The following is a 57,671-nucleotide window of genomic DNA, read 5'->3' as shown; positions in this document are numbered from 1 at the left end:
ATGCGTATAACCGCCATCAACATAGATAAGTTGGCCCGTAGTATGGCTGGATTTATCGGATAATAAAAAAGCTACCATATCTCCAATTTCCTCAACTGTGGTCATTCGTTTTTCCAATGGAATATTCTTGGTTATTGAAGCTAATTTTTCCTCCTTATTCGGAAAGGAACTTATCCACTTTTCATACAAAGGTGTATAACATTCAGCTACGATTAAGGCGTTTACCCGAATGCCATAAGACAACAATTCTACCGCCCATTCACGGGTTAAAGCATTTCTTCCTCCATTTGATGCCGCATAACCTGAAGTCCCTCCCTGACCTGTATCGGCTGTTTTAGAACCAATATTTACAATTGCACCTTTACTCTTTTTAAGTTCAGGAATCGCATAATGGGCCATTAAATAATAGTGTACTAAATTTCGCTTTAAAGACCTCATAAACCCTTCATAATCTCCGGTTTCCAATCCTACACTATCATTAACACCGGCATTGTTCACCAATCCGTCTATTTTTCCGAATTTGTCAATAATCTCCTTAATTGCATTTTCACATTGCCGCGGATCTGTAAGCTCTGCTAGGGCATAAAATATATCCAAACCTCGTTTTTTAAAAGAAACCAAAACCTCATCAACACTCGGTTTATTTCTAGTAATAATTACAGGAATGGCCTTTTCTCGAATTAAAGACTCTACAATCCCTAAACCAATACCTTTAGAACCTCCAGTTACTATAATGACTTTATTCTTTAAGTTTAAATCCATTAATTTAGTTTATACATTTTAACTGCATTATCACCCATTATTTTATTTTAATCCAAAAGACTTTGCCCTTAATGCAGTATATTTTAAACATGGTTATTCGCTTTTTTTCTTTCAATTATATTTATGTAATTGCAAACCAATTAAACACCTAACACGATGGTTTATAATATTTTATATTCTTCTCCCTTTTTGGTGTTGAAGCTAATTATGTTTCCAGATTCCCTTTGATATAAAATTTTATTTCCCGATTGATCTCTTATAATAAAATCAACCATACGATCACATTTTATTCGGCATTTCCCTCCCTTATTTGATAAAACAGTTAAGGATTTAACACTTCCATTTTCCCAAGATGCAGTAATTTCAAAATTACCTCGAGCCACCAAACCATGAAATTTACCTGTATTCCATTCCTTAGGAAGCGTTGGAAGAACATGAATATAACCTTCATGACTTTGTAAAAGCATTTCAGCCACACCACTAACCAAACCTAAATTTGCATCAATTTGAAAGGGAGGATGTACTGTCCATAAATTTGAAAGTGTATGGTCTTTAATTAATTTTTGAAAAACTTCCAGCGCCTTAGGGGCATCAAATGTTCGCGCTCTTAAATTCAATCGGTGAACCAGAGCCCAACCTGTAGTATTGTTTCCTCTATAATCCAAAACAACCCGAGTAGCTTGCAACCATTCCGGATGGCTAGAATTAATTAAAGTCCCGGGAAACAAAGGGCATAAATGGGATACATGGCGGTGATGAGGATCTCCAATTTCACCGTACTCATTTTCTTCACGGAACTCCTTAATTTGCCCAGAAGCTCCAATTAAAATAGGATCAAGTCGATTTATCTGATCTCGTATAACATCTAAAATTTCATCTTTTGCATTCAGAATTTCAGCCGCTTTTAAAAGATCTTGAAACGTTTCCCAAACAAACCCCTGATCGAAGGTGGTACCTTTTGTAATGTGAAATGGACCTGAGTATTTTCCTTCCTCATTTTTTACTTTAATTTCCGGAGATGCCGACGGCTCTACTAGTAAAAGATTGTTTTTTTCAGGCTTAAGTGTTTTTGAAAGAAACTTACTCATGCCCAACAATGCGGGATATGCAATTTCTCTAAGATATGTTGTGTCTTGAGTAAAAGCGAAATGATCCCAAAATAATTTGGCTGTAAACCCTCCAGTTCCCGGTCCGGAGTGACCTCCCGGTCCCTGTATATTAAATACCGTGGCTCCTGTGCCTATTGCCCAACCATTATCACCATTTTCATTAAGCGCTGAAGGATTATTTTTTTTAATATAATTAGTAGCAAATGATTCAGCCTGTGGCCTGTAAACTTCATAATATTCTGTGTAAGGTATAAAGGTTTCTGCCAAATTGGTGTTGAAAGCACCCCAATAGTTCATTTGCACGTTAATATTGTGCCAATAACCTCCAGACCAGGGTGATATTTTGTACTGGCTCCAAACACCTTGTAGGCCGCTTGGTAATGTCCCCTTTCTGGAACTAGAAATTAATAAATAACGTCCAAATTGAAACATCAATTCCTCCAAATAACGTGAAGACTGACCATTCTTGGCAAGCTCTAACAATTCACGAGTTGGGATTTCGGATACCTCAGGCGATAAGTTTATTTGAGCTCTTGAAAATAGATTTTGATAATCATTAAGGTGGCTTTGCTTTAATTTATCAAATCCTAAAGTAGTCGCTCTATTTATTCGCTTCGAAATTTTGTGATGTGGATAGACATTTGGATCAAGTTTTTTTTCGTTGATTTTTTCTGAAAAGATGTGTTCGCTTAATTCATAATTCGTGCCTGCTGCAATGATTATCACAACCGAATTGGCCTCAACAACACTAATTCCCGCTCTGGCATTATCGTTTATGGCAATCAATTTACCCCCATCAGCTATGACCTTTATTTGGCTCTCATAATTTTGGCTATAATCAGGTATGCTACCGGAAAGCGTAATTAAATCCGTAGTAGCATTGGTTTTCCCATATCTAGTGAATTTTTCATTCTCACTTCTACGATAGGGTACTTCAGCACTAATTGTAAATGATAATCTCCTTTTTTTACTGGAGGTTAGTTTTATAGCAAAAACATTTTCTGGATAATTAGCCAAATATTCTCTGGTGTAATGAACTCCATTAAAATCATAATCTACTTGTAAAATTCCTTCATTTAAATTTAAAGAACGTTTATAGTTTTTAGGATCAAAATGTCCAAAGCTTAAATAAATTTCCTCGAAATTGGTTAATCCTCCCGCGGAATAAGGCCCGAGGTTCGATAATGTTTTCTCAGTCACCTGAATCCTCTCAATATCAGTTCTTCCAAAAACATTTGCCCCCATATAACCATTCCCTATGGGATAGGATTCACTCTCCCAATCAGCATCATATGGGAATCCACGTGCCTTAATTTTAGTAAAATCTGGTCCACGATTCAATGCAGGTTTATTATCCCAAATCCTGTAAACTCGTTGTTCCGAATCAGATTGGGCGTAGGTTTTACAATAAATGATTAATAATAAGGTGATTAAAACTATATTCTTCATTGGTTTTAAAATGAATTTTAAAGATTATTATTATTTAATTTAAACTGAAGCTCTTTTATTTACTAAGGCCGCGATTTTTCTTTTATTTGGTGGTTTTGAACTTTTCTGGTTAGGACATTCAACTAAGGTGTAAAAAACCCACTCTCTGCAACTCTCAATGCTTTTTACAACATTTAAAATATTTTCTCTATCTCTATTAACCATTACGGGAATGGGTTCCTCATTACCAAAGTCATTACATATACCATTTAAAACTCCTTTAATCACAACAATCTTATTATTTAGATTTAAATTCATTGTGTAGTTACTTTAAGGTTCAAGATCATAAATCTTAACTGCATTAGTTCCTAAAATATTTTCAACTTCATTTGTGGAAAAGGATTTAAAAAAATCTGATATGATGTTTAACACCTCTTTGTAGCTTGCTGCGAGCAAACAAACCGGCCAATCTGACCCAAATAATAAACGATCAGTTCCAAAATTGGAAACCATCGTTTTTAGAAACGGTTCAAAGTCTGTTTTTTTCCATTTTAAATCTTTCGTTTCAGTTACTAAACCGGATAATTTACAATACACATTTTTTAAAGCTCCAAGTTTTTCTATGTGGCTCAACCAGCTTGAATCTATCCCTTCAGAAATTTTAGGTTTACCTAAATGGTCTAAAATAAATTTTTGTTTGGGAAAGGTTTTAGCCAGTTCAAGAGCCGCAGGTAATTGATTTGGGACAATTAAAATATCATATGTCAAATTGAAGTTTTGCAATTTACTTATTCCATTCAGAAAGTCCGTTCTAAGCATAAAATTGACATCCGGCTCTGCCTGAACAATATGTCGCAACCCTTTAAAAAATCTGTTTTTTGAATAATATCTTAAACGCTTTTCAACGTTTTCAGATGTTAAATCTACCCAACCAACAACACCTTTGATAAACGAATTTTCTGCAGCACATTGCAATAAAAACTCGGTTTCCCTTTCCGATTGATCAGCCTGAACAGCAATACACCCATTTACATTATTCACTTTTAAAATCGGCTCTAAATCCTTAGGAAGAAAATCCATTTTGATTTTTTCCATAGAATCATTGATCCAGCTATCTCTTACCGGGTCGAATTTCCAAAAATGTTGGTGACTGTCGATGACCATCAGTTAATTTATGTTATTATAGTTTTCCGGATTTATTGTGATATAATCATACAACTCCCCCTCTTTTAAAATCAATTCTTTCATCAATTTATTTTTAATGACATCATAAGACTTATTGGAGGCCAGATTTTGGATTTCCATTGGATCATTCTCCAAATCAAATAGTTGTATTGTTTTAACCTCAGGGTAAACTATTAATTTATATTTATCGGATCTTATCATGCGTTGAAATCCTTTATACGTTCCAAAAATATAATCTTCACCTCCATGGGTATCCCCAAAAAGTAATCCCTTTAGACTTTTAAATTCTACTGTTTCGGGTGTTTTAATTGATGCCAAATCACAGGTTGTTGCGAACATGCTTTGTAAATAAACCTTATTACTTACTTTCTTGCCTTTTTTTAAGCCAGGACCTTTAATTATCAATGGCATTCTCACACTATGGTCGTATTGATTTTGTTTTCCCATTAAACCATGTTGTCCAACTGCCAAACCTTGATCAGAAGACATAATAATATAAGTGTTATCCGCTTTCCCACTGGCTTCTAAAGCTTTTAAAATCCTTCCTATTTCACTATCCAAATAAGAGATTAATGCGTAATATTCGCTTCTATGTAATTGAATATCTTCTTTAGTTCTTGGAAATGGAGCCAAAATCTCGTCTCTTATAAAATGATCACCCTGATCAAAAGGATGCTCATTCATAAAATTCAAGGGTTCCTTAATGGATGAAGGAGGATACTTATCCACAAACTCTTTTGGTGCTTGCCTGGGATCATGAGGGGCATTAAACGACACGTACATGAAAAATGGCTTTTCTAGATTTTTAACGTCATTTTCAATATAATTTATGGCTTTATCAGCATATAATTCATTGGTATGCTGGTGTGCTACATATGGTTTCCCAATCTTTTTTTCTCCGAATTCATCGTAAATTATATCACGTACCATTGGTTTCCAATGGCCTGTAAATCCGACATCCCAGGGTTTCCATTCCAAATCTTGAGCCCCTCTATTGTATCCGGGATCTTTGGAACCATTTTTATCAAGGGTTTCATAAAAACCCAGACCGATGGCTTCAGCTTTATCAAAACCCTTAAGAAGGGCATAATCAGAATTATGCCACTTTCCAGTTAAAAAGGTTTCATAGCCGTTATTAGAAAGAACCTCAGGCCAAAGCGGTACTTCAGTTTCAGTTTTATTATAATTTGGAATATACCCAGAATCTAAATAACTCGCATTTTGGGAGGCTCTGAAAACTGTTTGTCCGGTAATTAACATCGTCCGACTAGCTACACAAACGGCCCCATCCCAAGATCCCTGATTGAAACAGTGGGTAAAGGTAACACCGTCGTTAGTTAGTTTATCCATGTTAGGTGTCTCAATCTCATCATTGTTTAATGCCTGTATGGATGCAAAAGTTTGATCATCCGTGAAAAGAAATAAGAAATTAGGTTTTGGATTATCCACCCGCTCCAAAGTTGATTTTTGAACCTTTCCTTTGCAACCTAATAGACTGACAACCAACAGTCCAAATATTAATACTTTTTTCATTCTGAACTACTTTCTAATCATTAAACGCTTTACAAGTTTGCTTTGAAACTCCCAGACCCTCTATACCCAGTTCTACTACGTCACCAGGTTTTAAATAAGTTTGAGGATTCAGTCCTAATCCCACTCCAAATGGCGTTCCTGTTGAAATTATATCGCCCGGTAATAAGGTCATAAATTGGCTAATATGACTTACAACATTCTGAACATTAAAAATGAAATCAGATGTACTGCTGTTTTGCATAATTTTACCATTCAATTTTAACCATAAATTCAAATTATTTGGATCCTTTATTTCGTCCTTCGTTGCTATAAATGGTCCGATAGGGGCAAAAGTGTCACAACTTTTTCCTTTCACCCATTGCCCAGATCTCTCCAATTGAAAAGCTCTTTCACTAACATCGTTGTGCAGCACATACCCGGCAACGTGGTCTAGAGCATTCGACTCTTCTACATAGGAAGCTTTTTTACCAATTACAATGGCCAATTCAACTTCCCAATCGGTTTTTTTACTTCCTTTTGGAATGATGATATCGTCATAAGGTCCCACAATAGCCGTTGTAGATTTAAAAAACAAAACAGGTTCTTTAGGGATTTCCATCCCACTTTCGGCTGCGTGTTGTGCATAATTTAAACCTACACACACTATTTTGGATGGTCTGGTTAAAGGTGGGCCTAATCGTACCTCATCTCCTACTTCAGGACAGGCACTTTGATTTTCAGACAACCATTGCCCTAGGTTTTCAATACCTCCATGTCCAAAAAAGCCTTCGTCATAATCACTTCCAAACGCTTCTACATTCAATTTTTTTCCGTTGGCCAATTGTACGCCTGGTTTTTCCTTACCAGGTTCTCCGAATCTTATTAATTTCATTTTATATTTTCGATTTTTTAATTTTACTTTTATAAATCCAATCAATCTGCTTCCAATTACTTACAGAATCATTTTCCTGAGGTTGTCCGGGAGTTGAGCGACCATTCAAAATTTGTTTTTCTAGTAATAATTTCAGTTTGGAAACGACTTTAGGATGTTCCAAATAAATATTGGTGGTTTCAGAGGGGTCCAATTTTACATTATAAAGTTGAATCTCTGGTAACGATTTTAAATCAGTAGTTTTTGGGTTTGGAGGACTCCATCCTCCCGAACCAGGATCCATGATTAGCTTATAATCTCCCTCCCGAATGGAAAAGCTCCCTGTAATAGAACTATGAATGGTAGCTTCTCTTTTGAAAGAATCATATTGATTTATCCACAATGGCAACATAGAAAAGCTATCTTCTGCTTCATTATCAACAATCTTATCACCTAAAATATCAGCACAGGTAGCAAAAAAATCGGTTGTGCATACGGTCACGTCACAAACCGACCCCGGTTTAATCTTAGCTGGCCATTTAACAATGAATGGTACTCTATGACCACCTTCAAAAATATCAGATTTCGTACCTCTATATATGGCACTTGGGTCGTGGCCCAACTCCTCTAATGCCGTGAAATTTGCTCTGGGAGAACAACCGTTATCGCTAGTAAAAACAATTATGGTGTTTTTTTCTATACCTGCTTTTTTGATAGTTGCCTCCAATTGTCCCATATAAGCATCGATCTCCATAACGAAATCTGCATAAGGATTGAGACCACTTTTACCTTGAAAATCCTTGGTAGGCAAAATGGGTGTATGAGGAGAAGGCAAGGCTAGGTAAATGAAAAATGGTTTTGATTTTTGAGCCCGCTCCCGAATAAATTTAAAAGTTTTATTAAAAACATTAGGGGTAACCTCCTCATGTACGAAATCAGACCCAATAGGCCCCTTCCGCCACCATGCCATTTTATCCTTATTTTCCGATACTGTATCGGGAACAGTGGTTGGCAAACCATTTTCAACATAAACATAAGGAGGCATATCTAAAGACGCAGCTATCCCGTAAGAATAATCAAATCCTAAATCGTTAGGACCATTCGAAATGGCCTTGGTAAAATCGATATTTTGAAATTCACCAAAATCCTTATTAATTTCAACATCTAAATCGTCTTGGATCGGCCAGCTCCAACCCAAATGCCATTTTCCTATAAAGGCCGTGTAATAGTTATTATTTTTTAAAAGGGAAGCCACAGTTTCTCTACTTTTAGGTATCAGGGCTTCTGAACCCCCATATAAAACACCCCTCTTCAACGGACTCCTCCAATTATACCGCCCTGTAATAATTCCATAACGTGTTGGCGTACAAACAGAGGATGAGGTATGGGCATCGGTAAATATCATACCCTGTTGCGCCAATTGATCAATGTTCGGAGTTTTTATTTTTCCGTTTTCATTGAAAACCCGAACATCACCAATCCCTAAATCATCAGCTAAAACATAAATGATATTGGGTTTCTCATCTTTTTGTAAAAATTCCCTTTCTGCGCCTTTCTTGCAACTGCCAAGCAAAAAATAAAGGACATAAAAAGTTAAAGGAATCTTCTGTATGATTTTCATAATTAAAAGGATCATTAATTGTTTAGTGTAATAAAGCCTCCATCAATAGCATAATCACAGCCTGTTATAAACGCTGCTTCATCGGAACATAAAAACAATGCTAAATCAGCAATTTCTTGTGGTTTTCCCATCCGTCCTATGGGTTGGGTTTTGGACAATTTTTCAAACATCTCCTCCTCATTCCCAGGATAGTTTTTACTAATAAACCCATCTACAAAAGGGGTATGAACCCGACCGGGAGAAATACAATTACACCGAATTTTTTGGTGAATAAAATCTCGAGCCACTGAGAGCGTCATGGTAAGTACAGCTCCTTTAGACATGGAATACGCAAAGCGATCTTGGATACCTACGGAGGATGCTATAGATGCGAGGTTTAAAATGACGCCACCCTTATCCTGTTTCATAAACGGAATACAAGCTTTTGTACAATTATAGACACCCTTAATATTAACGTTGTACAAAAGATCTAAATCACTTTCTTCAACTTGTTCTATGCTACCCACATGTGCTATACCCGCATTGTTCACCAAAATATTAATACTTTGATTTTGACCAATTTCCTCTATGATTTCAAATACTTTTTCCTGTTTGGACACATCACAATGATAGGCCTTTGCAATACCATTTTTTTCTTCAATTTCAGATACCGTTCCTTGAGCGCCTTCAAAATCAAAATCTAAAACATGAACTATTGCACCTTGTGCTGCAAATGTTAAGGCTATAGATTTTCCTATTCCACTGCCTCCCCCTGTAATAACGGTCACTTTATTTTTTAAACTGAATTTTGACATTTTACTTTAATATTATTTTTAAAAAAATCGCCAACGAAATATTCTTTTGTTGGAAAATCTATTTTAATTACTCAAATGCTAATCTGCGCCAAGAATAACATATTAGATACTCGCAATTTTATTACTTGGTTGAGTTGGTATACTTTCTGATACCGGCTGATATCCATTTTGAACAAAACCAATAATGTTATAAAAGGTAGACTTTTCATTAGAATTATATTTTTATTTTCAATAATGCCCAATTCATAATTTCCTACAATGACATACCTCTTTTCCAAGGAATAAAGTCATTTTGACCAAGTAATCTGGCCTTAGTACTTTTTCCACTCGCCACGGCTATTATTTCTTCTAATAAAGCTTCACCTGCTTCTTCAATTGTGCTTTCTCCATCAATAATACTGCCCGTATTAAAATCGATAATATCATTCATTTTTTCATATAACTTTGTATTTGAAGACACTTTAATAACTGGTGCAATAGGATTTCCTGTAGGTGTTCCCAGGCCCGTAGTAAACAAAATCAGGTTACATCCTGATCCAGCTAATGCCGTGGTAGACTCAACATCATTTCCTGGGGTACAAAGCAAATTTAAACCTGGATTTTCTATTTGTTCTGTATAATCCAACACAGCTCTTACAGGTGAACTACCTCCTTTTTTCGCAGCCCCAGCTGATTTGATAGCATCTGTTATCAAACCATCTTTAATATTTCCAGGTGAAGGATTTGCTGAAAATCCAGAGCCCAAGGCGGTTGCTTTTTCATTATAATTATGCATTAATTTTGAAAATTTTTTGGCAATTTCTTTCGATTCACATCTATTAATCAACTCTTGCTCTACACCATTCAATTCAGGGAACTCCGAAAGTACGGTTGTCCCCCCTAAACCAACAATTAAATCTGAAACATAGCCTAAGGTTGGGTTGGCCGAAATACCAGAAAAACCATCAGAGCCACCGCATTCCAGTCCAATCACAAGTTTATTCAATGGCGCTTTTTCTCTTTTGATTTTATTCGCCTCAATTAATCCAACGAAGGTTTTCTTAACAGCTTCAGCTAGAAATTCCTTTTCTGAAGTGCTTTGCTGCTGCTCTAAAATATATAGTGGTTTTGAATTATTAGGAGCCATTTTAAATAAGGCTCGTTCAAGGATACTTGCTTGAGCGTGCTGACATCCGAGACTTAATACTGTTGCGCCAGCAACGTTTGGATTATTGATATAACCCGCCAATAAATGACACAAGGCAATGGCATCAGCCGTTGAACCACCGCAACCGCCTTCATGAGTTAAAAATTGAATCCCGTCAATATTAGGGAATAAAGGGTTTTTAGTAAAATCATCCCCTTCAACTATTATATTTTCATTTAGTAGTTCTATGGTCGAACCACCGGATTTGTAGGTTTTAATTAAATGGTCTACATCAAAAGTTGTATGTTGCTTTTTATCAAATCCCAATTGTTCAACTAGGGCATTTTTCAAAACCTCAATATTTCTATTCTGACAAAATACCAATGGAATAACTAGCCAATTATTTTCCGTACCAACTTTTCCGTCAGCTCTGTGATACCCCAAAAAGGTTCTATTTATAAATTTTGAAAAATCAGGGGCATTCCAGACTTTTTTGTCATTACGGTTTTGAATACCATAATTTTCAGTAGCGTGTTCCAAGTTAGCTGTGCTGATAATACCGCCTTTTACTATATCTTTTTTTGCCCTACCGACTAAAACACCATACATGTACACATAGCCACCCTTTAAAACAGGTTCTGTAACAAATTTATGTTTGGCAGGTATATTATTTTGAACTTCTATTTGCACATCATTATCCGAAATAACCTGACCTATTTTTAAATCATTTAAAGCCACAAGAACATTATCCTTTGGGTGTATTCTTAAAACAGTTTGTCGCCTTTTCATTTAAGTTTTATAAAATCTGTGTAAATAATTAAACTTATAATCCAATATATTAATACTTCATTTTTTGAATGATTCTTGACCTCATCAAAGTCATTCACTGTTTTTAATACAATTTTTTAGAATGAAGCTTTATCTCAACATTTATATCGATAAATTCGTTAGTAAAACCGAAAATTTTTTAGGCCTTTCATTGTTGTTCAGTAAATTAAATAATAATAAAATTCAACCTAAAAATACTTGAAGAATTCAGGGCAAGAACTTCCGTTCCAGCCCTAATTCTTCTAAAACTAACTCAAACTTCAACCTACTATTTATTTTTGTTTTTTATCAAGTTATAGTTACCTCCAAACTCTGTCAAATAACTATATTGATGACTCTTTGATTTATTAAAGAATTACTTTTCATTTCAATCTGTTTCCCAACATTCTAAATTATCATGTCGGGTAAAACTAAGTTCAACTAAAAGCATCACAGATTGCTCAAAGACTTTTGAATAAAAAATAATTACTCAAAATATTGTCTAAATAATAAAAATGAAGGTCTGTACTTTTGGGTACCTCATTTTTCCATTTAAAATGTTAGGTAAAATTAGAATTCTCAAAAGGTTCGTTGGGTAGAAAATCGTTAAAATCTAATACTAAAATCAATAACATATTGATTTATCCTTAAAATAAACCCAAATTTTTTAGCAAGAATAATCTGAAGGAGATTTCCCGAATTCTTTCCTGAATTCTCTACTGAAGTATTTACTATCCTTAAAACCAACCTCAAAAGCTACTTGGTAAACGGTAAAGTCTCCCTCTTTTAATAGTTGAGCAGCTCTTTTTAGCTTAACAGATTTCATAAAATTATTTACCGACATGCCTGTCAAAAATTTTATTTTTTTATAGAAAACCGGGCTGCTCATTCCAATTTCAGCAGCTAGATCGTGTACACCAAATTCTGTGTTCCCAATATTTTTTTCTATTTCGTCCAACACCCTACTTATAAACTCATGCTCCTTATTGTCTATAATAACATTAGTTGGTTCTAAACGCATTTGTTTCGAAAATTTAATTCTCATCTTTTCGCTAAGTGACAATAAATTATCTATGTTAAGCACTAATTCCTGAGTGCTAAAAGGTTTGGTTAAATACACATCAGCTTTTAATTTTAATCCAGTAATTTTATGTGTATCACCCGATCTGGCGGTTAATAGAATTACTGGGATATGATTAGTTCGCTCATCAGATTTTAATTTCTCACACAATTCTAACCCATTCATTTTTGGCATCATGACATCACTTACAATCAAATCCGGAATTTCAGTAACTGCTATTTCCCATCCTTCTTCACCATTTTCAGCTTCATAAACATTGTACAACAATGACAACGAAGATTTAACAAATTCTCTAATCTCTTGATTATCCTCTACTAATAAAACTGAATATTTATGGGACTCTTTGCCATTTAAAGGTTTTACTTTTTTTGTTGAAATAGGTTTCCCCGGTAAAATATATTTTGGAATATTCAAATTCTCTTTTGGTGTATTCTTAATTTCTTCTTCCGAGAAATGCATTTTACCTTTTTTTAGTTTTAAAACAAATGTAGAACCTCTTGTTTCCAAACTTCCATATCCAGATTTTTCAAGAATCAGTGAACCATGGTGCAGCTCAGCAATTTTTTTGGATATAGCCAAACCAATTCCAGTACCAATATTTTTATTTTGTTCATCATTTATTTGATAAAAATTGGTAAATATTTTTTCTCTGTCCGATTTAGGGACTCCTTTGCCATTATCAGATACCCTGACTTCAACCTCATTCTCAAAATCACGAATAGTAATTTCAACTTTACCATTATCCAATAAAGATTTAAAAGCGTTTGAAATTAAATTAAACAATACTTTTTCCAGTTGTTTATCATCAAAATAAAGTTGAATTTCAGTTTTATCCGAATTGAATGTGTAAGTAACGTTGTTATCTAATGCTAAATACTTAAATGATATATAAACACTTTCAACATATGACACTAAATTGGTCTTTCTAACTCTGAGGTTCATTTTTTTCTCTTCTAACTTCCTGAAGTCCATTAACTCATTCACCAACCTTGATAATCTATGAACATTATTTTTCATAGTTTCAAATTGTTTACTCATAAAATCTGAACCAAAATCATAATTTACCAAGTTCTCTAATGGACCACTGATTAGAGTTAAAGGCGTTCTAATTTCATGTGAAATCTCAGTAAAAAAATCAAGTTTCATTTGGTTTACTTCATGTTCTCGTTTTAAACGAGACTTAATTAAAAAGTACCTTGTCACAATAAATAACAAAGACGAAATGAAAATAAAATATAAAAGGTAGGCCCACCAGGTTGCCCAAAATGGTGGCCTAACATTGATTTGTAATTGAATAGGTTTTTCGTTACCTATACCATCATTATTGGCCGCCTTAACCAAAAGTGTATAAGTTCCGCTTGGCAGATTACTAAAAGTAGCCGAAGGTTTATCCACAACCGTCCACTCTTTATCATAACCATCTAATTTGTAGGCATAACTATTCTTAATTGACTTTTTAAAATTTAATAATGCAAACTCCAAAGTAAATATGTTCTGATCATGGGAAAAAGTCAATTCATTTTTATAAGTAATACTTTTATTAAGCAATGAACTGGAATCATCAATTCTTATCCTATCATTAAATAATTTCAAGTTTGTAAAAACTAATTTTGGTTTAAATTGATTCTCTAAAATATCATCAGGAAAAAAGCTTACCAGGCCATTATAGGTGCCAAAAAATAGCTCTCCTCTGGAGTCTATAAAACTGGCATTATTGTTAAAAACATTCCCGGGCAAACCGTCCTCAACGGTATATTTTTTGAATTTATTACCATTGTATTTTGACAAACCATTATTTGTACTTATCCACAGATTGCCTTTTTCATCCTCAATCATTCCGAGAACGTTAGAACTGGGCAGACCGTCCTTTTCTGTAAACCTCGCAACCTGTTGACCATTTGAAAATTTTATCAATCCGATATTCTGAGTACCTATCCAAAGGTTTGAATTGGTATCTTCCTGAACAAAATTAATCTCATATTGATTTCTTTCAACCCCAAAATCAATATCAAAAACACTGAAATGTGCAGAACCTTTTTTTAGCACATATAAACCCTTTTTTGTGGAAATCCAGATGTTCTTTTTACTGTCCTCGTATATTTGATTAACATTATTTACATCTAGTTTGAGCCCATCATTCATGAGCCTCAGGGATTTAAAACTTTTTTTCCTTTCATCGTATAGATAAAGGCCGCTATTAAAAGTTCCTACCCAAAATCTACCCTGACTATCATGAAAAAGGTTGTATATGTTTTTTGAAAAAAGATCGTTTGGATTATTTGGGTTCGGTTTATAATTAATAAATTCATTTTTATCACTGTCGAAATACTCCAAACCTCCTTCGTGAGATCCGACCCACACCAATCCCTTCTGATCAATAGATATTGCTTTTATCAGGTTATAATTAATTGAAGTTGGATCTGAGGCATTATTTTTATATACTTTAAAATAACCTGAGGATCTATCGTAATAATTTAAACCTTCACCTTCAGTACCAATCCAGAGATTATGCTTTTTATCCTCTGCTATTTGACTGACTATATTTCCGCTTATACTATTTTTAGAATTGTCAAACTGATAAACCTTAAATGGGGTGTCATTTGGGTGATAAACACTTATTCCTCCAAAAAAAGTAGCTAACCAAATTGATCCGGACTTATCTTTAAAAATATCTCTTACAGAATTGTGGCTTAAACTTTTTTCAGAGTTAGGGTCATACTGATAATTTTGAAATTTTCCGGTCTCTAAATTATAAACACTCAGTCCTTTGAGCGTTGTAATCCACAGCTTGTTTTCTCCATCAAAAAGAATTTTTCTAATCACATTACTAACTACGGTGTTTTCATTGCCCGGTTGTTTTAAAAAATTCTCAATTTGTCCGGTTTCCAGGTTTAATCTTGAAAATCCTCCATCATGCGTTCCAACCCATAAATTCCCTTTATCATCCTCGGTAATAGACGTAATATCAATACTAGCCATTGAATTACCCTTTTCCGGATTCAAATGAAAATTTTGAAACTGGTAATTTTCACCCGACTCGTACATTCGAGTTATTCCTTCATTAGTACCAACCCATATATTTCCTTTTTTATCCGGGTAAATGGCTTGAATTAAATTTCCATTCAAACCTTCATTGATAAAAGTTTTTTTAAAAAATCGTTCAAATTTACCTGCTTTGGTTAATTTATTAAGTCCATACTCGGTTCCAACCCAAAGTGTACCCGACTTATCCTCCGAAATAACTTTAACCTCATTATTACTGATACTTTGTTCATCATTTTCATCGTGAACATAGCGCTTAAATGAGTTACTTTTTGGTAAATATTTATTAAGGCCACCTGAAGTTCCTGCCCAAATATGGCCATTACTGTCACAGAATAAGGCATACACATCTATCCCCGAACTGATAGATGTAGAGTCGTTATAAACATTTTTATAAATCTTAAATTCTTGGGTATCATACCTATTCAATCCATCTCTGGTACCAAACCACATAAACCCCATAGAGTCCTGGGCGATGGATCTCACTCCATTGTGAGATAACCCATTCTCTACTGTGAGATGATCAAATTCTATTTTTTCCTGCCCTTTAATATTTAAAGAACTTAAAAGAAAAAGAATTAATCCTAACCTATGCCATATTGAAGTATGTAGCAAAATATAAATTTTATTTTATGTAAATATTATTCCTTTTCAATTTGACCACCGAAAATCATCAATGTACAAAAAATTATCATGTTTTGGATATATTCCACCTCCTCCGGGGAACGAGGAAAATGCCAGTTTGGTAATTTTCCGCGCCGATTCTTTTCTAACAAAAAGCAAATCATCAACATCTATTTTTTTTACCCCATTACACCAAACTTCGATGCGCCCATCAGCCTTATTTATGGCGCTTTGCATGGTTACTTTGAGTCTAATAGTATTCCAGACCCCTTTTGCAAAACTAAATTTTTGATCTCCCGGATTATTCCCATATTTACCTTTCATTTTACAATAATAAACATAAAGCCTATTTGAAATGGAATCTTTAGTGGCGTCAAAACCTAGACGCACACTACCTCCGTCTCCATTTGCACGAGCTTCCTCCCCTTCACCGCCATTATAAACTTTGCCTATACCAAAACCAAATTGTTTTCCGTGCAAGCCTTCTTCAAAATCAGGGTCATATTTTATTTTGTACTCCATAGTATAACTATCTCCCGGTATTATGATAGGTTGTGATGCGATACCGGTATTATGCACCTTTAATCCCTTTCGAAATGTAATTTTACATACACTGTCTTTTATTTCCGCAAAACCCCGATTCTTCGGAAAATACCCATTCCCAAAATCGTTGACTAACATTTCGTTTGTATACCGGCCTTCCGGCAAATTAAAATTAACTGATCTTTTTTCATATTTAACTTTTGCATCATCCAAATTAACACAACCTGAAATTAAACACCCTAAACCCAGTACTATTAATTTTTTATACCACTCATCCATTTTAACCTTCATTAATTATCATAAATACTTCGACTCTCCCTCCGGGTTAATTCCTTCGCGAGATATTACAAAATTATTCGTTTTTGACCAATATTGACAAACCTTATTATTCCACAAATTGAATAAACCAATTATTGGAACAAAAAATCCTGCTACTGAGGACAATCTCAAACGAATTAAAATATGATAATTTTACCTTCTAAGCTAACTTTTACGAGGTAAAACCTCCTGTTTCCGGGAGGTTTTACCTTTTCATAAAAGTTCTGTCTCGTTATTATTTCTAATAAATTATTTAATGACTACTTTATTTGTTTTTACTGAACCATCATCTAAATATGTTCGTACAAAGTACATACCTGTATGGAGGTTGCTCACATCAACATTTAAATTTGTAGACTTTAAACCATTTATTACTTTTAAGGTTTTACCACTTAAATCTATAATGTACAGTTGAGCAATTGGCGTTTTACTTTGCACAGTAAATTCAGAATCTGCAGGGTTTGGATAAACCTGAATTTTGGCAAGGTCAGTTTCCTCATTTACTTCCAAGGTCGTTTCGTTTAATTTGGTATTCTGAGCCGGCTTTGCTGAAGATGAAGAGTAATTTAATTTTAAAACTGGCCTGTCATCTCCATTGGGGTTTTCTTTTGAAAAGAATTCTGTATAGGTTGAAGAATCCATGCTTGTTGAGGATACTCTAAGAGAAACTTTTCCGTCGCCACTTAACTGGGAATTCACAAAATTGGTTACGTCCCACTCTACATAACCACTTGCCTGACCGGGTTGGTTATCCAAAACAGAACTTGAAGGAGGTTTGTTATCCCAAGTGATGGCATCCTCAGTCCAAATATCATTTGAAACAGAACTTACATCCCATGAGGTAATTGTTGCATTCGGGTAGTTACCCTTTATTTTCATTTTTAAGGTTGCCGATGCTACTGTTCCGCCAGAATTTACTCCGGATAAATTAAACTTAAGAAATCCGTTACGTATACCACTTACATTGCCGTTCTTTACAATTATTTTATCTGCTGAGCCAAAATTCGTACCGGAACTGGTTCCATTCTCAACGTAGGCATCATGCAATGGATAAAAACCAACCTCAGGAGTGGCAAATTCCAATTCCAAAAACGGTTTGTCACTATCATTGCTATTTTCTTTTGAAAAAAAGGCTGCATATGTGGAAGCATCTAAACTTGTTGAGGATATTCTGAGCGAAACCTTTTTGTCGCCACTTAACTGGGCATTCACAAAGCTGGTTACGTCCCACTCCACATACCCACTAGCCTGGCCTGGTTGGGTATCCAAAACAGAACTTGAAGCAGGTTTGGTATCCCATGTAATGGTACCCTCTGTCCAATTATCGTCCGTTACAGAACTCACTTCCCATGTGGTTAGTGTGGCATCTGGATAGTTACCCCTCACTTTCATTTTTAAGGTTGCCGATGCTAAGGTTGCATCAGGGCTTACTTCCGATAAACTAAACTTAAGAAATCCGTTACGTATCCCGCTTACATTGCCGTTCTTTACTATTATTTTATCTGCTGAACCAAAATTCGTACCGGAACTGGTTCCATTTTCAACGTACGCATCATGTGTGGGATAAAAACCAACCTTAGGATTGGCATACTCCAATTCCAATACTGGTCTGTCATTTATATCGCCGTTCTCTTTTGAGAAAAAAGCCGCATATGTGGAAGAATCTACGCTTGTTGAGGATATTCTGAGTGAAACTTTTCCGTCCCCACTTAACTGGGCATTCACAAAACTGGTTACGTCCCACTGCACATAACCACTGGCCTGGCCCGGCTGGTTATCCAATACAGAGCTAGAAGCAGGTTTGGTATCCCAGGTAATGGCACCTTCTGTCCAACTATCGTCCGTTACAGAACTCACATCCCATGTGGTTAGTGTGGCATCTGGATAGTTACCCCTCACTTTCATTCTTAAGGTTGCCGATACTAATGTTGCGCCAGGGTTTACTCCAGATAAATTAAACCTAAGAAAACCGTTACGTATCCCGCTTACATTGCCGTTCTTTACGATTATTTTATCCGCAGAACCAAAATTCGTACCAGAACTGGTTCCATTTTCAACATAGGCATCATGTGTGGGATATTGTTTTACTATGGTTGAATTCTGAGCTGGTAGGCTAAGGTCGATTACACCCTGTACTGTGCTGCCCTTGAAAACATCTGTTTGTGGTAAATTTAACTGAAGCTCTCTCATCGGTGAAATGCTCGAAGAACTCCAGGACACCTTAAGACTACTATAACTCTCAGAGGGATCGGCAGCACTTACTGATACATTAGCCGTGCTAATATTCTTTAATATCAAAGCACAAGCCTTATCCACTTCAAGTGTAATATCTCCCGCAATTAAAGTTCCCGGGGTATGGAACACCACTTGCATCATGTCTAACGTGTTATGCTTTACCGCTTGTATATTAGCATCATTCCGCAATATTTGAACCGCATTGAGGTTGTAATTATTCATTTCCTGAACGGTAGTTTTCCCGGGGGCTACGATGTAAGCATACGAAGCGTTAGATGGGTTAACCCCATGATCGAACCAAAACTTGAAGACACCTGTGGTTACCAATGCTTCGTTAGCATGTGCCGGTCTTGTATTGATATCTTGCCAATAACCGGACTCCACTTGATTTCTCAACTTCAGGTTACCACCATTTGGTATAAAATAGCCAACCTTGTCATGCAGTACCCAGTCTACGTTTGAAGACAAAGTATGCCCCCCTGTAGACAATGTAGATGTGGAACCACCTTGAGACACCACTACAGAGCCATCGAGATGGCACTGATTGATGGTCGTGTTGATTCCCTCTGTGGCGGTAGCACTAATTCCTGCACCAAGGCAAACAACCTCCTCATCAAATAAAAACCAGGCTTTTTTTGCTTGGGTTTGGTAATCGATCATTCTAAATACCTGTAGTCCATAAGTACCATCAGACACCCCTCCAGAAAATGTAGAGTTACCCGTCTCTCCTGTACCCTGTGTGGGCAATAATTTACTGCCTGTATACGCTGGGGCGGTTGTTCCGGGTATTTTATTCCAATCCCATGCAGGAAAGATATTAAAATATTCATCCCCATCGACCATAATATTGGTAGCTCCTTCTGTTAAAAACAAGCCCTTACGATTATCACCGGCAAAACTTTCTGTTTTCTTGGTTCGATAAGAATTGGCACGAATATCAAAATTATAGTTAGTTCTGTTATGAGTTGTAAATTGCGATCTGTACCCATAGGAATTTCTGACGGTTACATTAGCTGATGGTGCCGCACTACCTGATAGTCGATTTTTAAATATATCATATTGGGCAGCATTACTTGGATCTAAAATTTTAGCATTTATATAAGGGGTCACTTGACCATCTGTTTTATCTGGCCTACTGATATCCCTTCCTACGACATTGAAACTGATATATTCTCCGCGTATGGCCTGACCATAGGGACCTACGGTAAGATAATTTTTGTAAGATTCTAATTTTTGACTATCGTTTAAACCATATGTAGTACCTATTAAGTGTCCTGCCATAGAATTAATATTATTTATGAAATTCCGACCATAAGTATGGAGATTCAGCTGTGCACCATGCTGGAAATAGGTCAGGTCTTGCTGTAAACCTTCTACCTCTGTAGTCTTGGGCATCAACTCATTCCAGGAGTCACTCGTAGCATAAGTTACCTCGCTAGCATTATCTTTTAATAATCCCTTATAAAAATACCACAAGTTATACCAAAGCCTGTTGGTTCCGGTATATCTGTTGGGATATGGAGCAGGCATATTATCTAATCTAGTAAGAATGTTATTTTCCAAAGTGGTTGGAATCTGATACGTTCCTGCCCTAGCCAAAATAAGGATTTTACACAAAAGAGTTGGTTCGGTTATCTCCGGAGAAAAAAATACGCCTGGGGCTTCAGGGTTAGTATTATGATAAAAATTGAGTCCATCCACAATCGCTTCATAAAGCCCAAAATTGTTGTAATAGCTGCTCTCGCTTGATGAATATGCATCAGCCATATCACGCAAACGATTAAGATGCGTTATTGGCTCCCAAGGCTCATCCGTATCATTGTAATTAAGATCAGCCCAAGAGCCATTAGCTTGTATGGTTGCTAGATGACCCTGAACATCACCGTCTATTGTAGTTTTTTTAATATGAAGTTCCGTGCGCACACTCTCCATTATTTGCTCATGGACAGTCTGGCTAAAAGTAAGGTTTCCTAAACAGAGGAAAACCCACAAAAAAACACATTTGTAGTAGTTTAATTTTCTCATTTCTTAATTTAATTTAGTTAGTTATGAATAATGATTAGTGCCCCTGACACCAATTATTAATCTTTAAAATTTTATGAGAGATTTTCGATTACAAATTAATAAGCCAACATTGTTTTTGGGTGGAATATTGACAATAAAAAGGGTGGTTTTTAAAAAACAAGTTGCATATCCATAATAATTACTAGGATTTGAATTGATTTTCTTTTTTTTATTTGATTTGAATTTCACAAAACAAAGGTGATTAAATCATTAATTTTTAAAATTTAATCGCAACCAAGATGAATACTTGTAAAAATACTGTGGCTAATTTTGACTTAACCAATTCTAAAATCAATATCATAAAGTGAAAAAGGAATTCAAAATATGAGGAATTTAATATTATTTAATTTCTAATTCAGATATATCTACCGCATTAGAGGGTTGAAAGTTATCGGTTCTAAATGGATATACTGGAAGCCCTGACTTGTTCTGTAAATTCGTCATAGCACCATCTGTAAATGCATAGCGCACAGCTACAGGTTTATTCACAAAAGGAGAGGAAACAATAATCTTATTTCCTTTAATCACAGCTTTTGCAGGATAAAATTTGACGTCTTTTCCTGAAATTTTAAAACCCTTCACCGCTTCATTATCTTTAGTACTTAAACCATTGCCTAAAGATTCTTTTGTAAAAGATATTATGATTTTATTTTTATGAATCTTGTGAGATTTATAAACAGGTCCTAAATATTGAACATCAACCGCATAATCTTTGGACAAAGCCATTAAAGCTAAACGAATCCCTATATCCTTTTTGTTTCGGGGATGGGAATCTGAGCGCTCATCAGGGTTCAACATCAAATCACTGGTAACAACAATACCTGTATTGAATATATTCGTAATAGAACTTTGAGCTTCTCGAAAATAACCTCTTGTAAATTTGGTATCATTATCTTCCTTATCCTTATAAAATCTGGGAGTCATTTGAACCGCGTAAAAAGAAAAATCCCTGCCCCAGTCTTTCCGCCAATCTTTAATAAGATCCATATTGGCTTTGGCATAGAGATCATTTTGTCCCACATTCGATTCTCCCTGATACCAAATGGTGCCTTTTATAGCAAATGGAATTAAAGGAGCTATCATAGCATTATAAAAAATGCTTGGTTTTTTATAAATGGAAGTGGTTACCGGTTCCAAATATTCTTTTTTAAATTCTAAATCAGAAGCCAATAGTTCTCGCTTCATCCAGCATTGAATACCAGAACCTGAAAAAGCACTCTGAATTAAACCAATGGGTACATTTAGTTTTTTATTACTATTTAATTCCTTGCCGAAATAATAAGCAACAGCCGAAAAATCAGCCACTGTTTTGGGAGTACACGATGACCAGATTCCTTGAAAATTAACCTGAGGGCTATTAGAACTATCCTTTTTTACGTTGAATAAGCGTATATTTCTATAATTCGCCTTGGCTATCTCATTTTCATAATCTACAACCCCCAATAAATTCCCTTTAGGTTTAAGCGGAAACTCCATATTTGACTGGCCGGAACAAAGCCACACCTCACCAATGAGAATATTTTTTAATTCAATCGTATTTGACGGCCCTAAAATCGAAAGGTCGTATACAGGTGCTTCTCCCGGCATGGCTTTAGGTGTCTTCACCTTTATAATCCAATTTCCTTCAATATCACATACAGTTTTCAATGATTCGCCCCAACTAGACTTTAAACAAATTTCAGATCCCGGTTTTCCCCATCCCCAAATGGGAACTTGGGTATTTTGTTGTAATACCATGTTGCTCCCAAATATATTTGGCATCGAAACATTTTGTGCAATTGTTTCTTGAATTAATACAAAAGCGATTAAAATCGAGCCTACTTTTGATTGAAAAAAAAGTCTATTCATAATGAATTATTCTGTTTTACTTTTTCTCATTTTGGTGACTAATCATGGGTTATAAAATTTCCCATTTTGGGCTTTTCGGATTTACAGGTATAATGTGTTTTCCGCAGGCATAATAAGCACTAATTTTTAATAAAAAATTAAAAACCTTTAAAAATCGCCTTTTGAAAACATAGATTATTTCCATTATATTAAATACAATATCGGTGATAAATTACTTTTAAAATATAATTTACCACCGATAATTTATAAATCTGACTCCTTAGAAATTTTAATTAATAAGGCTTGTTCCTAACAGGATCGGCAATATAATGACCTATTCCATTTTTAAAAACATAATTATGGCGTTGTACAAATTCAGGCTGAGATGTGGCTGTTGATGGTAATGGTACCGGAGCTGTATTAATTTGTATTCTCCAAGTATCATTACGTGCAAAAGCAATAAGTCCATCTTCACCGGGTATCAAAGTTTGAAATAAATACGGAACGAAACTCTCTGCTAATGTAGGTACCTGAGCTATATAAGACTGAACTATATGGTATCTTAAAACAGTTCTTAATTTTTCAACATCAGCTCTAGCCATGGTTTCATCCGGTGTTTCTCCAGAAGGTATTGTACTCGATCCGGTTACAATTTGGATCACATCACCACCTCCTAAAAAAGCAGCATTATTTAAGAGTAAATAGGTTCTCTCCGTAGTGGCCGTTTGGTTATATTCATCCTCCATTCCTGCTCTTTTAATGGCAGCGATCAAATAGTTAAGTTCTTGATTATGAAAACTACCATTATCATTTAGTTTTGTTCTTGTTTGTATATACTCCCAAGCCGTCATATTATCGAAAGGATCAGTCAAATCTACATCAGGCTTAAAGTTAAATCTGTCTTGTGGTTCTAAATCACAACCCGAAATACTAAAGGCCAAAATAAAGAACAGTAAAAATTTTATATAATTTTTCATGATTTTTCTTTTAATTATTATACGCTTCATTCTGATTGAGTAAAGGATTTTCAATTAAATGTTCCACAAATATTGGCCATAACTCACGCCCTGGTGTTAATGGCAATGCGTTTTCCCTTCCCGCTAAAACTGGATCTAAAACCTCACTTGCCTTGTTATTTCTTACTAAATCCCACCATCTTTTTCCTTCTCCGAATAATTCAAATTGGCGCTCATCTAGGATAAAATTCAATCGTTCATCTGGTGAAGCTCCAAACTCAATGGGATCTACCAATGGCAATTGTCTTGCTGTTCTTACTTGATTAACAAGTTCTAAAGCTCTAATATCATTGCCAAGTTGGTTCTCTGCTTCAGCCAAAAGAAGAATCATATCGGCATATCGGTAAAGCACTATATCAGTGTCGTCCAAATCAGATCTTTGAGGAGTTTGATTCCATTTTGCTGTTCTTGCCGAACCAATTTCAACACTGCTAAAATTATCTACACGACCTTCTCGACTATAATAATATCTCCAATCTCCATAAACCGGTTGCTCAACTTCTATAACACCTCCCATTCCATCATCAACAGTAACGGTTCTTGTTAGTGCTGGGTCTGTACCTGGATACTTGGTAACCCATCCTAATGAATCAATAGGAAATTTATCTCGCCACTTATTTTCAACAACTTCAGAAATAGCGTATGATGGGATTGGTGAAAAATATACGGCTTGAACACCAGACCTATTCAATGGGTGACTACCTCCAAACCTAACCTGCTCTTCAAGATTATATTGAATTGACATTATAAGCTCCGGTCCTGTTTGAATTTTACCTCTACCTTCCGGAAAATTTTGGCTCGCTAAATTGTTGTAGAATAAATCATCCCAGGCCTCAGGTGTGGTTACCAAGCTATGCTCACCAAGATTAATTAATGCCTCAATGGCCTGTTTAGCCTTGGCATAATCATTCAACCACATATAAACCTCTGCCTGAAGTGCATAAACACTGGCTCTGGAAAACCTAAAATTACTGGATGGAATTGTTAATAGCTCTTCTGCTTTTAACATATCCGCAATAACCACATCATTCATAATCGTTGTGGCATCGGTCGCGGGTTTCATTGCTTCAGATAAGAGCGTTACCGGCTCTGTAAACAACGGTACATCTCCCCAAACTCTAATGGCATCAAAATAGCCCTTCGCTCGGATAGCATAGGCCTCACCCAAAAAGTTTTTATTGTATCCAGATATTTTTGGAGCATTGAAAATAACCTGATTTGCCCGTTCAATCATTAAATACAGTCTATCCCATCGCGTTTGAGGATTACCCGGAGTAATGTTATTATTAATAATATCTAAATCATCACCATTGGCCTGTGCTCCGATTGATTGATGATTCTCCGATCTTATTTCTCCCCAATAAAATGTATTGGTGGCATAGGCGTTTTGCAAACCATCGTAGGCGGCTGTTAACGCAGTTTCTAAATCTTCGTTATTTCGAAAAAAGTTCTCCGGTGATATTTCACTTTCCGGTACTTCATCCACAAGGTCATCACAAGAATTGGCAATAAATATTACCAAACACATTGTTACAAAAACCTTTACTTTATTTAAATTATTATTTCTTAACATGTTTATTTTTTTTAAACTATTAAAATTGAACTTTTAAACCTAAAATGATCTCGCGATTATTAGGATATCTTAAAAAATCTTGGTTCGGTTGTAAAGGATTTCCTCTACTTCCTAATTCAGGATTGTATCCCTCATAATTAGTCCAGGTCATTAAGTTATTTACAGCTAGATTAAGAGAAGCACTTTTAAATAAATTCATTTTATCCAATACTGATTTCGGAAAATCATAATTGAAACGAATATATCGCCATTTGATGTAACTACCATCTGTCACAAAAAAACTGTTTGGCCTTAGTCGGTTTTGTACCACTCTAGTTAAGCGTGGGTAAACCGTCATATCTCCTTGTTCTCTCCAAGCACCCGTAATACGGTCTGGTCCAGGAGTTTCATTAGCAGAGTTTAAATCATTTCTAACTTCATCATAAACTCTATATATATCAAACCCAAAACTATAATCAAAAAGTACACTCACACTAAAGTTTTTATATCTTAAATTATGGGAAAAACCTCCATAGGTTGTTGGTAGTCCATTACCTATTACTTGCCTGTCATTGTTATCAATAACAAAGTTACCATCCAGATCCTGCCAAAAAATATCTCCCCCACGTAAGGTTTGGTTATTTGCTCTAAGTTGTTCAACATCTCCGGTGTAATCAGATCCGTTCAATGTATAATTGGTAAAGGCTCCGGTACTGTCAAAATTTGGTGTTAATTGTACGCCGTCAGGAGTAAATGCATTAGATTCGTCATACGGAAACACACCTAAGTTTTTGTATCCATAAATGTTACCTATTGGTTGTCCTTCTTCAATTCGGTAAGCACCTGACTCAAATGGCGTACCACCATCCAATTTAGTGACTTCATTTTCCAGATAGCCAATATTAAAATTACTTGTCCATGAGAAATCTTTTGCTTTAAGCAAAGTGCCTGTAATATTCAAATCAATACCTCTATTATTTACGGCTCCAACATTTCTTCGAATTCCCGTAAAACCGGATTCCTCGGGTAACGGCGTATTCGCCAAAAGACCTGTGGTGTTCTTCTCCCAAAGATCAAAATTTATATCTAATCTGTTTTTAAACATGGATAAATCAAATCCCAAATTCACCGATTCGGTCTCTTCCCAGCTTAGCTCTGAATTTCCCAGACGTGTAGATCCAATCCCAGCCATGCCATTGTAATCAAAACCTGGTTCAAAAGCACTTGTAAATTCATAATTACCTATACGCTCATTACCAACAACACCCCAACTGGCGCGAAACAGCAAGTTATTAATTAAAGCATTATTTTTAAGAAAGTTTTCATTGGTAACTCTCCAGCCCAATGTAGCCGATGGGAAATAACCGAATTCATTTTCATCACCAAACCTCGAAGATCCATCGCGTCTTATGGTTGCTCCAATCAAATATTTATTGGCGAAGTCATAATTAAACCCACCAAATAACGAGTAGATATTGTGATTTTCATTAAAATTATTGGCAATAATGGAACCCGGTGCGGCATTATTAAATGTCCTTATTATTTCATTATTAAATGTTGGTGAGTATATATCAGAAAAAGCCCTGCTATATTTCTGTATTTGCATACCCCCAAATGCTGCAAAATTATGTTTACCCCACTTATTCCTATAATTTAAATAATTCTCTTGCTGAATATCATAGGTTCTATCTCTACGTTCGCTACCTCTTGGTGTACCTGTAGCAAAATTCCCGCTTAAAAGCCTTGGTTCAAAAAATTCGCGCTCAAATAATCTGAAATTGATCCCCAAGGTTGATTTAACCTTAAGTTTTGGCAATACCTCTAATTCCGCATAAGTAAAAATTTGAGAACGGTAGTTTTTATTATCTAAAATTCTAAAGTCTGCATCAGCCAGTGGATTTCTCTGCCCGGCTATTGTAGGCGTATACGACCCATCAGGTTGAAAAAGTGGATAATAAGGCACACGAAATGTTACTTGCCTCCAAGCGTTATTCTCATTTACTCCATATTGTTTATCATACGACAGGTTTATCCGTGTTCCCACTTTCAATGTCCTAGTTGGGTTAACATCAACTCGTAGTTGTGTATTAATCCTTCTATAACCACTACTTCTTACAATACCCTCAGAATTTAGGAATCCTGTGTTAAAATAATATTTGGTTTTTTTATCACCGCCGCTTAAAGCCACATTGATTTGTTGCCTGGTCGCCATTCTGGTAATCAATTCCTGTAAATCATATGAATTTCTTCGGAGTAAATTTAACGAGTCCAACTCCCCACCAGTCGGGTTATCCGGATTATTACTTCTAAGTCTTTCGTATAAGGTTCGTTGAGCTGCGTTTGAAACCGGAAGATCTCCCACCAAAGTACTCAAACCTGTAATAGATGAAACATCTAAAGAAAGCTTTCCTTCCTTACCAGATTTAGTTGTTATCAAAACCACACCATTAGCAGCTTTTGAACCATAAATTGCGGCCGTTGCACCATCCTTTAAAACTTCTATGGATTCAATATCATTTGGGTTTAAATTATCTATATCCTCCAATTGCTGGCCATCCACCACATACAAGGGTTGTGTACCTGCGCCAAAGGTTGATACACCCCGTATTTGAATGTCGAATCCAGCACCCGGACCGTTATTGGTTGCAATTTGAACACCCGCAAGTTTACCTTGAACGGCATCAAATGCAGTAATGGGTGTAGCTTGTTCCATAGACTCAGCTTTGATTCCCGTAATGGAGCCCAATACTTTCTTTTTATCTACAGCAGCATATCCAATAACTACCACTTCATTAAGAGCTTCCATGTCCTCTTGAAGAACTACAGAAATAGTTGTTTGGTTGCTAATGGTGATTTCTTCAGTAACGTATCCTAAATAGGAGAACACTAAAGTTTTCGATCCCGGTCTCATAGTAATACTAAAATTACCATCAAAATCAGTTACTGTTCCGTTACCGGTTCCCTTTTGCAGAACATTAACTCCAGGTAAGGGCATACCATTAGCGCTACTAACTGCTCCAGTAATCCTTTCTTGAGCTTGTGAATTTACAACCGAAAAAATTGACATTAAAAGGAACAAAATCAGCACCTTATTCCGGGACCTACCTTCTGTTTTCATTTTTTGTTTAATCATTAGTTTTTTAGTTTAGATTAGTGAATTCATTTATGTCTGGTTTTTCAAAAATCATATGTCCCAATTATTTTAATGGCTTTGTTAATTTTCTATCCTTAGTTAAATATAAAACCAATAAAATATCCAATAAAATTTGTAAACAATGGATCAGTGTTAAGATCCATTTTCAAATAGAAATACGATTTAGCTTTTCAAACATAAAAACATATTCACAAATTTATATTTAACATTTTTTCATTGGTGTGAAAATCTTAAGGGTTTAGTTAGAATTTCAGAAAATATAGGTGAATAAGGCAAAAAAGCATCAATTTTTCTGTTGATTTATAAAAATCTTAGTTGATTTCACTACCAATAAAGTAACAGGTATAAAGAAGTAGAATTTGATTGTTAGAATTACCTTATTCATTATGAAAGAAAAATCTAAACATCAGGTCTTAGAATCTAAACAAAAACAGTCAAATTAAGCAATACCAGAGGCAAGGCATCATTAATATTTGAGGATATTGCATCTGAATAAATCCCATCAGAATCTTTTAGCACATTATTTTTAATTCGCTATTTCGGTATTCGAAAAATAAACGATTATGACATAACACCGCATGTCATTTCCTCAGGAAAAAGGTGAATATATTAATGTAAAATAAGCGATTATTAGTTAAGGTTTTCCCAAACGAAAATGTAAATTGTCTTTATGAAATAAGAGGAAAACCAAGCCATTTAAATCCATAATTAACGTTTGTTTTCAAGACAATGAAATTCTAGAATAAAAAAATAACTGAAATCTTTAATCTGTTCAATTTCAATGCTATTTCAAAAATATTCTAAAAATCATTGAATTTAGAACGGGTTTAGAAATCCAATTTTAAGTTGGGACTTAAGTGGAATAATAGTTCTTTGGGTGAATAGAAACTAAGTGCATTTAAAAATAAAGACATAAATTTATAGAAAATATAATACCCATAGAATATGAATAAAGCATGTATAACCGTAAACCAGATGCTTAGTTATTCAACTATTCGCCTGGTTAATTTGTAAATCGAAACTCGTTTTAACATCTTTAAAACGAGCTCAATTCGGAATTGGAATTTGAATATTGGTTTTTTCTTCGATTAAGCCTAAGGACTGTAAAAACCTGTCAGTTTCACTTAAAGTTTCCATATAACCCCTTTTACTGTTGTTATAATTAAAGAAACCGTGCCCAAGTCCATCATAAATCTTTAATTCACAGACACTTCCAACTTTTCGCATAATCATTTGATAATATTGAACCGTTATTACAGGTATTAACTTATCCTGATTGCCGATGAAAATAATTGTAGGAGGTGCATCCTTTTCAATATTATGCAAAGGAGAAAACTCCTTATATTCTTCTCCAATCCGATCGTAGCCATAGCCTCCTGGACCATTATCTATCACAGGGTTAAATAGAACCAAAGCATTTGGGACACAGCTGATGGAAAGATCATCGCTTACTTCATTAAAATCGTCTATTAAGGCCGTTGCAGCGGCAAGATGACCACCTGCAGAACCTCCTGAAGCAATTATTTTTAAAGGGTCTATTTGAAATTTAGTTGCATTTTTTCGTATAAACCTAACCGCAGATTTAGCGTCCTTTACACTTTCAAATGGTGTAGTATGGTTATCGTTTCTTGTTCTGTAATCTGCAAGGAAGCAAACAATTCCTCTTTGCGCCAAATAGTTGGCTTGGTTTCTAAACTGTGATTTATTACCAGTCATCCATCCTCCACCAAAAAAGAATATCATTGCCGGATATTTCTTTAACGAATCCATTTTTTTAGGATAAATGACTTCTAAATATAACTTTGTAGAGTCTATATTTTTGTACAACATCGGGCTTTGTCCTAGACAAACAGTATTACAAAAAATAAAACCAAGTAATATTAATTTTAAAATATTATTTTTTATCACATTCATGCCAGATTCATATAAAAGCGGGAGGCTTTTCTTCATAATATTAAACTTTATTTGATTTTATTTAAACCATTAAGCCTCATTAATGCTTCCAGGTAATAATAATCGGCATAAATAATTGGAACTTCCACTTCACTATCAAATGGTTTGAAGCCCGTACTATTGAGTAAAATAAAACCATAACTATCGCCTATTTTGGTTTTATAATTTCTTGATATATTTTTCAAAATGGTATTGGCATAAGTCACGAATACTTCCTTATTTTCACTATACTTGCTCAGTTCATACAACGCAGAAGCTATTACTGTGGCAGCCGAAACATCACGTGGTTCGTTAGGAACGTTTGGCGCATCAAAATCCCAATAAGGTATTAAATCATTTGGAAGATTATTATTTGAAAAAATAAACTGGGCAATCTTTTCAGCTTGCTTTAAATAAATTTCATCCTTTGTATAGCGATAACATAAAGTGAAACCATAAAGACCCCAAGCTTGACCTCTGGCCCAGGCAGAATCATCAGAGTAACCCTGAAACGTATTTTTATTTTGTGAATTTCCCGAAACAGGATCGTAATCTACTACGTGGAAACTGCTATTATCATCTCTAAAATGGTTTTTTAAAGTAGTGTTTGCGTGATGCACTGCTATTTGATGGTAAATAGAATCACCGGTTATTTTGGTAGCCTCAAAAAGTAACTCCAGATTCATCATATTATCTATAATTACCGGAAAATCCCATTCATGTTCTTCACTACTAAAATCCCAGGAACGGATAGCGCCAACTTGAGGGTTAAAACGACCAATTAATGTTTTTGCCGATTGGACAATTACATCTTTATATTCTTTATTGTTTGTAAGTCTGAAGCCATTACCAAAACTACAATTTATTTTAAAGCCCATGTCATGAGTTGTAGCATTGAATTTTTCCCGTTCAATTTCGGTTGTGAATTTTTTAGCAACTTTTAACCATTTTTTATCATTTGAATACTCATATAAGTACCAAAGTACTCCGGGAAAAAATCCACTAGTCCAATCACTGCTTGAAACTAGTTTCAATTCTCCATGCTCTAAGGTACGAGGTAAAATTAAAGGTAAATCTCCAGTAATTATCGGTAATTTTTCTTTCGAATTCCTTATTTCCTTAAGGATTAGCTTCGTCTGGGCTTCGGCATGTGTAAAAGCACTATCTAAATTTTGACTATTCACCCTTAATGGAAAATAAAACATTAAAATTAAAGATGTTATTAGCCCGTATATTTTAAAATTGAATTTCATTCTTCAATAGTTTCAGATTTAAGCAAGTCCCAATTTCCAGAATAATAAGCGGAATCAATTTTATTTACTAATGCCGAATTTTTTTTCGTTTTTGCTAAATACCGCAGATCACGATACAAATAATAGTTTAACCAGTACCCATAATTGTATTTCTCTTCTACTGAATGAGGTTGTTTATAAAAGGCGTACCAATCGGTATTTAATTGAAACTTTTCTGCTATATCAACAGCTTTTTTCGCTTTCAACCAGATATTATTTGCTACATCATTGAATAGTTGGTTAAAACTTTCATAATTCATTTTACCAGTATGAATTAAATCTGTCTGATCATTTATCCCAAGTTCCAATAAAGAAATTCGCTCCTCAAACACCTGATCCCCATCTAAGTCGTATTCAATGAGGTCTATAAACCCATTTTTATTGGTATCAGAGTATTTAACGGTTGCAAATTTGTCTGGAATATTTTGAATTCTGCCCTCAGCCCACCTGTCATATAATCCTCCAAAACCTTGAAATGAATAGGCCGTTTGGTCTATTCTCCAAGCTCCCCACTCTGCGCCATATAAATGAATTCTTCCATCAAATGCACCAATATATAGCTGCCCTTTTCCAGAATTATCCATATCAAACTCTCCACGATCTCCAGAAGCATCTGCTTGTTTATTGTCATCCAAACCCCCATTTTTCGTTCCTATCTTAAATAGATCTCCCGGCGTGTAGAATTCAACCCTCTCCCATCTATTGCAGTCATCATCTTCATCAAAAACAAAATAACATTGCTGCCATTCTCCTTCATTAAAAATTAAATCATAGGTCACATTTCTATCCGGATAAAATAGGGTGTCCATTTCTCTCCATCGGGAATCATACAAAAGTGTATCAATATTGGACTTTAAGCCTCTTAAATTTTTAAAATAATGGGCATGTTTACTATAGTCAAAACCCTTACCTTTTAGCAGCAGACTCATATCAAAATCAAATGCATTATCAGGACCATTATCATTATCCAAATCCCAGGTAATTGCGGAGTAATTAATTTTTTTACTGAAATTCACATCAATCTCCTTGTTCAATTTATCAAAACCTTTTTTCTTATTTTCCGAAGGTATAGAATCCCTGAAATGGGGTGTATCTAATAATCTTATTGCCATTTCTGTTAGATTGTCTCCATCTTCATCGTAAAAAATAAATGGATTTTCCCAACTGTACCGCATATCATTTATCCTAAAACTAGAGGCATGCATTTTCAGAAATGTAGAGTTACCACTGTAATCTTCGAAAAAATCAGCATGACCATTGTGCTCCCATGCTTTCATCATGATTTTATTCCAATCTACATAATGCATAATACCGTCACCGTCATCATCCAGCACATACATAAAATCCGCTTCCCAATCGAAGAAATTACGCTTATCCAATCCTGCGTTATTTACTAACAATTGGACGTCTGCCTTACCATCATCATTATTGTCGGACCAATCAATACTTAAATCATAGGGTCCGGCAAACAAGCCATCCCGATTCTTATCTATCAATAAACAATCACTATCAGTATCTCCCTCAAGATCTCCAAACTTCATATCATCATCATCATCTATCCACATAATTTGGATATGATCCCAAAGTACGCCTCTCAACACATCTGGATCTCCATCGCTATCCAAATCAATATAAGTTATATTGGAAATCATCGGATCTAAACGCCATGGTAAAAGCTGTGTATCCTTATTCCAGTAATCTACGTCTGTTTTTGTTTGGGCCCCCAAACTTGTAAAAAGAAAAAAAGCTATAATTGAAGGTAAATACCTTAATAGTCTGTAATGCATTCGTAATTGGTTTTAACAGCTTTTAGTATTAAAGTGACCCTTCTAAACTTTTACAGGTTATTAATCTCAAAAGCTTTTAATAAATTGTTTTGTTATTATTTAATTAATCTTTCCTGAAAATGCTCATCTATAATTTAGACACTGAATATTTATCATCATTTAGTCTAGCTTTAGAACCTTTAAACTTTAACCTGAGATATTAATATTTCAGGTGCTAACCTTAGCAAATACTGAATCGGATGAATATTCACTTCTATAGGTGAAAAAAACATTTACAAATCTTGAGGTAAATATATATTTAGACGCCTCTCATTTAGGGGGAATTTTGCAAGAATATGGTTTGATTATAGAAAATTATCCCTAAAATTTTTTAATTGAATTATTAAAATCATTAGAATTAAACCCAAAATTCCCAAGAAACCATTAAACACAATATTGGCTTATAAATCAACAATTTACCTTTTCATGGATGCAGATTGGTTTCAATTAAAAGGCAAATTTGATTTTACAATAAACGCACAAATCAATTTCAAATTTCTAACCTAAAAAATAATGGGAGATTTAACTTTGGATTGTCATTTTAAATAAAAAAAATGCCTGACTCAATTGTATTCAAAAAATAAAATTGGAGCTGCAAGTTCCTTAGATTTTTCGAAGGATGATTGTAAAACAAACCCGTTGTTGAAGTAAAACGATACAATATGGAAAATGGTGCAAAGGTTAAAAAAAACTGTTTGATGACAAACCATGAATTAAGCCAAAATTAAAACAACACTAAGTGAAATCATTACAAGAAAATATCACAAAATTATAAAACCGCGTAAACTAAATTACTTCTTAAAATGTTGTTTGAGACATAAACAAATATTAAGAAGATCATAAACTAAAAACAGTTAATAAAAAACACAATTTCATGAAACGAATTTCCTTAATTACAATTTTAGCATTTTTCAATCTATTATTAATTCAGCCCGTTTTGGCAAAGGTTAAGCTTCCGGCTATTATATCATCAAATATGGTTTTGCAGCGCAATACAACCATAATCATGTGGGGTTGGGCTGATCCTAAAGAGAAGATTTCAATTAATACCTCATGGATAGACACACCATTCAATATTCAAGCAGATAAGGAGGGAAATTGGAAAATTGAGGTAAAAACCACCAACAATAAAAATCCACAATCTATTTATATTTCAAGTAAAAATTCTAAAATTAAATTAGAAAATATCCTATTTGGAGAGGTATGGCTTTGTTCGGGTCAATCAAATATGGAACAACCCTTAACTGGGCACACAGCGCAACCAACATTTGGTTCTAATATGGCGATTGCAAAATCCAACAATCCAAATTTACGTTTGTTTACAGTGAAACGTATAGCGTCTAAAACGCCTTTGAAAGACGTTGAAAAATATATCTCCTGGGAACAAGCTTCACCGGAAACGGTCTCAAATTTTAGCGCAGTTGCTTATTTCTTTGGAAAAGAACTACAGGAAATTTTGGATGTTCCTGTTGGTATAATACATACCTCTTGGGGCGGTAGTTCTGTTGAGGCATGGATTAGTAAGGAGGTTATCAGCAATTTTCAAGAGGTGAATCTTGATAAAATAGATATTGACAAAGGAACAAATCACATCCCAACGGTACTATTTAATGCTATGATTGAGCCATTAATTCCTTATACCATTAAAGGGGTTTTATGGTATCAAGGGGAATCCAATCGACTGAAACCTAAACGTTACAAAGAACTTTTTCCTGCCATGGTTAAAGACTGGCGTGATAGATGGCAAATTGGAGAATTCCCATTTTATTATGTACAAATTGCCCCTTTCGAATACGGAACAAGAGACAAGGACACCACAAACCCTTATACCAATTCTGCTTTTATTCGGGAAACACAGTTACAGTGTGTAGATATTATTCCGAATTCGGGTATTGCCATAACCCTGGATCTCGGTTCGGAATATAGTATTCATCCTCCTAAGAAGAAGGAAGTTGCAGACCGGTTACTTTTTAATGCGCTTAATCAAACCTATAATTTCAAAACTATCGATTATTCAGGTCCTGTTTTTAGTTCGTTAGAAGAAAAAGATAGTGGACTTATAATAAAATTTAAAAATGCAGAACGTGGGCTTTTCACTCCCGATTCGTTAACCGGATTTGAAATTGCAGGTGAAGACAAAATATTTTATCCTGCTCAAGCTAAAATTGAAAATAAAAGAAACGTATTTGTAAAAAGTGATCAGGTTCCTAATCCTAAAGCGGTTAGATATGCCTGGCGTAATTACGTTCATGGAACCTTATATGATACGAATCTTTTGCCTGCATCATCCTTTAGAACAGATAACTGGGATAATGCCACTAATGTAAAATAATAGGTGTGCTTTTAAAAAGACCTCAATTGCCAGAGGATAAAAACATCTTTAAAACGTTGAGATAGATATCAATAAACACGAAAATTTTAACCCCTCTTTGGTCGAAATATCCCAGAATAAATTCATGAGGTTTTATTCTCATTGAGAATAAAAAAACAGAACCATTCGATTTGATAAATTATCATGTTCTATCAAATCGAATGGTTTTCCCTTAAATTTTCCTTATCAGTGGAATTTTATTAGATCATTATCATTTTTTCAGAACTAGATTTTCATCAAGAGGAGTCATTTTAGGCATTAATAAATGCACAATACCCAAAATAATCAAGTAACAAAAACCCGCAATCAAAAAGGCCCAAAAATAGCCGTTGTTACCAGCTTCATCTAAAACAGAGCCTAAGGCGAAATCAGCTACAATTCCTGCTAACGCACCCACCATTCCTCCAATTCCAACAACCGAGGCTGTCGCTTTTTTAGGAAACACATCCGACACCAAAGTAAAAATGTTTGCCGACCATGCCTGATGACCGGCAGCTCCAAGACCGATTAAAAATACAGCTAACCATTCATTTTTTGTAGTGGCTACGAGAGCCACAGGTAATATGATTACGGCACAAATTGCCAACGTGGACTTTCTGGCTTTGTTGATGCTCCAACCTCTTTTAATAAATACACCCGAAAGATAACCTCCTAATATACTTCCACCATCAGCCAAAATATAAATAACAAACATTGGTAGAGCAATATCGTGGATATTAACTCCAAAAGTATCAGCTAAAAATTTCGCACCCCAAAACAAGTAAAACCACCAAACGGCATCTGTTATTTTAGCCACAGCAAACGCCCAAGTTTGTCGTTTAGAAGCTACGGCTGTCCATGGTAATTTGTCTTCGTTTTCAATTTCAGAATCACTATTTATATAGTCCAGTTCTTCTTTACTTACTTTAGGATGCTTCTCCGGCTTCTTATACATTTTGTGCCATAAATAAACCCAAACAGCACTCAAAACACCCGTAATTAAAAACGGTATTTGCCAGTTTTTACCGTCTTCATGAACAATCCAACCTACCACAAATGGAGCTGCAATTGCTCCTAGGCTTGTTGCCGCATTAAAAAGTCCTGTGGCAAAGGCCCGGTCTTTCTTAGGAAACCATTCTGCCGTTGTTTTTATTGCCGCAGGAAAATTTCCAGATTCTCCCAAGCCCAATCCAAAGCGCGCTACAACGAAACCTATAATGCTCCAACCCGGACGCACTAATGCATGTAACATCCCAAAAACACTCCAGGTTCCTATGGAAAGGATATAACCTTTTTTCGTCCCTAAACGGTCAATGATACCCCCCATAGAGAGCATTCCTATGGCATAAGCAACTTTGAATGAAATCGTGATATAGGCATAATCCGTATTCGTCCAATGAAATAATTTTTCTAAGGTTGGTGCCAAAACACCGATAATACTTCGATCGAAGTAATTAATCGTAGTGGCGAACATCAATAGCGCCAGTATTCTGTAGCGGTAGTTACCTATATTTTTAGTTTTACTCATAATCTATATTAGTTTAGTTTAAGTTAAATTGAGTTCTAAATTCAATGGTTATGGTGAAATATTCTACTTTCTAACTTTTTCAATAATTTTTAAAGAATCTTTTATTTCTTGTTCTAGTTCCCCATATGCCTTCCTGGTGATAATATCCTTTGAAATGAGTTGTGAACCCATACCAACGCAGGTTACCCCCGCATCAAACCAGCCTTTCAGATTTTCTTCTGTGGGTGAAACACCGCCTGTGGGCATAATGTTGGTCCATGGTTGTGGACCTTTAATACCTTTTACAAACTTAGGACCGTAAATATCACCGGGAAATAATTTCACAATTTCGCAACCAAGTTCTTCTGCTTTTGCTATTTCGGTTAGGCTTCCGCAGCCGGGCGACCAGAGTACCTTTCGACGATTACATACTATAGCAATATCTTCCCTAAGTACCGGCGTAACCACAAAATTAGCACCTAAAGCCATATACAAACTGGCCTGAGCGGCATCAGTTACTGAGCCTACACCCAAAATCATTCCAGGGAGTTCTTTGATGGCGAACTTATTGAGTTCTCCAAAAACTTCATGAGCAAAATCGCCACGGGCAGTAAACTCCAACAAGCGGGCACCTCCTTCAAAGCAAGCCTTTAAAATATTTTTACCAAGTGCAATATCTTGATGAAAAAACAAAGGAATCAGTCCCGTTTCTTGCATGGTCTGTACTACTTCAATTCTTGTGTATTGAGCCATTTTTTTTGGATTTATTTTATTTGATACACCGGGCCAGGCCATTACAGGCTGGCCCGAGTACCACAGTAATTAAACTCAAACAATTACTACTAAAAAAATTTTATTAATCATTTATCTTGCTACTCTACCAGAAGCATCGCCTCCCATAAGTTTCTCCACTTCTGAAACGGTAACCAAATTCGCATCACCTTTAATGGTGTGTTTTAAACATGAAGCGGCCACAGCGAAGTTCAGTGCGTTTTGATCATTCTCCGGATAGGTTAGTAAGCCATAGATCAGGCCACCCATAAAACTATCCCCTCCTCCTACACGGTCTACAATATCAGTGATTTGATATTGCGGCGATTCATACATTTTATAACCATCGTATAAAACTCCCGCCCAGGTATTGTGCGAAGCAGAGATTGAACCTCTTAGTGTTGTGATTACTTTTTTCGCTTTAGGGAACTTTTTCATCATTTGCTGACATACAGATAAAAATGCCTCGGCTTTCACGTTATGACCTTCCGTTTGTACCGAAATACCACTTGGCTTAATACCAAAATGCATTTCAGCATCTTCCTCATTTCCTAAAATAATATCGCAATATGAGGTTAGTTCCGTCATGATTTTTTCTCGGTCACCACCATATTTCCAAAGCTTTGCCCGGTAATTCAGGTCTGTTGAAATGGTAATACCCAACTCACTTGCTGTTTTCACGGCCTCCAAACAAGCATCAGCAGCTCCTTGTGATATAGCCGGGGTAATGCCCGTCCAATGGAACCATTCTGCCTCTTTAAAAACAGCCTTCCAGTCTACCATACCCGGTTGAATTTCCGCCATAGCGGAATGAGCTCTATCATAAACCACTTTACTTCCCCGGCTTACAGCTCCGGTTTCCAGAAAATAAATCCCCAGACGGTCGCCTCCCCAAAGTATCTTATCCACGCCAACACCTCGTTTACGCAACTCCATCATTGCACATTCTCCAATATCATTCTTCGGTAAACGTGTTACAAAATCTACCGGAACACCATAATTAGCTAGCGATACTGCTACATTCGATTCGCCCCCACCATAAATCACATCAAAGCTACTGGCCTGTGAAAACCTCAAAAAGCCTTCTGGAGCTAATCTTAACATGATCTCTCCAAAGGTTATTACTCTACTCATTTTATTTGTATATGAAATTTTTATTGTTGTTAATATGTCAATAATAAACGTGTTCCCTAGTTAACAGAAACTTCTAAAGGAGCACTGATTTTCTTTCGAAAATCAGTTAAATACATTTCCCATTCTTTTTGGTTTTTGAACTGGCCACTTTTTTTCCAACCAAATCCTGCATAATAGGTTACTTTTCCATCAATTACTTTTAAGTGCATAAAAGCATTGCTCAGATCTACAGAATCGGTCTCAAATTTTTCGAGGTCTATGTAATACTTAGGGGTTGATATAATGGCCGTTCCAAGCTCTGAATCCTCCTGAGGCTTCCAGTATGTTAACCAATTTTCTTCTTTATTGAAAGTTACATTACCATTTTTCTCATGTAAGGTAAGTCCGGCTGAAATAGTATCTACACCTTCCAAAGAAATTTCAAATTTTGAAAGGTTACTTCCATAATCTAAACTTACTTTTTTAGACTCCTTAATCTTGGTTCCATCGGCATTCCAAATTCCATAATCCAAAATAAAACTGGTACGGATAGGACCACTTGTTATGGTTTTATATGATTTAAAATTTTTTGAGGCATAATAGATACTATCTTTTTTATACGCGATACCTCCAACACCACGACTCCTACCCACGTGAAAATTATCTAAACCTTCTCCGGTATCTTCATGATACGTACCAGTCTTTTCAGTATACTTTTTATACCAATTATCAATGATGGAATAATCAACCCGTTTTAACCAGGCATCAACCCCACTCGTTAAAGTACCTTCTTTCAACCCATTTTCATATCGATACTGAGCATTGGGACCGAATGTTCTAAATGCCACTCTGTTGTTTTCCCATGCATAATCATCAGTGCGTTCAGGAACAAACCTCGAATAACAAATTTTTTCACTCGAAACCAATTGGCTTGAATCGACTTTTACAAGTTGAAAAATGGTTTCAGAATTCGCCTTAACCTGGGGTTGAAATAAAATAGCATCTTTAGACCCATCATTATCATAATCAACCAACTGAGACCTAAGAAGTTCACTAGTATTAATGACTTTAATTCCATAGTAATTTAGATTTTCTAACTTCACAAGTGATTTTGAAATTTCTACAGTTTCAAATTGCCTGTCGATATTTAGATTATTTTTAACCTTAACGATAAGCTTGGATGGTTTCTCTTTACAGGAAATACAAAAAAATAATATTAAAAACGATATGAATAAATTCTGAGGTAATTTCATAAGATTTATTATTTTAAACTTCATTTGATGGTTTTCCGATAGTGGCCAGAATTCCCCCATCGACGTAAAGCACATGACCGTTTACAAAATCACTTGCTTTGGAACTTAAAAAGATAGCGGCCCCTTGTAAATCTTCGGGGTCACCCCATTTGCCTGCAGGAGTTCTACCAATAATAAATTCATTAAATGGATGTCCATTTACGCGTATAGGTGCGGTTTGGCTTGTTGCAAAATAGCCGGGACCAATGCCGTTTGTTTGAATATTATATTTAGCCCATTCCGTTGCCATGTTTCTAGTAAGCATTTTAAGCCCCCCTTTAGCAGCGGCATAGGCACTAACAGAATCTCTTCCTAATTCACTCATCATAGAGCAGATATTTATAATCTTGCCCCCACCGCGCTCAATCATACCTTTAACAACGGTTTTGGAGACGATAAATGGCGCTACCAAATCCACTTGAATGACGGCATTAAAATCGGAAACTTCCATATCAATTATTGGGGTCCGCTTAATTATACCGGCGTTGTTTATTAAAATATCAATTGGACCTACTTCCTCCTCAATATTTGCCACAGCTTCTTGCACGGCTTTTTCGTCAGTAACATCAAACACATAACCATAAGCATTTAACCCTGAAGCTTTATATTCCTGAACAGCATCTTCTAGCCTATCTTCCGAATAATTATTAACTACAATAGTAGCTCCGGCATTTCCCAAACCTTTAGCCATAGCCATTCCTAAACCGTGAACAGCGCCGGTAATCAAAGCAATTTTCCCTTTTAAATCGAATAAGTCTTTTGACATAAATTAAATTTTAGTATTTATTTTAAATCCGTTATTTTACAAACATCCATATCGCCGTAATCTAGATTCTCACCGGCCATACCCCAGATAAAAGAATAGTTACTGGTTCCGGATCCACAATGGATAGACCATGGTGGTGAAATTACAGCTTCCTCATTTTGAACCCAAAGATGTCTGGTTTCCTTTGGTTGCCCCATAAGATGGCATACAGCCTGATCCTCAGGAACTTCAAAATAGAAATAAACTTCCATACGTCTGTCATGAACATGAGCAGGCATTGTATTCCAACTACTGCCTACTTTAAGGGAAGTCATTCCCATTTGTAGCTGACAAACATCTACAACACTATTAACAATATATTTTCGGAGTGTTCTTGCATTGGCTGTTTCCGCTGATCCCAATTCGATCACCTCAACATCGTCAATACTAATTTTTTTAATTGGATAGCTTTTGTGGGCCGGTGTTGAATTTATATAAAACTTAGCTGGATTATTGGCCTCGTTACTATGGAAGGAGACACTTTTATTCCCCTTGCCTATATATAAGGCCTCTCTATAATCAATATCATATGTTGTTCCATCTACAGAAACTTTTCCCCTGCCTCCAATATTAATGATCCCCATTTCGCGGCGCTCAAGAAAGTAAGAGGCTTTTAGAGGATCGATGGTTTCTAACTTCAAGGTCTTGTTCAAAGGCATAATACCTCCTGTTATAAAACGGTCGTAATGCGAATACGTCAGATTAATTTGATCTGCTTCAAAAAGACCTTTCACTAAAAATTCTTTTCTTAAATCTTCAGTACACAGGGTATTTACTTCTCGGGGTGACGCGGCATTGCGTATTTCAATATTTAATGACATAATATCTAATTTATTTAAAGATTTGAACAGGGCGAAAGTTGATTCTTTGAATCAATTTGCTCGATACAAAATCCATTCATTTAATGTAGGCTCTTTTGATTCAATTATTCTTAATCTAAACCTACGTGCATTTATTGGAACAATTTTATCCAAATAACCCCTACCATTTGTGGTAAATTTGGTTGCCGAATTCCAAATTCCATCTTTCCTATATTGGATTTCAATAATTTGACTCCTTTTGTCCCAGGTATGCCAAGGTTCTACCACAGAAATGGCACCTATTGAAATTTCCTTTCCTAAATCAATTTCAAGCCATGGATTTCCATCATCTTCAGAAGGTTGCCATTTATTTTTTGGATCACCGTCGGTTAAATACGCTGGATTAGTTCCAGCTTTTGTTGAAGAAGAAATTACCTTCTTTCCAGCGGACGGAAGCGGCAAAACAAGAGGTTCACCTTCCACCTCCAAAGCGATTACAGATACATTCTTATCAGGCGCGGTTAAGGGGAGATTTATACTATTCTTTAGCCTAGTTTTCCGAACTTCTAAGGCTAAATCAGGAGCTGTTAGCAAATACGCCTTTGTAACTCTATTGAGCAAAGGAACAGCCAGTTCTCCATCGTCAGGCCAATCAAACACGTGTAAATAAAGTTTATTTCCTTTTTGAGTACAACGACCCCATGGTAAGTATTGAAATGGGCTGGCAGTAGTTCCATAAATAGATTCTCCATTTAATTTCATCCATAGACCAACCTCTTTTAAACGATCAATACTAGGTTGAGGAATAAGCCCCTGAGATGTCGGCCCTACATTCAACAGGTAGTTACCCCCCTTGCTTACAATATCAATAAAGGTTTGTAAAATTATTTTAGTTGACTTCCAATTGTTATCAGTGGATTTGTACCCCCAGGTATCATTCATGGTCATACAAGTTTCCCAGTTTCTACCTGGAAAGCCTGTTTGAGGTACAAATTGTTCAGGTGTATCTGTATCACCGTTATACCCTCCACCCAATCTGTTATTGGTAATTAAACTTGGATATTGATTTATAACTGGTAAAAATTTATCAGCCCTTTCCTTGGTCATTTTTATGGGGGTATCCCACCATAATATATTTACTTCACCATAATTCTTTAAAATTTCCTGAACTTGTGGAACGGCAACATTAGCTAGGTATTCGTCCATATTACCTTGTTGTGCAACATCCCAGTGACCGCCTTTTGCTGCAGCTCCTCCAGGATTATTCCAGTCCTGAGCCTGAGAGTAATAGAAGCCAAGTTTTATACCTTCCCTATGACAAGCTTCAGCAAGAGGTTTTAGCAAATCTTTCCCATAAGGAGTGGCATCTACCACATTCCACCCGGAAACCTTTGAATCAAAAAGAGCAAATCCATCATGATGCTTCGAGGTAATGATTAAATATTTCATTCCTGTATCTTTAGCCAGTTTAACCCATGATTCGGGATCATATTTAACTGGATTAAACTGCCTAGCATATGCCTTGTAATCTTGTACGGGAATCCTTCCATGATTCATAATCCATTCACCTATTCCCAGAACCTCCTTCCCTTTATAAATTCCTGCAGGTACAGAATATACCCCCCAATGAATAAACATCCCGAATTTAGCCTCTTTCCACCAATCCATTTTCCCCGAATTTGATTGTGAAAAGATTTGAAGTGAAAAGCACATCAAAAAGCAGAAATTCAGTAAGTTTTTATTCATAAATTATATACAATTATTCCTGATACAAAGTTATATTTCTCATTATTTTTTAAGTTAGAAATTTGAAATTGATTTGTGCGTTTATTGTAAAATCACATTTATTAACTTAAACTAAAATTAATCTTCATAGATTAAGAAATGGTTTATTGATCTCTAACCAATAAAGCTGATGTTTAGGTTCTTGAAAAAGATGCAATTGTTTTTAAAGGATAATTGTTTATTAATTCCGTAGTTTTTTAAATGATTTTCTATAATCAAACTATATCCTTACAAATTTCCCCCGAAGTCAGGCAATAGGTAAAATATATTTACATTTAGGTTTCTGAGTATTTGAATTAACCCGGGAAATTCATCCTTTTCTGGTCTACTTTAATTATTAAGGACAATGTTCAGTAAAACTTTTTTAAAAAATTGAAACCACTTTGTTAAAACATAAAGCTCAAAACTTCATTATTAAAGACATATTAAAACCAATGAAAACTAAACATTTTATACTTTTATTAATCTTTACATCAGTGGTCGTATTCGCCATCTTGTCATTTGGCAAAAAAGTTACGCCAAGTAAGCCAAACATTGTTTTTATTCTGGCTGATGATCTTGGATACGGCGATATTACAAGTCTTAATAAAAATAGTAAAATACCAACGCCTAATATTGATGAAATTGCTAATAGTGGTGTTATTTTCACAGATGCGCATTCTAGTTCCGCTGTTTGTACGCCTACGCGATACGGCATTTTAACTGGTCGTTACAATTGGCGCTCCAAACAGAAAAGAGGTGTTTTAGGAGGGTATTCTAAGGCTTTAATTTCTGATGATCGAACTACAATGGCTCATATGTTGAAAAAGCAAGGTTACACCACAGCAGCAATAGGAAAATGGCATTTGGGTTGGGATTGGAACAATATTGAAAAAGGAAACGATAGTGTTGACTACTCCAAACCCATCTTTAACGGTCCTACTGCCAGAGGTTTCGACTATTTTTATGGGTTTAATGGATCACTGGATATGCCTCCTTACGTATACGTGGAAAACGATATGCCAACTTCAATCCCTAACCATGAAACCGTTGGGAATAACAAAAACCCAAGTCAAGAGGGCTACAATGGTGCCTTATGGAGAAAAGGTCCTACTGGAAGCGATTTCAATCATCAGGAGTGCTTACCAAACCTTACAAGTAGAATTGTAAAATATATTGAAGAAAAAGCACCCGGAAAGCAGCCTTATTTTGCTTACTATCCAATGCCGGCACCTCATACCCCAATTTTACCGTCTAAAGAATTTGAGGGTAAATCCGGCTTAAATTCGTATGCTGATTTTGTAATGATGGTAGACCATGAAGTAGGAAAAATAGTCGAAGCTATACGTAGAACCGGTGAAGAAGACAATACAATTATCGTTTTAACCTCCGATAACGGTTGCTCTCCTTTGGCAGATTTCAATACCCTATTGAGTAAAGGGCATAATCCAAGTTTTGTTTTCCGAGGCCATAAAGCTGATTTATTTGAAGGCGGACACCGCATTCCTTGTATTGTAAAATGGCCAGCAGTTATAAAAGAAAAACATGAGGTGTCGCAGACTATATGCTTAACAGACTTCATGGCAACTTTTGCCAAAATTGCAGGATATAGACTCGCTGATAATGAGGCTGAAGACAGTTACAATTTACTCCCAGTTCTAACAAACCCAGGGAATAAAAAGATAATTCGGGAAGCAACAGTAGGTCATTCCATTAACGGTAGTTTTACAATACTTAAAGATGATTGGAAATTGTTACTAGCACCAGGCTCTGGCGGATGGAGTTTTCCTCGACCGGGAAAAGACACCATGGGATTGCCTCCGATTCAATTATACAACTTAAAATCGGATATAGATGAAAAGAACAACGTGTATAAAGAACACCCAAAAGTTGTTAAAGAGTTAAAATCCTTATTAAAAAAGTACATTGTAGAAGGCCGAAGTACACCTGGAAGACCTCAAAAAAATGATGGAAAATATCCCTGGCCACAAATACAAGACATTATTAATTAGTAATTAAACAAAATATCGAAACCAAATACTTGTAATTATTTTTGAAATTGATATTGAAATAATTCCTGAAAAATAAAATGTTTTAATATGATTTATTCAAATTGTTGACTATGAAAAAAAATATTGTAATCCTCTATATTTTAATGGCGTCCTTCCACATGGTATGGGGAATATCTTCCAACCCAATTCCTCAAATTAAGGATAAACTTTTTGATCTTTCAATGGAAAGAATGTACCGAAATGAAGATTTTACCAATACGCAAAGAAAGAAAATTATTAAACTTTTAGATTCAAACGGTTCTTGGAAGGACATAAATTATCAGGGAGACTCAAGAAGTTCGTGGGAACCTAGCGAACATTGGAGACGTTTGTTTGAACTTTCGTTTTTATACCAAAGTAAAAAAGGACCTTATTATCACGATGAAAAATTAAAAGGTAAAATCATCAGTGCGATAAGGTATTGGATGAACAATAAACCTCTTTCGCAAAATGTTTGGTGGAACGGTATTGGAATACCCTTAGCTATAGGAAAAGTTTATATTCTCATGGAAAAAGAAATCCCAAAGGATTTAATGGATCAGGGGATTGAACTTATAAATAGAAATATTAAAAGTGATTATTACCACTTTGGTGGCGTTGCTACTGCTCAAAATTTATTATGGCTCACTTATGCTCATATTTATTCTTCATGTTTATCAAATGATCAAATTGGGCTAAAAAGGGCTTTTACATCTGCTTCTAAGGAAATTACAATTTCGGAGAAAGAAGGTATTCAACCTGATTATAGTTTTCATCAGCATGGCCCACAATTTTACTCTTTCGGATATGGCGCAACATTCACACTGACAAGTACCCATTTGATTTATTTAGCCCAGGATACACCCTTTCAATTTTCTAAGGACAAAATAGAAACAATATCTCATTATATCTTGGATGGGCAACAATGGGCTACCCGAAACCAAGTGCTGGAATACGCTGCCATGGGAAGAGTAGTTTCCAGAAATATTTCAAATTTAAATAGCATTTTAAATGCTATAACGCTAATGTCGCGTATAGATGTTAATCGACAATCCGAATATCAAGAATTTTATAACCAGTTAAAAACTGGAGAGAGAAAAACACCATTAATTGGAAATCGTTATTATAATTATTCTGATTTTATGGTGCACCAAAGACCAGAGTATTATTTTTCGTTAAAAGGCGCATCAAAAGAAATCATTGCCAGCGAATCTGGTAATGGCGAAAACTTAAAAGGCCATTATTTAGGACACGGAACTTATTACCTTATTAAAGACGGTAATGAATACAAATCAATTTTCCCTTTACTAAACTGGAAGCAATTACCTGGTTCATTAGTGGAACAAGATACCCTAAAACTTCCACTAATTGAATGGGGAAAGAATAATTATGGTAATACCGAATTTGTATTTGGAGTTAGTGACAGTTTGTACGGTGCTTTTGGTTATGATTATGTTAAGGGAAATGTAAGAGCCAAAAGAGGGTGGTTTCTTTTTAATGAGGAGATTATAGCTTTAGTTTCAGGACTTAATTATGATTCCGATAATGATTTGTATCAATCCATAAATCAATGTTATGTTAATGGAAGTATTTGGGTAAATAACCAAAAGATGAAAGGAGCAATATTTAACGATAGTAAGGTTAAAAAAGTGTTTCATAATTCTGTAGGATATATAATTAAATCAGAACCTTTTACAACTGAAGTTACTGCAAAAATGGAAACTGGATCCTGGTCAGAAATCAATGTAGGCAAAAGCAGTGAACCAATTTCAAAAAAAATATTTTCCCTGAATCTTAACTTAGGTAAGCATTTGGAAAACCAAAGTTTTATGTATGCTATTTTGCCTAATATGACCCTTAATACTTTTAAAACCTTTAAACTAGAGGATACTATTGAACTTTTAAAAAACAATGCAGAAATTCAAGCGGTCTATCATAAAAAGTTAAACCAGGTTCAAGCTATATTTTACGAAGCGGGGGATTTGCTTTTACCTTGGGGCCAACATTTAAAATTAAATAAACCGGGACTTGTAATGGTAAAAATAGTAGACAATCAGTTAGTGATTAACATGAATCCTCAATTAGATTCTACAACTTATAAAACAGAAATTAACAAAGATTTTAAATCAAATAAAAATATTCTGGAGCTGAGCATATCCGATGTTATAAAGAGTGATAAATTTTAATAGTAAATAAATCAAAGTTAGTATAAATGAAAAATACCATTTCATGTTTAAACCCATATACCTATCTGTTTTAGTAATTATTTTCTTTACCTCTTGCGGGTCGGACACAGGTTCGATTAACCCTACTGATTTAAAGGTAGAGCATTTGACTGCTCCGTTAGGCTTAGATACTTCAGAACCCCGATTATCGTGGAAAATAGAGTCAACAGGACCAAATCTAGTACAAACTAGATATCATATTTCCGTGGATACTGATTCAATAGCGGTAGCAAACGGATTGGGGACTCTTTTGAACCAGAATGCCCAATCGGATGAAAACCTACTAATTTATAATGGAAAGCCACTAAAGCCCTTTACAAAATATTATTGGGGCATTCAGATTTCAACGAGTAATAGTCGAAAAAGTGATGTCCGAGTGTCATCTTTCGAAACGGGGATGATGGATAAGTCCAATTGGGAAGGAAGTTGGATTACCGATGTAGAGGATATAAACCTAAAACCCGCTCCCTATTTCAGAAAGGAATTTGAATTGCCAAAAAAGGTACTTCGTGCCAGGGCCTACATTACAGCCGCAGGCCTGTATGAACTTACACTGAACGGTCAGAAAGTGAGCGACAATTGGCTAGAGCCCATTTACACGCGGTTCGATAGGCGAAATCTGTATGTGACTCACGATGTCACCTCTTATTTTAAAGATGGCAAAATTGCCGTTGGTGTATTATTGGGAAATGGCTGGTACAACCATCAATCTACTGCCGTATGGAACTTTCATGAAGCCGGATGGCGAAATAGACCACGTTTTTTAATGAACATTCGGGTTTGGTTTACAGATGGTTCCAGCGAGGTTCTGGCCACCGATAGATCATGGAGAACCCAATTGTCCCCCGTGGTGTTCAACAGCATCTATACCGCCGAACACTATGATGCACGACTCGAACTTCCAGGATGGGACCAAGTTAACTATGATGATAGCAACTGGAATACAGCGTTAGAGGTAAAAGCACCTTCAGACAAAATTACTGCCGAAGTGATGCTCCCTATTACTGGCGAGAAATTGGAATTTGCCAAAATGGAAAAACGTAATGACAGGGTATATATTTTTGATTTAAGCAGGAATATAGCTGGAGTTACGGAACTCAGGGTGCAGGGAAACAAAGGAACACGGATCAAAATTACCCACTCAGAACAATTGGATAGTTTGGGAAATCTTGACCTTTCCAATATCAATGTGCATTACAGACCTAAAGATACGTTGGATCCATTTCAGACCGATATCTATACCCTCAAAGGAATTGGGACCGAGGTTTTCAGGCCACGTTTCAACTACAAGGGCTTTCAATATGTTCAAGTTGAGGGGGATAGACCAATCGATATATCACAAGAGGATTTGTCGGCCTATTTTCTGCATAGTGGGGTAACTCCTGTTGGAAAAATACATACCTCAAATGAAACAATCAACAAAATATGGCAGGCTACTAATGCAAGTTATCTATCCAATCTTTTTGGTTATCCCACCGATTGCCCTCAAAGGGAAAAGAATGGCTGGACGGGTGATGCACATATCAATATAGAAACCGGGCTCTATAATTTTGATACCATTAGAGTATATGAAAAATGGATGGCAGACCATAAGGACGAACAGCAGGATAATGGGGTATTGCCGGCAATTATACCCACTTGGGGTGGTTGGGGCTATACGTGGGCCAACGGACCCGACTGGACCAGCACAATAGCCATCATCCCCTGGCAATTATATCAGTTTTATGGCGATGATAGGTCTCTAAGGGAAATGTATGACCCGATCAAAAAGTATGTCGACTATATCACCTCCCTTAGCTATGATGGTGGTTTGACCGATTGGGGACTTGGGGATTGGGTGCCAGTAAAATCCGTTACCCCAAAGGAATTTACCTCCTCCATTTATTACTATATAGATGCCTTGATATTATCCAAGGCCGCTCTTCATTTTGGAAAACAGGATGAACACCTGAAGTATGCTCAATTGGCCGAAAACATCAAGAATGCCATAAATAAAAAATATTTGAATGAGGAGACCGGGATCTATGGCAGCGGTTACCAAACCGAACTTAGTGCGCCTCTTTATTGGGGAATTGTTCCAGAAGCCTTAAAGCAAAAAGTGGCGGATAACCTTGCCCTTGAAGTACAAAAAACTAACCATGTTGATGTAGGCCTTTTGGGATCCAGAACCATTTTAGGTGCCTTAAGCGAAAATGGATATGCAGAGCTGGCTTATGTGCTAGCATCGCAAGAAACCTATCCATCATGGGGCTGGTGGATCAAGAATGGAGCTACTACCCTGTTTGAAAATTGGAAAATTGAAGGTTCTAGGGCTTTGTCCAGAAATCATGTAATGTTCGGTGCCATTAGCGGCTGGTTTTTTAAAGGCTTAGGAGGGATAAGACCAGATGAATCGGCACCAGGATTCAAGCATATCCAATTAAAACCCAATTTTGTCAAACCTTTGCAAAGTTTTGAAAGCACCTATAATAGCATACACGGTCCGATCATTTCAAAGTGGGAATGGAAGGGTAATAAAATTGCCTATTTTTGCGAGGTCCCACCTAATAGCTCAGCCACTTTATCAATCAAAGGTAAAACGGCTACCTTGGACGGGAAAACTATTGAAACAGTTTCGAATGGGCAAATGGAGATAACCGTAGGTCCAGGAAATTATAATTTTCAGATAACACCAAATTGACCTAAAAAATTTTAATAAGCAAAACTATATTAAGACGTTTAAAAGAATTTGAATTGACGAAAGTATCATGATTTCTACCCGGCGAAGCTAAAATTCAAACTTCAATGATTGGCTCTTTTGAAGTCTAAAATTACCGAAACTTAATACGATTAGCAATTGCTAAGAAAATTGAATGCCAGGTATTTTATTCGATACCTAACTGCTCTGCCGAAGCTTCATAGGAAAGATGGCCAGTAGAACCTTTGCCTAATACTTCATGATATTCTTTAGGGATTTGTGCACGATGTTTTTCTATTATTTCAAAGTAATCCTTATTACTAATTTCATTATGCCATTCCATTGGATCTTTTGTATGGTCATAGAATTCCTCAGATCCATCTATATATTGGATGAATCGGTACTTTTCTGATACAATGGCATAATTCCCCGGGCCGAAACTGGTTCTTGCATAATGCAGCCATTCACGTTCGGTATTTTGTAATAAAGGAACAAGCGAAATACCTTCATGTTTAGAGTCCTCTTCAAGTTCGCACAGCTCTAATAAGGTAGGATAGATATCCAATAGCTGAACAGGTTTTTGGCACACTCTTCCTTCAGGAATACCAGGTCCCATAATTATTAAGGGAACTCTCGTTCCATCTTCCCACAAACTTCTTTTGGCGTAGCGTTCTTTTTCACCAAAATGAAACCCATGATCACTTAAGAGCACAACATAAGTGTTTTTCCCGTATGCTCCTTCATCCAAAGCTTTAAGAACCCGACCAACCTGTTCATCCACAAAACTTACGCAGGCCAAATAGGACTGCACAAGTGGTTTCCATTGATCATTTTGAATTACCCAATCATGTTTAGGAGATACGTGCCTTAGTCTGGTTATGTTCAACCCGTAGGGAGAGATATCATCCAAATCTCCCCTTATCGTCTGGGGTAACTTAAGCGATTCCAAAGGATAAAGGTCAAACCATTTTTGAGGTGCGAATTGTGGAACATGCGGACGGTAAAAACCAACACCCAGCCAAAAAGGCTGCTTCTGTTTTTGGGTTAGTTGATCTATGGCCCAACCTGCAATTTTATAATCGGGCATTCGTTCATCACGTTCTGGATAAATGCCCCAATCCCACAAAGGATGACCAGGGTATGAACTTATTTTTTTCTCAGGCATTGGTCCAAAACCCCCAAAATTACCTCCATAATTTGGTATGTGTCTTTCATTGATTCCCTTTGCATTATGAAAAATCTTGCCGGCTGCAGAAACATTATAACCTTCTTGTTGAAACCTTTTCGGCATGACCACATTTTTACTTGCCACTGGAGATTCAGTAATATCAGGATTTAAAAAATAAATGCCTGACGTACTGGGATACAAAGATGTCATCATGCTGGCTCGTGATGGATTGCATACGGGAGCCTGGCAATGGGCATTGGTAAAGAGTATACCACGACTAGCCAGTTTATCGATATGAGGAGTTTTGGCCTGAGGGTGCCCTCCCAATACCCCAATCCAATCATTGAGATCGTCAACGGCAATGAACAGCACATTTGGTTTTTTATCGATTTCGGTTTTTTCCGGATTTTTATCACTCTTGCAAGCCCATAAAACACCTAGAACGGCCAAGGCTAAAACAATTTTCACGTTTACTCTCATTATATTGTTTTATAAAAAATTAAACAAAACTCATTTATAAAATTCGAGGATAAAGCTATGTTTATGATCGAAAATCTAAAAAGACTAATATTCTATAATTAAACTTTAAATCTTAAATATTCATAGCCGGTTACACTACCCCATTTTATGATTTAACACGTATTTCCAATTAAAATTAGGACTAAAATAAAACAAAAAAGCGGCTACGAAAAGGAATAAGAATTAAACCTCTTAATTAAAATTAATTAGATCAAATACACATGAAAATTAAGTAGTCGACAAAACATATTTCCTGATGTTGACTAAGTTCTAAACTTCATCGTGCATACTAACCTTAAATCTCTCCTTTGTTCTAAATGATTTATTACTCTAAGTTATTTGACATCAAACATAAGATGGCCATAATTCAGTTTGGTATGACACAAAACAGGAACAAATTTTTCCAATCAAAATTTTTAATATGAAATTTTCACTATCCCAACTTCAGATGAATAATGGTCACCAATGAAATTAAAAAATCCTAATACATTGTTTTAAAATGTATTAGGATTTATAGTGTAACCCCCAATAGACCTTAATCCAAAACAGATCTTGGAATTTTTTAAGGATTTAAACTGAATCAAAAGAAATAAAAAATCTAATATAAGGTTAGAAACTAATTTAGTGTAAAGTCTAATCTTTAACTTGTGTAAAGGATGTCCCTCAACAAACATTTTACTCAAAATTTATTATCTTCCATATTTGTAATCATATTTCATTTTGTATTTTTCCAAGAAAATATCAATACTTTGTTTGTTAACACTTCCCTTGAGTATTATGCAATCTCAAACTAGTGAAAAGGAATATAGTAGTAAAACAATTAATGTTGATGGATTACAAACACACTATTTAGATTTCGGCGGTCAAGGTTTAAATGTAATATTAGTACATTCTGAGGGTTGGGATGCATATACATATAAAAATTTTGGCCCTCTTTTGACTGAGAATAACAGAGTTTTAGCCATAACTAGAATTGGATATGGCACTTCTGAGATAGGGGGGTATGATGTAAAAAGTCAAGGCAATCATCTCATCAAATTTGCCAATAAATTAAAGATAAAAAAAGCTGTTTTTATTGGCAATGCTTCTGTTTCTGCAGAGTTGACATACCTAGCTGAGAACTTTCCAGAGAGAGTTGCAGGAATTGTTTACTTAAACGGATTATCAGTACAATGGGTAGAAGAAAATTATAAGGATCCGTTTAAGAGTTCTGAAATGTTTTTAAGAGCAAGTCCTAGCTCCAATTCAAAAACCAATTTTGTGGTTATTAATGAGGCTAGAAGAATTTATCGCCCCAAGCATTATAAATACGATTCAGTAAAAATTGAAGTTCCGGCTTTAGCTATTGTAAATAGAAATGGTCGACAAGGATCAGAAAAAGGACTCGGTGCATTAGTATTTATCGGCTCACCTTTTATGGAAGATGTTCGTAATGAGATTCCGCCTTCACGAACAAAAGATTTACTAAATAGAATAGCTGACGATCCTAAATTCAGAGGAGAATTAATTACTAATATTAAAGATTCGGTTGCAAGAAATTATTTTTTAAAACTGGCTAATGATACCATAATGCAAAAGAAAGCATATAAATATCATACTCAATTTACCTACCCTGCAACGCTTGAAGCTCAAGAAAAACTTAAAACTGCATTTGGCAAAAATTTACAACTTGCAAAAATTAATGTAAATCAGATTGTGGGATATGAATACAGAGATTCTCCTGAGCTAATTATTAAGCCAATAAATGAATTTCTAAAACAAATAAATTCGGACTAAGTTAAACGCACCACAACATCGGTTAACGAGCAAATAGCGATTAACGTTCAAAAATGACATTTTTGACTACCTTTAAATAGATAACTTAACCGACAACTAATCGCTTCCCCAGTCCGCTACTTGCGTTAACCGGGTACGTTACCTGCAAGGAAAGACGGCAACAAAGAACTGAGTTAAAAAACAAGAGATATTAAGCTAATTTTGAAACAAAATTCTCGTCTCTCCGGACATTTAACCCGTCTTTGGATTTCTATTTATTTCTTCCTTATTTTTGAGATGTGTTCTAAGGACATTCATATCCTGACTTAATTTTTGCTCCAACACACGCGCGTAAATTTGAGTTGTGGCTATCTTGGTATGGCCTAATAATTTGGATACCGTTTCAATAGGTACCCCGTTGCTCAAGGTGATCGTAGTTGCAAAGGTGTGTCTGGCCATATGGAAGGTCAGATTCTTTTTTATGCCACAAGCCAGGGCGATCTCTTTAAGATAGAAATTTACTTTTTCGTTCGTCATTCTTGGAAAGAGCGTACCCGTTTTTTGGGCTAAAGGATGATCCTGGTATTTTGTGATCAAGAGCTCCGCTTTACCCAAAAGCGGGATCTTGACCTTGGTTTTTGTTTTCTGCCGGTTGGTAACGATCCAGGTTCCGCCATCGATACCCTTGATCAAATTTGATTCTGACAGATTCATTATGTCGATGTAACTAATACCTGTGTAACAGCTGAATACAAATAGATCCCGAACACGGTCCAGACGTTCGACCGTAAAGGGATAGGTTTCTAAATTTGACAACTCATTTTCTGAAAGGAACTCACGCTCCTTTTTCTCGAATACCGGCTTCCAACGGACAAAGGGATCCCGATCGAGCCACTCGATATTATAACCCAAGGTTATTATTTTTCGAAACCGCTGTATGTGTTTCATGACAGTATTTTGGCTCATGTGCCTTGGATGATTTTCCGGAAGGTATGATTGTAAAAAACTTTCGAAATCGCAAAGGAACTTGTAGTCAAGCTGGGAAAGATAAACATCTGTTGTTCCCCTTCCCGACTTCAAAAACTTGTTGATATAATTTTCAGTTATAGCAAAGTTCTTAATGGAACCTTTTGCCAATATAGTTTTGATTTTACCATTGTGGTAGGCTAGTAATTCTTGAAGCGTTTTACTTTTTTCGTTTTCACCGGTATAAACCGATTTAATCAATTGGGCTGTGATGAGTTCTCCCTTGAACTGCAGATTTTGATAGATCTGAAATAGTTGCGTGTATACCTGGTCCAAATAACCATTTATACTTCTTGCCTCCTGGGAATTTCCTTTGAGTCGCTTTTTTACCGGATCCCAAAGTTGCTGTGGAACTTTTCTTTTAAGACTGAGGTTGACTCTTTTTTGGTCTACTGAGACCCGGGCATAAATTAGGATCTCATTATTTAAGGCATTCTTTTTATCTGCCCAAAAATTGATTGAAAACGTGTGTTGTGAACGCATAGTTGTCGTCTTTTAATTAAACAATTGTCCAGACGAAAGTCAAATCAACTATGGAATTCAACATAAAGCTGTCAGTTAACTGACAGGGCTTGTTTTAACTGACATATTACTACCACTTTAATTGATTTTATATCAAATGAAATGTGCCTATTAAAACGCTAAAAACCACATAGTTCATACGAATTATGTGGTTTCGGTGCTGATTAAAACAGCTTTTGGTGACCACGCCAGGATTCAAACCTGGAACCTCTTGAGCCGTAATCAAGTGCGCTATTCAGTTGCGCCACGTGGCCGTTTTTGTGGCTGCAAATATACTATTTTTATTAAATCACAACCAAAATATTTAATCCAAATTTTAATTTGATTATTTTTGAATCATGCAATTAGAACTACTACAGGAAAATTACGGTCACAACCTAGATGATGCACTTATACAAGAAATAGCAGAATCGGGCATTATTAAAACATATGAGAAAGACGATATCATAATCGATATCAATCAAACACTCAAATATATCCCTCTTTTGCTTTCTGGTCACGTGAAGGTTTTACGTGAAGACGACGAGGGTAATGAACTTCTTATTTATGTTTTGGAAGCCGGTGAAACCTGCACCATGTCCCTTACCTGTTGCATGGGTACTCATAAAAGTAAAATCAGAGCGGTAGCTGAAAAGAAATCGACTTTACTGATGATACCGGTAGAAAAAATGACAAACTGGTTCCACAACAATGAAAGTTGGCGCAATTTTATTCTAGAAAGTTATCAAATGCGTTTTGATGAAATGCTCCAAACCATTGATAATATCGCATTCATGAAGATGGATGAGCGACTCCTAAAATACCTTAAAAATAAGGCCGGCCTTCATGATTCAAATACAATAAATATTATTCATCAGGAAATTGCCGAAGATTTGCATACTTCTAGAGTTGTCGTTTCGCGCCTTTTAAAGCAACTTGAGAACAGTAAAAAAATAAAACTTAGCAGAAATAAAATTGAACTTTTAGACCTCTAAGTAACATTAATCACATATTACGTTTAAACAATCTATTAACTTTGAAAATCATATGGAATTAATCTTAAATCCTTGGCCATGGTACGTTTCCGGACCACTCATTGCTGCCGTACTGGCCTTGCTTTTGTATTTTGGAAAAACATTTGGCATGTCTTCTAATCTAAGTACATTTTGTGCTATTGCAGGGGGTGGAAGGTACACCAACTTCTTTAAATTTAACTGGAGAGAACAAACATGGAATTTAATGGTTGTTTTAGGAGCTATCATTGGTGGCTACCTTGCTACGCATTTTCTCTCGAACGACAGTCCTATAGATTTGAACCCAACAACAGTTGCTGAACTTCAGGCTTTAGGTTTTAATAATGCCGGTGCCGCATTAATGCCGAAAGAGATTTTTAGCTGGGAGGCTGTCTGGACGCTCAAAGGTCTTTTGATCTTGGTCATTGGAGGTTTACTTATAGGTTTTGGAACGCGTTATGCCGGAGGTTGTACTTCCGGTCATGCCATTACTGGTTTAAGTAGCTTACAAAAGCCATCATTAATAGCCGTTATAGGGTTTTTTATTGGCGGTTTGATCATGACGAATTTTATTTTACCCTTAATCTTTTAGACTCATGAAACATTTAAAATTTTTATTGGTTGGGATATTCTT

At 35.7% G+C, this 57,671-nt stretch carries 36 protein-coding genes and 1 tRNA gene (2 of these 37 cut by a window edge); 8 read left to right on the top strand and 29 right to left on the bottom strand.

Annotated elements, in window-relative coordinates; genetic code table 11:
• The 19 genes from V8G61_RS04570 to V8G61_RS04480 form a co-directional block, all read right to left on the bottom strand.
• Positions 1 to 762: the 5' portion of an SDR family oxidoreductase gene (locus V8G61_RS04570; protein ID WP_394874269.1), read on the bottom strand. It extends 21 nt beyond the left edge of the window; only the first 762 of its 783 coding nucleotides appear in the window; its start codon is at positions 760 to 762; the stop codon falls past the left edge of the window.
• Positions 763 to 923: 161 nt separating this feature from the next.
• The gene (locus tag V8G61_RS04565; protein ID WP_394874268.1) at positions 924 to 3,320 is read right to left on the bottom strand and encodes a glycosyl hydrolase family 95 catalytic domain-containing protein; all 2,397 of its coding nucleotides are present in this window, start codon (positions 3,318 to 3,320) and stop codon (positions 924 to 926) included.
• Positions 3,321 to 3,359: 39 nt separating this feature from the next.
• The gene (locus tag V8G61_RS04560; RefSeq protein ID WP_394874267.1) at positions 3,360 to 3,617 is read right to left on the bottom strand and encodes a hypothetical protein; all 258 of its coding nucleotides are present in this window, start codon (positions 3,615 to 3,617) and stop codon (positions 3,360 to 3,362) included.
• A gap of 12 nt (positions 3,618 to 3,629) precedes the next feature.
• Positions 3,630 to 4,463, bottom strand: coding sequence for an amidohydrolase family protein (locus V8G61_RS04555; RefSeq protein ID WP_394874265.1), 834 nt, complete (start codon positions 4,461 to 4,463; stop codon positions 3,630 to 3,632).
• Between the two features lie 3 nt (positions 4,464 to 4,466).
• Positions 4,467 to 6,017: a sulfatase-like hydrolase/transferase gene (locus V8G61_RS04550; RefSeq protein ID WP_394874264.1), complete on the bottom strand. Its 1,551-nt coding sequence runs from the start codon at positions 6,015 to 6,017 to the stop codon at positions 4,467 to 4,469.
• A gap of 13 nt (positions 6,018 to 6,030) precedes the next feature.
• Positions 6,031 to 6,888 (bottom strand): fumarylacetoacetate hydrolase family protein, encoded by an 858-nt coding sequence (locus V8G61_RS04545; protein WP_394874263.1) that lies wholly within the window; start codon positions 6,886 to 6,888, stop codon positions 6,031 to 6,033.
• A 1-nt stretch (position 6,889) separates the two neighbouring features.
• Complete coding sequence (locus V8G61_RS04540; protein WP_394874262.1) at positions 6,890 to 8,488, bottom strand: arylsulfatase; 1,599 nt, start codon at positions 8,486 to 8,488, stop codon at positions 6,890 to 6,892.
• Between the two features lie 14 nt (positions 8,489 to 8,502).
• On the bottom strand, positions 8,503 to 9,282 hold the full coding sequence (locus tag V8G61_RS04535) for an SDR family NAD(P)-dependent oxidoreductase (protein WP_394874261.1): 780 nt from the start codon (positions 9,280 to 9,282) through the stop codon (positions 8,503 to 8,505).
• A 253-nt stretch (positions 9,283 to 9,535) separates the two neighbouring features.
• Positions 9,536 to 11,197, bottom strand: a complete 1,662-nt coding sequence (locus tag V8G61_RS04530; RefSeq protein WP_394874260.1) for a UxaA family hydrolase — start codon at positions 11,195 to 11,197, stop codon at positions 9,536 to 9,538.
• 685 nt (positions 11,198 to 11,882) lie between these two features.
• Entirely contained in the window at positions 11,883 to 15,953 is a 4,071-nt protein-coding gene (locus V8G61_RS04525) for a two-component regulator propeller domain-containing protein (RefSeq protein ID WP_394874259.1), read from the bottom strand.
• A 36-nt stretch (positions 15,954 to 15,989) separates the two neighbouring features.
• A complete protein-coding gene (locus V8G61_RS04520; RefSeq protein WP_394874258.1) occupies positions 15,990 to 16,796 on the bottom strand; it encodes a polysaccharide lyase in 807 nt (268 codons plus the stop codon).
• 276 nt (positions 16,797 to 17,072) lie between these two features.
• On the bottom strand, positions 17,073 to 21,083 hold the full coding sequence (locus V8G61_RS04515; RefSeq protein ID WP_394874257.1) for a DNRLRE domain-containing protein: 4,011 nt from the start codon (positions 21,081 to 21,083) through the stop codon (positions 17,073 to 17,075).
• A gap of 378 nt (positions 21,084 to 21,461) precedes the next feature.
• A complete protein-coding gene (locus V8G61_RS04510) occupies positions 21,462 to 22,970 on the bottom strand; it encodes a sialate O-acetylesterase (RefSeq protein WP_394874256.1) in 1,509 nt (502 codons plus the stop codon).
• Between the two features lie 272 nt (positions 22,971 to 23,242).
• Positions 23,243 to 23,926, bottom strand: coding sequence for a hypothetical protein (locus tag V8G61_RS04505; RefSeq protein WP_394874255.1), 684 nt, complete (start codon positions 23,924 to 23,926; stop codon positions 23,243 to 23,245).
• A 10-nt stretch (positions 23,927 to 23,936) separates the two neighbouring features.
• Positions 23,937 to 25,538 carry a RagB/SusD family nutrient uptake outer membrane protein gene (locus tag V8G61_RS04500; protein ID WP_394874254.1) on the bottom strand — a complete coding sequence of 534 codons (1,602 nt, stop codon included), beginning with the start codon at positions 25,536 to 25,538 and terminating at the stop codon, positions 23,937 to 23,939.
• Positions 25,539 to 25,557: 19 nt separating this feature from the next.
• Positions 25,558 to 28,635, bottom strand: coding sequence for a SusC/RagA family TonB-linked outer membrane protein (locus V8G61_RS04495; RefSeq protein WP_394874253.1), 3,078 nt, complete (start codon positions 28,633 to 28,635; stop codon positions 25,558 to 25,560).
• A gap of 1,083 nt (positions 28,636 to 29,718) precedes the next feature.
• Positions 29,719 to 30,621, bottom strand: coding sequence for an alpha/beta hydrolase (locus V8G61_RS04490; RefSeq protein WP_394874252.1), 903 nt, complete (start codon positions 30,619 to 30,621; stop codon positions 29,719 to 29,721).
• Positions 30,622 to 30,632: 11 nt separating this feature from the next.
• Positions 30,633 to 31,856 (bottom strand): glycoside hydrolase family 88 protein, encoded by a 1,224-nt coding sequence (locus V8G61_RS04485; protein ID WP_394874251.1) that lies wholly within the window; start codon positions 31,854 to 31,856, stop codon positions 30,633 to 30,635.
• Positions 31,853 to 33,682, bottom strand: coding sequence for a hypothetical protein (locus V8G61_RS04480; RefSeq protein WP_394874250.1), 1,830 nt, complete (start codon positions 33,680 to 33,682; stop codon positions 31,853 to 31,855). The genes V8G61_RS04485 and V8G61_RS04480 overlap by 4 nt, the downstream gene beginning before the upstream one ends.
• A gap of 913 nt (positions 33,683 to 34,595) precedes the next feature.
• Between V8G61_RS04480 and V8G61_RS04475 the strand changes: the two genes are divergently transcribed.
• Positions 34,596 to 36,053: a sialate O-acetylesterase gene (locus V8G61_RS04475; RefSeq protein WP_394874249.1), complete on the top strand. Its 1,458-nt coding sequence runs from the start codon at positions 34,596 to 34,598 to the stop codon at positions 36,051 to 36,053.
• A 250-nt stretch (positions 36,054 to 36,303) separates the two neighbouring features.
• Here the strand turns inward: V8G61_RS04475 and V8G61_RS04470 are convergent, their stop codons facing one another.
• The 7 genes from V8G61_RS04470 to V8G61_RS04440 all read right to left on the bottom strand — a co-directional run bounded on the left by V8G61_RS04470 (position 36,304) and on the right by V8G61_RS04440 (position 44,027).
• Entirely contained in the window at positions 36,304 to 37,599 is a 1,296-nt protein-coding gene (locus tag V8G61_RS04470) for an MFS transporter (protein ID WP_394874248.1), read from the bottom strand.
• A gap of 63 nt (positions 37,600 to 37,662) precedes the next feature.
• A complete protein-coding gene (locus tag V8G61_RS04465) occupies positions 37,663 to 38,331 on the bottom strand; it encodes a bifunctional 4-hydroxy-2-oxoglutarate aldolase/2-dehydro-3-deoxy-phosphogluconate aldolase (protein ID WP_394874247.1) in 669 nt (222 codons plus the stop codon).
• Positions 38,332 to 38,442: 111 nt separating this feature from the next.
• A complete protein-coding gene (locus tag V8G61_RS04460) occupies positions 38,443 to 39,483 on the bottom strand; it encodes a PfkB family carbohydrate kinase (protein ID WP_394874245.1) in 1,041 nt (346 codons plus the stop codon).
• A 56-nt stretch (positions 39,484 to 39,539) separates the two neighbouring features.
• Complete coding sequence (locus V8G61_RS04455) at positions 39,540 to 40,739, bottom strand: DUF4861 family protein (protein ID WP_394874244.1); 1,200 nt, start codon at positions 40,737 to 40,739, stop codon at positions 39,540 to 39,542.
• A complete protein-coding gene (locus tag V8G61_RS04450; RefSeq protein WP_394874243.1) occupies positions 40,729 to 41,520 on the bottom strand; it encodes a gluconate 5-dehydrogenase in 792 nt (263 codons plus the stop codon). Before V8G61_RS04450 ends, V8G61_RS04455 begins: the two co-directional genes overlap by 11 nt.
• A gap of 17 nt (positions 41,521 to 41,537) precedes the next feature.
• Positions 41,538 to 42,380: a 5-dehydro-4-deoxy-D-glucuronate isomerase gene (gene kduI, locus V8G61_RS04445; RefSeq protein WP_394874242.1), complete on the bottom strand. Its 843-nt coding sequence runs from the start codon at positions 42,378 to 42,380 to the stop codon at positions 41,538 to 41,540.
• A gap of 51 nt (positions 42,381 to 42,431) precedes the next feature.
• The gene (locus tag V8G61_RS04440; protein ID WP_394874241.1) at positions 42,432 to 44,027 is read right to left on the bottom strand and encodes an alpha-L-fucosidase; all 1,596 of its coding nucleotides are present in this window, start codon (positions 44,025 to 44,027) and stop codon (positions 42,432 to 42,434) included.
• 551 nt (positions 44,028 to 44,578) lie between these two features.
• On the opposite strand from V8G61_RS04440, the gene V8G61_RS04435 reads away from it, so the two are divergent.
• The 3 genes from V8G61_RS04435 (at position 44,579) to V8G61_RS04425 (ending at position 51,058) form a co-directional block, all read left to right on the top strand.
• Positions 44,579 to 46,135, top strand: a complete 1,557-nt coding sequence (locus tag V8G61_RS04435) for an arylsulfatase (RefSeq protein ID WP_394874240.1) — start codon at positions 44,579 to 44,581, stop codon at positions 46,133 to 46,135.
• Between the two features lie 110 nt (positions 46,136 to 46,245).
• Positions 46,246 to 48,339, top strand: coding sequence for a polysaccharide lyase family 8 super-sandwich domain-containing protein (locus V8G61_RS04430; RefSeq protein WP_394874239.1), 2,094 nt, complete (start codon positions 46,246 to 46,248; stop codon positions 48,337 to 48,339).
• Between the two features lie 43 nt (positions 48,340 to 48,382).
• Positions 48,383 to 51,058, top strand: coding sequence for a family 78 glycoside hydrolase catalytic domain (locus V8G61_RS04425; protein ID WP_394874238.1), 2,676 nt, complete (start codon positions 48,383 to 48,385; stop codon positions 51,056 to 51,058).
• Positions 51,059 to 51,242: 184 nt separating this feature from the next.
• Here V8G61_RS04425 and V8G61_RS04420 read toward each other — a convergent pair whose 3' ends face one another.
• Positions 51,243 to 52,703: a sulfatase gene (locus V8G61_RS04420; RefSeq protein WP_394874236.1), complete on the bottom strand. Its 1,461-nt coding sequence runs from the start codon at positions 52,701 to 52,703 to the stop codon at positions 51,243 to 51,245.
• 816 nt (positions 52,704 to 53,519) lie between these two features.
• Between V8G61_RS04420 and V8G61_RS04415 the strand changes: the two genes are divergently transcribed.
• Positions 53,520 to 54,518 carry an alpha/beta fold hydrolase gene (locus V8G61_RS04415; RefSeq protein WP_394874235.1) on the top strand — a complete coding sequence of 333 codons (999 nt, stop codon included), beginning with the start codon at positions 53,520 to 53,522 and terminating at the stop codon, positions 54,516 to 54,518.
• 231 nt (positions 54,519 to 54,749) lie between these two features.
• Here the strand turns inward: V8G61_RS04415 and V8G61_RS04410 are convergent, their stop codons facing one another.
• Both V8G61_RS04410 and V8G61_RS04405 read right to left on the bottom strand, forming a co-directional pair.
• Positions 54,750 to 56,006, bottom strand: a complete 1,257-nt coding sequence (locus V8G61_RS04410) for a site-specific integrase (RefSeq protein ID WP_394874234.1) — start codon at positions 56,004 to 56,006, stop codon at positions 54,750 to 54,752.
• Positions 56,007 to 56,222: 216 nt separating this feature from the next.
• Positions 56,223 to 56,299 (bottom strand) — tRNA-Arg (locus tag V8G61_RS04405).
• Positions 56,300 to 56,383: 84 nt separating this feature from the next.
• Here V8G61_RS04405 and V8G61_RS04400 point away from each other — a divergent pair.
• The 3 genes in view from V8G61_RS04400 to V8G61_RS04390 are tightly spaced (at most 52 nt apart) and all read left to right on the top strand, a layout consistent with a single transcriptional unit that may run on beyond the window.
• A complete protein-coding gene (locus V8G61_RS04400; RefSeq protein ID WP_394874233.1) occupies positions 56,384 to 57,019 on the top strand; it encodes a Crp/Fnr family transcriptional regulator in 636 nt (211 codons plus the stop codon).
• Between the two features lie 52 nt (positions 57,020 to 57,071).
• Positions 57,072 to 57,629, top strand: coding sequence for a YeeE/YedE family protein (locus tag V8G61_RS04395; protein WP_394874232.1), 558 nt, complete (start codon positions 57,072 to 57,074; stop codon positions 57,627 to 57,629).
• A gap of 4 nt (positions 57,630 to 57,633) precedes the next feature.
• Positions 57,634 to 57,671: the start of a DUF6691 family protein gene (locus tag V8G61_RS04390; RefSeq protein WP_394874231.1), read on the top strand. The gene runs 376 nt beyond the window's last position; the window shows 38 of its 414 coding nt (coding positions 1-38); its start codon is at positions 57,634 to 57,636; its stop codon lies beyond the right edge, outside the window.

This window comes from Gaetbulibacter sp. M240 (genome assembly GCF_043876815.1).
Taxonomy (GTDB): domain Bacteria; phylum Bacteroidota; class Bacteroidia; order Flavobacteriales; family Flavobacteriaceae; genus Gaetbulibacter_A.
Note: the sequence above shows the minus strand (reverse complement) of the source record. Positions and strands in the feature narration are given on the sequence as shown.

Excerpts from the sequence above, each read along its gene's own strand:
- V8G61_RS04515 (WP_394874257.1), bottom strand. The coding sequence starts at position 21,083 with ATGAGAAAATTAAACTACTACAAATGTGTTTTTTTGTGGGTTTTCCTC.
- V8G61_RS04490 (WP_394874252.1), bottom strand. The coding sequence starts at position 30,621 with ATGAAGAAAAGCCTCCCGCTTTTATATGAATCTGGCATGAATGTGATA.
- V8G61_RS04560 (WP_394874267.1), bottom strand. The coding sequence starts at position 3,617 with ATGAATTTAAATCTAAATAATAAGATTGTTGTGATTAAAGGAGTTTTA.
- V8G61_RS04425 (WP_394874238.1), top strand. The coding sequence starts at position 48,383 with ATGTTTAAACCCATATACCTATCTGTTTTAGTAATTATTTTCTTTACC.
- V8G61_RS04420 (WP_394874236.1), bottom strand. The coding sequence starts at position 52,703 with ATGAGAGTAAACGTGAAAATTGTTTTAGCCTTGGCCGTTCTAGGTGTT.
- V8G61_RS04400 (WP_394874233.1), top strand. The coding sequence starts at position 56,384 with ATGCAATTAGAACTACTACAGGAAAATTACGGTCACAACCTAGATGAT.
- V8G61_RS04480 (WP_394874250.1), bottom strand. The coding sequence starts at position 33,682 with ATGCATTACAGACTATTAAGGTATTTACCTTCAATTATAGCTTTTTTT.
- kduI (WP_394874242.1), bottom strand. The coding sequence starts at position 42,380 with ATGTCATTAAATATTGAAATACGCAATGCCGCGTCACCCCGAGAAGTA.
- V8G61_RS04440 (WP_394874241.1), bottom strand. The coding sequence starts at position 44,027 with ATGGATTGGTGGAAAGAGGCTAAATTCGGGATGTTTATTCATTGGGGG.
- V8G61_RS04435 (WP_394874240.1), top strand. The coding sequence starts at position 44,579 with ATGAAAACTAAACATTTTATACTTTTATTAATCTTTACATCAGTGGTC.
- V8G61_RS04415 (WP_394874235.1), top strand. The coding sequence starts at position 53,520 with ATGCAATCTCAAACTAGTGAAAAGGAATATAGTAGTAAAACAATTAAT.
- V8G61_RS04460 (WP_394874245.1), bottom strand. The coding sequence starts at position 39,483 with ATGAGTAGAGTAATAACCTTTGGAGAGATCATGTTAAGATTAGCTCCA.
- V8G61_RS04505 (WP_394874255.1), bottom strand. The coding sequence starts at position 23,926 with ATGAAAAATTATATAAAATTTTTACTGTTCTTTATTTTGGCCTTTAGT.
- V8G61_RS04410 (WP_394874234.1), bottom strand. The coding sequence starts at position 56,006 with ATGCGTTCACAACACACGTTTTCAATCAATTTTTGGGCAGATAAAAAG.
- V8G61_RS04540 (WP_394874262.1), bottom strand. The coding sequence starts at position 8,488 with ATGAAAATCATACAGAAGATTCCTTTAACTTTTTATGTCCTTTATTTT.
- V8G61_RS04510 (WP_394874256.1), bottom strand. The coding sequence starts at position 22,970 with ATGAATAGACTTTTTTTTCAATCAAAAGTAGGCTCGATTTTAATCGCT.
- V8G61_RS04465 (WP_394874247.1), bottom strand. The coding sequence starts at position 38,331 with ATGGCTCAATACACAAGAATTGAAGTAGTACAGACCATGCAAGAAACG.
- V8G61_RS04550 (WP_394874264.1), bottom strand. The coding sequence starts at position 6,017 with ATGAAAAAAGTATTAATATTTGGACTGTTGGTTGTCAGTCTATTAGGT.
- V8G61_RS04470 (WP_394874248.1), bottom strand. The coding sequence starts at position 37,599 with ATGAGTAAAACTAAAAATATAGGTAACTACCGCTACAGAATACTGGCG.
- V8G61_RS04520 (WP_394874258.1), bottom strand. The coding sequence starts at position 16,796 with ATGAAGGTTAAAATGGATGAGTGGTATAAAAAATTAATAGTACTGGGT.
- V8G61_RS04395 (WP_394874232.1), top strand. The coding sequence starts at position 57,072 with ATGGAATTAATCTTAAATCCTTGGCCATGGTACGTTTCCGGACCACTC.
- V8G61_RS04535 (WP_394874261.1), bottom strand. The coding sequence starts at position 9,282 with ATGTCAAAATTCAGTTTAAAAAATAAAGTGACCGTTATTACAGGGGGA.
- V8G61_RS04455 (WP_394874244.1), bottom strand. The coding sequence starts at position 40,739 with ATGAAGTTTAAAATAATAAATCTTATGAAATTACCTCAGAATTTATTC.
- V8G61_RS04555 (WP_394874265.1), bottom strand. The coding sequence starts at position 4,463 with ATGGTCATCGACAGTCACCAACATTTTTGGAAATTCGACCCGGTAAGA.
- V8G61_RS04545 (WP_394874263.1), bottom strand. The coding sequence starts at position 6,888 with ATGAAATTAATAAGATTCGGAGAACCTGGTAAGGAAAAACCAGGCGTA.
- V8G61_RS04450 (WP_394874243.1), bottom strand. The coding sequence starts at position 41,520 with ATGTCAAAAGACTTATTCGATTTAAAAGGGAAAATTGCTTTGATTACC.
- V8G61_RS04530 (WP_394874260.1), bottom strand. The coding sequence starts at position 11,197 with ATGAAAAGGCGACAAACTGTTTTAAGAATACACCCAAAGGATAATGTT.
- V8G61_RS04475 (WP_394874249.1), top strand. The coding sequence starts at position 34,596 with ATGAAACGAATTTCCTTAATTACAATTTTAGCATTTTTCAATCTATTA.
- V8G61_RS04500 (WP_394874254.1), bottom strand. The coding sequence starts at position 25,538 with ATGTTAAGAAATAATAATTTAAATAAAGTAAAGGTTTTTGTAACAATG.
- V8G61_RS04565 (WP_394874268.1), bottom strand. The coding sequence starts at position 3,320 with ATGAAGAATATAGTTTTAATCACCTTATTATTAATCATTTATTGTAAA.
- V8G61_RS04485 (WP_394874251.1), bottom strand. The coding sequence starts at position 31,856 with ATGAAATTCAATTTTAAAATATACGGGCTAATAACATCTTTAATTTTA.
- V8G61_RS04430 (WP_394874239.1), top strand. The coding sequence starts at position 46,246 with ATGAAAAAAAATATTGTAATCCTCTATATTTTAATGGCGTCCTTCCAC.
- V8G61_RS04495 (WP_394874253.1), bottom strand. The coding sequence starts at position 28,635 with ATGAAAACAGAAGGTAGGTCCCGGAATAAGGTGCTGATTTTGTTCCTT.